Below are 41,019 nucleotides of genomic sequence, written 5' to 3' on the forward strand. Positions count from 1 at the left end.
TCTCTTCCGGCTCGGTCGCCTGACCCGGATTGTGCAGTGACTTGATCAGCAAAATATCGCGTTCGGCATCGAGAATGGTCAACATGCCATGTAACAGCTTGCACTCGTTATGCAGCACTTTTAGCACGTTGTTGGCCGATGCTGTGTAGTTCAAACTGCTGTTCAGTTCGCTACTGATCTTATACATGGCCGCCAGTAACTGGCGCTCTAGGTCAAATAAAGAAATCTCTACACCCATAAGCACCTCACCAGCTATGTTTTGGGAAGGTCAGACGAATACTCGCACCCTTAAGATGCGGGCTGTCGGCAATCGATATCGTGGCCGAGTGTTCGTTTAGTACCTGCTGCACTATCGACAGCCCAATACCGCGGCAACCTGATTGATGCCGTGGCTTAGTGCTGTAAAACGGATGGAACACTTTCAGCCGAATATCTTCGTGTACGCCGGCACCGCTGTCTTCGACGATAATGCTGATGTCGTTGTCATCTTCAGCGGTGGAGATCAGCATGGTGCGCTCATCAGCTTTGGAGGCCTGAATCGCATCAACGGCATTGTCGATAATCTGCTTTAAGGCCAGCACCAGCCGGTGGGGCATGCCGGATATCGACGGTAAAGTAGGTGTCAGTGCCAGCTCAAGATGGGTGCTGGTGAGCAGCAACTCGTCGGTGCTAATCGCGGTGGCATCGCGCACCACTTGATTGAGATTCACTGGTTGGAAGGCTTCGTTGCTGCGCTCAGGGATTGCCTGTTTGATCTCATTCATGGCATCGACAGCGTTGATCATCGCTTCGTCCATGGCTGATAACCCAGGGCAGGCATGACTGGTTTTTTTGAGAATTTTGACTGCCGACTCAATCATATTGAATGGCCCCTGCAGTTGATGCAGCGTGGCCATTAACGCCTCCTGCATGGCATGCACGTAGCGGTTGTCGCTGGCCATCAGTTTGACTGAGTTAATCCGGCGCTCTTCAACTAGCAGCTTTTCTTTGGTGCGATCACTGATGGCGACCACTGTGTAGTATTCGTCTGAAGGATGAAAATAGGCCTCAGCAGTGGTGTCGGTAACCGGAATTTTTGCCAGTGCATAATCAAACCAGCGTTCACCGAGTGGTCCATCTTGTTGAATATGAATGCCTTTGTAGCGGTTCTGCCGATTCCCCATAAAAGCTTCAATACAGTTAAAACCATATTCATCACTTAAACTGTCGGCCAGTAGCGTAATTGGCGACTGTTGAATACTGTCATGAAGATGCTCAAAACGACGGTTGCTGAACAAGACATTGTGCTGCGCATCAATCAGCGCGATGGCGATCGGCGCTGAGTTCAACACCGCCTGAAACATGGTGAACTGGTTTTTCTGATGGGTTTGCAGCTCGTGTTGTTCAGTGATGTCTTTGTGAATCGAGTAATACAGCTGTGTACCGTCATTGTTGGTAAAGCTGGAAATTGAAATGTCGGCGATATAAGGCTGGCCGTTCTTGCGTTTATTGATGAGTTGTCCCTGCCAATGTTCACCACGAGTGATCGCGCCCCACAAGCTTTGGTAAACACTACGCGGCGTGGCTTTATAAGACAGCATTGAGCAGTTATTGCCTAATAGTTCACTCTCTTGATAACCGGTGATATCCACAAACGTTTGATTGATCAGCAGCAGATTACCCGCTTGATCGGTAATGCTGATGGCGATTGGCGCGTGTTGCAGGATCTGCTTAAAGGCGTCTAGACCAATTTGCGGCGTCTGTAACGTAGGTAGCGTGTCGTGACGTTGTTCCATGAGCCTTCCTTATCAGATTAGGTGGGACGATGCAGTCGTCGCATTCGTCCCAAACTGCACAATTGTTAAACCTCGCGTTTTGTCTGTTAGTGCATAAATCAGACCATCCTTAGCTATTGCTCATGCCAACTTACTGATAACAGTGAATTTCTTTGAATAAACAGGCTTTGTTTGATTTAGGACAAATTTTAAGCGGCCATCTGCGTTTGTCAGCTTTGCGACAATCGGTTTAAACGGCGCTGATGAGGTTGGATAGCGGTGGCTGTTGCATCATCTTTCTTTATTAGTGTGCAATCTTGGTGCAAAAAATAACCAATCTGTGTTTTTTGATCTTCTAAATTAGCTCCACTAGACTGGCAGCCAAGCTTGCGGGGGAAGCGGACTTGAACAGTGGTTAACGAATTACAGGAGGTAACTGATGTCGTTATTGTCTAAAGCGCTATTGGCACTGCCATTGCTGGCGGTGCTGAACTGTCAGGCGGCGGAGAAGGTGGCCTATGGCCCGGAATTGGAAGGATTTGAATACCCTTGGCCGGTAAAGCAATTTAACTTTGAATCGCAGCGGAACCAGCTGCATATGGCGTATATGGATGTGCCAGCCAAGCAGCCTAATGGTCATACGGTCGTATTGTTGCATGGTAAGAACTTTTGTGCGGCCACCTGGCAGGACAGTATTACGGCGCTGACCGAAGCGGGATATCGGGTAATCGCCGCCGATCAAATCGGATTTTGTAAGTCCAGCAAACCTACGGCTTACCAATATAGTTTTCAGCAGCTTGCCGCGAATACTCACGCGTTACTTGCTGCGCTGAAGATTGATAAAGCGATTGTGATGGGGCATTCCACTGGTGGCATGTTAGGTATTCGCTATGCATTGCTTTATCCTAACGCCACCGAGCAACTGGTGCTGGTGAATCCGATTGGGCTGGAAGATTGGAAAGCCAAAGGCGTGCCGGATATTGGCGTCGATGGCTGGTATCAAAGTGAGTTACAGAAAACCGACACTGGGATTCGTAACTACGAGCGCAAAACGTATTATGCCGGGCAGTGGCGCGACGATTATGAACCTTGGGTGCAGATGCTTGCGGGCATGTATCGCGGCGCAGGCAAAGAGATCGTGGCGTGGAACTCGGCGCTGCTGTACGACATGATCTACACCCAACCTGTGTTTTATGAGTTTGAACAGCTTACAGTGCCAACACTGTTGTTCATTGGCGAGCAAGACACCACGGCAGTGGGTAAGGCGCTGGCGGCACCGGAGATTCGCAAGACCTTAGGTAACTACCCGGTACTGGCACGGGAGGCGGCCAAACGTATTCCCAATAGCCGCCTTGTTCTGTTTCCTAATTACGGCCATGCACCACAGATGCAAGCACCCAAAGAGTTTCATCAACAGCTACTGCGGTATTTACTGGGCGCGACCCATTAATTTTCTTCAGTAAAACTCGCTACTTAACGGCGGCCTGCGGGTCGCCTTTTTATTGGCTTTTGCCACGCTACTTTACGCCTGTCGTGTTTATAACATCCTTCATTCTCGCCACACGCTTTGTTGCTTTCCTGACAAACAACGCTGTGTCGATGAAATCTGTCATAAAAATAAACTCATTATTTAACAATTGGTTAACTTATTTTCGTGCGCGTGTTTTTCGCTGGCACAAGCTATGCACCTAGGTTGGCAAGTAATGTTTTCAGGAGCGAGATGATGACCGATGGGCTGTTGATATTTCTCGGTGCTGCCTTTGTCAACAACGTGGTGTTGGCCAAATTCCTTGGACTATGTCCCTTTATGGGCGTGTCCAGCAAGGTAGATAGCGCTGTAGGCATGGGCCTAGCCACCACCTTTGTACTGACGTTAGCGGCGTTGATGAGCTGGGTATTAGAGGCGGCTATTTTAAAACCGCTGCACTTAGAGTTTATGCGCATTATCGCCTTTATTCTGGTGATTGCGGCGGTAGTACAGCTCACCGAACTATATGTGAAAAAGAGCTTTCCCGCGTTGTATCAATCGCTTGGTGTATTCCTGCCGTTGATCACTACCAACTGTGCCGTATTAGGGGTGGCGTTATTGGCGGTGCAGGAAGACCTTAGCTTTATGCAAACGCTGATGTACAGCTTGGGCTCTTCAGTCGGCTTTATGGTGGTGTTGGTACTGTTTGCCGGGCTGCGCAGTCAGCTCAGCCTGAATCGAGTGCCTGCTGCGTTTAAAGGTAATCCCATCGCGTTTATCACAGCCGGTTTGCTGTCGATGGCGTTTATGGGTTTTGCCGGCATCGTCTAACAGGGGGAAATGATGATCATTACGGTGATTTTCTTTGTACTGCTGGGGGCGGTACTGGGGGCGGCGTTGGGATACGCATCGTCAGTTTTCAAGGTGGAAAGTAATCCGTTGGTGGATGAAATCGAGGCACTGATGCCCGGTGGCCAATGCGGACAATGCGGCGTGGCGGGTTGCCGACAGGCAGCTGAAGCTATGGTACGCGGCGAGCTAAATCCCAACGCCTGTCCTCTTGGCGGACAGTCGCTGACACAAACCATTGCCGATCTGCTTGGTGTCTCGGTCGAAATGGGCGAAGAAGATATTCAGTGGGTGGCCAAGGTTAACGAAGCTGACTGTTCTGGCTGTGGCCGCTGCTACAAGGCGTGTCCGTTTGACGCCATCGTTGGTGCGACTAAGCAGATGCACACCGTTATCAGCGATGTCTGCACTGGCTGCAAGCTATGTACTCAGGTGTGCCCGCAAGACTGTTTGACCATGGTGCAGGTTGAACCTGATACCCGTACTTGGTTTTGGCCTAAACCGCAGCAGGCTGCCACTGCCAACGCGGCGGCATAGGAGCGCTTATGTTGAACTTATTAAGCCGCCCATTTCGCGGTGGTATTCACCCAGAAAGCTACAAGACGCTAACCAATGGCAGCGGCATAGATCGCTTCTTTTGGCCACGCAATGTGTTTTTGTCATTGCAGTTACGTAACGGTGCCACGCTGACGCCACTGGTAAAAGCGGGGGACAGTGTTACCCGCGGACAACTGATCGCCAGCGGCCGCAACGACATGGTGGCACCGCTGCATGCACCGGTAAACGGCATTGTCACAGGGATTACGCCGCACTTTAGCTCGCATCCCTCCAAGGTGAAATGTGACACCATTATTATTCGCGCCAACAGCGATAGACGCTGGGGCGAAACCCATCCGCAACAAAACTATCTAGCGCTGAGCAGCGAACAGATTATTGAGCGGGTTCGAGAAGCGGGCATTGTTGGCCTAGGTGGTGCGGGCTTCCCGACTGTGGTGAAACTGCAGTTTGCTCGCAAAGGCGGCGCGCATACGCTGGTAATTAACGGCGGTGAGTGCGAACCCTATCTGACCTGTGATGATGTGGCGATGCAGGAATATGCGCCTGAAATTATTGCTGGGGTGAAACTGCTAATGATCGCCAGTGGCACCAAGAAGGCGATTATCGGCGTGGAAGATAATAAGCCCAATGCGTTAGCGCAGTTAACGTCTGCCGCATCTGAAGATGATGCGATTGAGGTGCGTGCCGCTCCGAGCATCTATCCGATGGGCTCCGAGCGCCATCTAATCAAATTCCTTACCGGGGCGGAAGTGCCGACCGGTGGTCATGCCGGTATGGTTGGCGTGTTGGTGCATAACATCGCCACTGCACGCGCTGTCTACCAGGCGACCCGTTTTCGTCGGCCTCTGGTCAGCCGGGTGATTACCGTCTCCGGTAAAGGGATTGGCGCACCACGTAACGTGGAAGTGCCCGTCGGCACGCCAGTGAATGAAGTGATTGAATATTGTGGTGGTGTTAAAGAAAGCACCTCGCGCTTGCTGTTTGGCGGGCCGATGATGGGACAAGTGATCTCCTCCCCTTATATTCCCATCGACAAAACCGTGGGTGGCATTTTGGCGTTGACCGACGACGAGGTGAAAACCCGCGAGCAGACCGAATGTATTCGCTGTGGTCAGTGTGTGCGCGCTTGTCCGATGGGATTAATGCCGTTTCAGATGGCGGCCTACGCCCGTTTATCCGATTTCAGTAAAACCGAAGAGCTGGGAGTTAATCACTGCCTTTCTTGCGGCGCCTGCAGTTATGTCTGCCCGGCTTCGTTACCGCTGGTGCAGTACTTTCAGTTTGCCAAAGGCTCTATTAATGCGAACCGCTTGAAAGCGCAGCGTTCAGCAACCGCACGGGCACTGAATGAAGAACGTGTGCAGCGTTTAGAACGCGAAGCGGCAGCAAAAGCGGCGGCCAAAGCTGCCAAAGCCGCAGCACGTAAGGCGCGTCCCGCCAGAGGCAAAGTGAAGGAGACTGAAAATGATTGATTTTGAACCTAAGGCCGGGCCGTTCGCACATACCAGCAATACTAGCAGCCGCATCATGTATACCGTGGTACTGACATTGCTGCCAGCAGCCTTGATGGGTATTTATCAATTTGGGCTCGCCAGTCTACAGACCATTTTGGTGTGCTCGGTGATAGCTATCGTCACTGAATACCTCTGTCTGAAGTTAATGGGGCGCGCCGCCAACGCCTGCATGGATGGCTCGGCATTGCTCACCGGCTTATTGTTGGCGATGAGCTTACCGGCGACCGTGCCTATGTGGTTAGCTGGGTTCGGCAGTGCATTTGCCATTATCGTCGGCAAGCAGATTTATGGCGGTTTAGGCCAAAACCTGTTTAATCCCGCCATGCTCGCACGGGTAATGTTACTGATCTGTTTTCCCGTTGAAATGACCAACTGGGCCGTACCGACTCCGATCGATTTCAGCGGTAACCAAGTGGCGGTGCCGCAAGGTTGGTTGCAGTTTGATGGAGTGACCGCGGCAACGCCGCTCAGTGGTTTAAGCCATGAGCCAGTATCAATTGTGGCGCAATTCCTTGGGCTCGGCGGCGGTAGTCTCGGTGAAACCAGTGCACTGCTGATCCTGCTTGGTGGTGCGGTGTTGCTCTATCGCCGCATTATTCACTGGGCAATTCCGCTGTCATTCGTGTTAGGGCTGTGCGTGCCAGCGGCCATCGCATCCCTGATAGCGCCAGAAAGCTTTAGCTCTCCGTTAGTGCAGCTATTTAGTGGTGGCGCCATGCTCGGTGCGTTTTATATCGCAACTGATTTGGTTACCTCACCGACCAGCGTGCGCGGACAATTAATCTACGGTGGCGCCTGCGGAGCGCTAATTTGGCTGATCCGTTCTTTTGGCAACTATCCCGAGGGGGTGGCGTTTGCGGTGCTGATTGTGAATGCTGCCAGCCCGCTAATTGACCACTATCTACGCCCCAGCGTGTTTGGCAGTAAATCTATGGCGAGGAAATCATGATGCAGCTTGCTCTGGATAAATGGAAAGAAAGTATCGGTTATCAAAGTGGCTTGCTGGCGGCGATCTGTGGGTTAGCAGCACTGATTTTGGTGCTGGTGGAACTGTGGACTCGGCCCTTGATCAATCAGCGCATCGAAGAAGATCAAAACGCGCTACTGGATGAAGTGCTGGCTGGCGCAACCTATGCCAACAAGGTGTTTGCTAAGTCTGAAGCGATCGATATTCAACAGCGCCACTATGAGATCTTCACCGTCAAAAACGGTCAGGGCGGCACCACGCACTTTGTGGTTCGCGGCACTGAAGAGGGCTTTAGTGGCACCATCAGCTTTTTAGTCGGCGTTGATACCGAAGGGGTTATCACTGGCGTACGCATCATCAGTCATAGCGAAACGCCGGGGCTTGGCGACAAGATTGAATTGGCGAAAAGCCCTTGGGTAACCGAGTTTAATCAACATTCGCTTGCCAACACTCCGCTATGGGGGGTGAAAAAAGATGGTGGCACCTTTGATCAATTTACCGGCGCTACCATTACGCCGCGCGCGGTGGTGAATGGTGTTCATACCGCAATGCAGGCACTGGCCAAAAACATGGAGGAACAACCCCATGACGCAAACTAATTCTCAGCAACATCAGTATCGGCAGATCTGGGCGGCGGGCATGTGGGACAACAATATTGTCCTCAAGCAGTCATTGGCATTGTGTCCGCTGTTAGCGGTAACCAGTAGCGCTACCAATGGTCTCGGCTTGGGCTTAGCCACTACAGTGGTCATGATCGCTGCTAATGCCCTAACGTCGATGGCAAAAGGCGTGATCAGCAAAGCGGTGCGTATTCCCGCCAATATCATCATTATCGCCTCATTAGTGACACTGATTGATGCGCTGTTGAACGCTTGGCTACATCCGTTGCACAAGGTGTTGGGGCTGTTTATTCCACTGATTGTGACCAACTGCGCCATTCTCGGCCGGGTGGAATCCTATGCCAGTAAGTCGCCATTATTGCCATCGTTGCTTGACGGTTTGGCGATGGGATTAGGCTTTACCTGGGTACTGACTATGCTCGGTGGCATTCGCGAAGTGATGGGGAGCGGTACCTTGTTTGCCAATGCGTCACTCCTACTCGGACAGCACTTTGCTTTTTTAGAAACCACAGTGATCCCGGAATATCGTGGCTTATTGCTGGTGATCCTGCCGCCAGGCGGCTTTTTGATCCTCGGCGCGGTATTGGCGGTAAAGCAGAAAGTTGAGCAACTGTTGACTGAGCGTCGTGCTATTGCGGCGGCGCCCGTGACCGGAGGTTAACCATGAAAGTCAGTGTGGTATTTGCCAAGCCTGAAGAGCAGGTATGGATCCCGGTTAATGTCGACGAACATGCGACTTTGATGTCGGCCATTGAGGCGTCAGGGATTCTCAACATGTTTCCGGCGATTCGCTTAGATCAGCAAAAGGTGGGAGTGTTCGGCAAGCTTTGCGCGCTCGATACTGAGTTGCAAGACGGTGATCGGGTTGAGATCTATCGTCCTATCACTTGGGTGGCGCCTGATGAAGATGATGACGACGATGATGATTAATCGTGACAGCAGCAAATTGTCCGCTTTACGACAATTTTGTTGGTTTATCAAAAACGATTTTTAAGTATTTCATTACTTTTCATATAGATAGTCTAGGAATGCGAATTGCAACTAACGACTGAATCATAAATTTCTAGATGGGGTGGAACATGGCACAGATCGGAATTTTCTTTGGAACAGATACAGGTAGTACGCGTAAGGTTGCCAAACAACTACATAAATTGCTTGGTGATGTGGCGGATAAGCCATTAAACATCAATCGCGCCGAAGCAGATGCGCTGGCTGCTTATGACATCCTGATTTTGGGCACGCCAACCTTAGGTGAAGGGCAACTGCCGGGATTGTCTGCCGAGTGTCAGGAAGAAAGCTGGGAAGAGTTTATGCCAAGCTTTGATGATATGGACTTGGCAGGTAAGAAAGTGGCGCTGTTCGGTTTAGGTGACCAAGTGAACTATCCTGATGAATTTGTTGATGGCTTAGGCGAGTTGTACGACACAGTGGTGGAATGCGGCGCCGAAGTTGTCGGTAGTTGGCCGCTAGATGGTTACGAATTTAGCCAGTCAGCAGCAGTCGTCGAAGATCGTTTTGTCGGCTTAGTCATCGACAAAGATAACCAAGCCAGTTTGACGGATGATCGTCTAGCAACCTGGGTTGAACAACTGAAAAGTGAGCTAGGGTTGTAAGCGACGCAATCTTCAATTCAGGAGAAAGCCACCGAGATGGTGGCTTTTTTATACGCTGGATTTGAGCTTTTTCATAAACTGCTTGAACTGTGGGCCAAGCTCTTCAAATAACGGGTGTTTACGTTCTTGCATCATCACTTCGCCAAACAGTTTGAGGCCAACAATAAAGCTTTTGGTTTGTTCATCGCTAAAGCCAAACTTGCCATCAACGCGCTCTAAAATCTTAAAAATGTCGTCATGGTTGATGGTGTTGAAGCTCAGGCTGTGGGTGGTTTGTTGCGCGTCATCTAGCTTTTCTACGCTGATGCGATATTGGTGGGGCATAATTTTCCTCTGTGGTTGTGTTATGAACTAGTTAGTTGATAAAATCAATTACAAAGGATTTAATTGATAAAGTCAACTAATGAGCGTTAACCATCTGTTATTTTCTGTGCTCGATGCCTATAAAAGTGCCTTGCTGACCACTTTTTCCAAGGAGTTGCCCGAGCTGTCATTACTGTATTTCCGCGTGTTAAGACTGGTGGGCACAAGCGAGCAAGTGACACCGCTGCAGGTTGCGCAGGTATTGCGGCGCGATAAAGGACAGGTAACGCGACTGCTGGCAGAGCTGAGCGATAAAGCATGGCTGCTCAAAGTGCCGCATCCACAGGATAAACGTAGTGTGCTGTTACAACTGACGCCACAGGGGCAACAGTTATTGGCCGATGCCAGTCGCTTAGAACAACAAGTGTCGCAGGCGATGACATTGGGTATGGCGGATGAACAGCAGCAGGCGCTGAGTGAAGGCCTGCAGCTGTTGCAGCACAACCTTAAGCAGTTATGAGTCACTGATAAAAAAGCCCACTGTTAACAAGATCGCAGTGGGCTTTGCAGGGAACGCTATTTTGCTATTGAAGCGATTACAGCTTAGTGGTGAACTTCAACCAGAACTTATCACCTTCAGGCTTGTTTTCGGTTGAGACTTCGCTCTGATAACGCAGTTCGAGGGAATAACCCGCTGCAGTATCTAGCTTCAGCGCTGGACCAATCGCAAAGGCTTTGCCTTTATAACCATCCAAATAAACCGCACCATTTTGCTTATCATCGGTCATCTGTTGGTAGTAATAACCCGCTATTCCCAGCGTGTAGTTATTCAGGTGGTAACCAACGGCATAATCAAAATGAAACTCCTGACCAGATTTATAGTGAGTGTCATCGTTTTTACCGTTGAAGTCGTACATGAATTTAGCTGATGCTTCAAAGCCATTGTTCAGATAGGTGGCAACAAATACCGGGGTGAATACCCAATAGTTACGGCCAGGATTGGCAAAGCGATTCATGTTGTATTCGCCAGTCGGCGCTGTTACTTCCAAAGCAAAAGCGTAGTGGAAGTTGGGTTGATGCCATGCCAGCATTAGCGGTGATATGGAGATATCGCCTAAACCACTGGTGGTTGAACTCAACACCGGCACGCCATTCGCCGCTACTTCACCACTGACATGCACCAATGGAATCGTGGTATACATCCCCCAATCTGCGCCAAACAGCTTTTTGTCGGTCATGTAGATAAAGCGTGATACATCGGCAGTGGCTTGCAGATTGATATCTGCGCCGCTGTTATCGCCGTTACTATCGGTCAGCTTGTTGACTGTGTAATGGTTCAAGAAGTTCTGATAGTACAGTCCTTGTGGCGGTAACGCGCCCGCCATAAAGCCTTCTGCACCATTAGGATAAACATTGCCACCGCCTTCAGTCGCGTTAGCGTGTAAACCGATAAATCCCGCGGCCAAGATAGTGGCAGAAACTAAACTCTTGTTCATGTTCGGTTATCCTTATTTGGCAGCTTTGATGGCTGCTACTGCGCTTTGAGCGGCAATACGACCAGAATATGTGGCAAAGGCAAACGCGTGACCCGAAGCCCACAGGGTGTAAGTGTCTGAATACAAACCACCGACATCGTTACCACCGGCATAAAGACCGGTAATCGGTTTTTCATCGGTGTTGACCACTTGCATATCATTGGTGACTTTCAAGCCGCCCACAGAGGTGAAGTGGTAAGGCATCAGTTTGACGGCGTATAACGTGCCGTGGGTCAACGGACGCGTCCACATACGGTCCTTGAGGAAGGCCTCATCGTAGTGATTTTTCGCCGCGTTGTTGTATTGCTCATAACTGGCTTTGAGATTGGCAACCGGCACGTTAATCTCTTTTGCCAGCTGTTCAATATTGTTAGCAGCGAAGAAGCTTTCTGATTTAGCTGCCAGTGCATTTTTAATTTCAGTGCGGATATTGCTCAGCTTAGTCATCACCGGCACCAACACGCCTACGCCGTTATCCACCCCGTCTTTGATGGCATGGTCAACTTCTGCATCGTCAAAAATCGCCCAAGCATAGTTACCCAGTTGACGCCCAATAGCATTACCAGCATGGGCAAAGCTAAAGGCAACGGTTTCATCGGTAAAGCGTTTGCCGTGCGCGTTGACCCACATGTTGGCTGGTTGCCAGGTCATGGTGTAGATATTGCCTAGTGGCACAATGCCTTTACCTTCAGTGCCTGGATGCAACATCAAGGTTTCACCTTCATGAGCCGCGCCGAGATCTTTGGCCATCTCAATGCCGTCACCAGTTTTGTTCAATGGCAGCGTCGGTTTGAAGTTGGCGCCGTTATATTTGGTCCATTTATCAATTTTGTCTGGGCTGTTACCAAAGCCACCTGAGCCGATAATCACCGCTTTCGCGTTAATTACCACGTCGTTGCCTTTGTGGTCTTTGGCGCGTACCCCAGTAACTTTACCGTTTTTATAAATCAGGCTTTTTGCGGGGGTGCGCATGAGGAATTCCACGCCATCCTTTTCCGCGTGTTCTTGCAGCGCAGTCACCAGTGCTGCACCGTGATGGAAGCGTTTGCGGTTTTGGATCAGGTGCCAGGTTTCTGGTTCTTTTGGTGAGATTTGTACGACATCAAAATCAACGCCGCGGTCATGTAGCCAGTTGAGATTGCCTGCCGAGTCGTCGACAAATTTGCGGATCAGCGATGCATCGTTATTAAAGTGAGAGTATTCGATAATATGTTCAAACGCTTCATCTTTGGTGAGGCCGTAAGATTTACCACGTTGCCAATCGCTTTCTACGCCAAACAGGCCTTCCGCAAAGTTTGAACTACCGCCCAAGTAGGGATTTTTTTCTAACACCATGACTTTGGCACCGGCTTCTGCGCCAGTCACCGCCGCGGCGAGACCAGTAGAACCGCCACCCACGATGGCAATGTCAGTATCATAGGTAATGGTTTTGCCGTATGCAGTCTGGCAAGCAACAGCCAATACACCTAGGGCAAATGCTTTTTTGAATACAGATTTCATTTTCTCATCCCTCGGTCTGGTTATTTATTGATTTTGCTGAACTTTGAGTCACGCACGATGGGGCCGTGGCAATCTTGGCAGAATGCGGTAGTTTGGTCGTGGCTAGTGTGGCAAGCAGTACATTCAAGGTGTTCGAAGTGTGGGCTTTGATGCACGTTCAGGTGCATATCTTTGGTTTGCTGGCCCAATTTTTCATAACTGCCGTGACAACTGAGGCAGGTATCGTTTTTGATCGCTGCTTTTACGTCGTTACCGTGGCAGCTGGCACATTTAATCCCTTGCTGCAGGTGGTGTTGTTGCCATTTAAAATCTTGTGCATGGGCGATACTGACACCGCCAATGCAGAGCATCATCATTGAAAAAACTAACGTGGTAATTTTCATTTTTATTGCCTCTATTAGGTGCTGCAAAATGAGCTTTAATGAGTTTTATTTTGCGAGGCAATTTTAAATTTTATGGTTAGATGTTAACTAGCTCTTTACTACCTAATAGCCGTTAGGTGTTATTACCTAAGGTATTTATTGAAACACTTTTTAATTTATTTAAAACATAGGTTTATTTATAGATTATATAAATGTGAATTATTAAATATAGGTAGTGTTACCTATATTGATTTAGGTATTCGCAGTTAATAGATTTTAAAGTTTTAAAAATTGCGTTACAGATATGTGATTCAATTCTCAAATGAACTTTTACCCAAAAGGCATTTACTGGCGCACGTAGTAAACTCCGTAGCATTTAAGAGCATGATGATATGTGAGTGAACGTATGCATTACATTAAGCAAACAGCGCAGGAAGAGTATGGCCTAAGGCATAAGTATAATGACCTGTTAGCGTCTCATGAACGCTATCGGCTGATGTTTGATCATATTCCGTTGGCTTATATGTCAATGAATGTGAATGCCATTATTATCGATTCAAATAATGCATTTAGTGAACTCACCGGATATGAGCCGCAAGAAGTATTTGGTCGGCCTTTTTCATTCTTTTTATATAATAAAGCAGATGTTAAATATCATTTAGAAGTGACCTTTCCTGATTTTAGATGTTCAGGCCGAGCACGCAGTATTCCGTGGAAATTACGCCATAAGACTGGTCGTGAAATATACGTAATGGTGCATGGAAATGTGCGTTATGACCAAGACGGTAGCTTTATTCAAACTCACTGCTTAATTGTCGATGTGACAGAAGAATATCGAGCAAAGCAGGAATGCCAAAAGGCAGAATCAAAAGCGCAGTTAATTCTTGATGTTATCTCTGAGCGAGTGACTTTCCACGATAAACACCACAACATTCTGTGGGCCAATAAGATTGCCCGTAATGATGATAATCGTGATTGTCAGGACGAGCGCGATTGCTGTGTCAATCATCAGCAAACCTGCGATAAGTGTCCGGTAATGAAGGTATTTAACCATCATGAGCCAGCGTTTGGCGAATTGCAAAGTCATGGTCGTTTACTGCAGATCTCGGCTTATCCGGTATTTAATGCGGCAGGCAGTCTTGATGGTGTCGTGCAGGTTGCCCGGGATATTACTGAGCGGCGCAGTCTAGAGCGTGAAATTTTGCGGCTCAGCAGTAATGAGCGGCAGCGCATCGGGCGTGATCTACATGATGGCCTAGGGCAGGAGCTGACCGGACTCAGCTTTCTCAGCAGTGCCTTAGCTAATCAACTAGCGGGGAAAGATGAGGCGTTGGAAGCGCTATCAAGCAAAATTGTCGACAGTATTGGCCGCGCGCGTAAACGCATGTACAACGTGTTGCAGGGCTTAAACCATATTCCCGACGGACCTGATGGTCTCAGCCGTGCATTTGAATGTTTAGCCAAGTCAGTGACCGAACTGTTTGGTACGCAGTGCCATTTTCAGCAGCATGGTGAGTTGCAGATTGAAGACGCCGTGTTATGCGCTCATCTGTACAATATCGTCAATGAGTCGGTGAATAACGCGCTGAAGTACAGCGGTTGTCAGCGCATTGATATTACCATCGATGCCCACCCTGAGCGGCTATCAGCAATTATTAAAGATGACGGTTGTGGTATCGATAATTCCGTCCCAAGAGCTGGCGCTATGGGCCTCAAAATTATGCAGTATCGTGCCTCTATGCTAAATGCAGAGTTGCAGATCAACTCGAGTGAGCAGGGTACCAGCATTTGCTGCGAAGTGCCGTTAGCGGCCAACTAACTGTTGCGGTAACAGAATTATGACCACTAAAACTAACATTCTATTGGTGGACGACCACGCCATCGTTCGCGAAGGCTTATCTAGTTTAATTGAGCAACACCAAGGCTTTTTGGTGTCAGCACAGGCGGAGAGTGTTGAAAATGCCTTAGCATTGTTGCAGCGACAGACGTTTGATATCGCAATTGTCGATCTGTCTCTGAATAAGCAAAACGGCTTAGATTTGGTCAAGGATATCACCCGTCAATATCCAGAGACGCGGGTGTTAGTCTTTTCTATGCACCCTGAGGAGATCTATGCCGAACGCGCCTTGCGGGCAGGTGCTAAAGGCTATTTGATGAAAAGTGAGTCTCCAGAAACCTTGCTGGTGGCGATTAATAAGTTGCTTGATGGCATGGTGTATCTCAGCGATCGCATGACCAAAATGCTGCTGGGTAATGCCATGGCATCAGGCAAACAGCGCACTGCAACATCGTTTGGTGTGCAGGCATTAAGTGATCGCGAGCTGGAAATCTTTACGCTGGTCGGTAAAGGGCATCCGAGTAAAGAGATTGCGCTGCGGTTGAGGCTCAGCGTAAAAACGGTTGATGCAGTGCGGCAAAATATAAAAAACAAACTCGGTTTTCAATGCGCGAGCGAGCTGGTTAAGTTTGCTATTGAATATGCCAATTCTCTGTAGTCTGACAGGTATGAAAAAGGGAGCATCAGGCTCCCTTTTGTTTTTTATCGATGGACTGGCTTAACCTGCTAACCAGTCTGCAGGAACTGGCCAAGAAACCGTATGTTGCTCGCCTTGCCAGCTCTCTATCGTCAGCCAAATACGGTCGGCGTCGCTGATATATTCAGGGGTTAATGCGTGCACATGTTGGCCATAGCGACTGCCATGCAAAATACCTAAATCACCATCCTGCAGGGTGGTAAAGGACAACGGTGCCGGACCAATACTCATAAAAGCTTGGCGAATATCATCTGGATTACCTTGATGAAATAACACCATAAAGTCTTTGATGTAGGCGCCGTCGTGTTGATACGGCTGCGCTAAATCTAACGGCATCGGCGCCACTTGGTAAGCGCCAATTTGTTGCTGCGACAAGCTTGCCGGAAACGATGGATGCAAAGCTTGATACAGAAAATACACTGGCAGCAGCAATAGTAAGCCGCTTAATTTGAATTTAGTACGATGCCAAAAGGTTGCTTTTACGCGGGCCATTAACGAGATTCTCCTGTGGCATGTGCTAACGGCGCGGGGCGAGCAGCCTTAGCTTGCTGACGAGATTTAAGTAAGCGTTTGCTCCACATTAAAAAGCCGGTAATCGACATGCCGGTGAGCAGAGTGCCAAACAAGAACCAGATGAGTTTGGTCCAGAGGCCGCCAATGTTGCCGTAATGCAGTGGGTCGACGACATGCATGACGGTCTGCACAGCGTTCATTGCATCAGGGGCCAGTTGCTGGCTGATGTTGCCGCGCCAAGGATTGACCGACACCTGATAAGCATATTGGTCAAACAGCGGATTCGCGCCACTGCCATAGAGATGATAGTTGTCACGATTGTGTTCTGGCAGTGCGATATAACTCGGCTTAAAGTCAGGATATAACTGTTTAGCAGTGTGCAGCGCTTGCGCTAACGACACCGGAAACTGCTCAGGCTTTGTTGACGGCAATTCGCTGACGGCCACTAACGGGGCATGCGGTTCCACTTCAATATCGTTATGCAGTAATACGCCTTGTACCAGATACCACAAGCTGGTGAGACTGATGATCACCATAAACCAAATTGACCAAACGCCAGCGGTACGATGCAGATCTGCCAGCAGCGTTTTTGCGCCTTGATTTATGCGTATTTTCGGTTGAGTAAAGGCTTTCCAAAACTGCTTGTAGATCATCAAGCCACTGACTAACGCACCGAGCATCACAAAGCCCATCGCGCTCACAAGATAGTAACCAACACTGTAGTTATGTTGCCACGGAAACAGCAGCCAGCCATGTAGCGTCCGCATAAAACCAATAAAGGTAAGACCATGATTAATCTCCTGGATTTCACCGGTATATTGATTTACATAAGCGATAGCTGCGGGCACGTTTTGGTCGCTGAATAACACGGCCGTGATGAGGTAAGGTTCATATTGCAATACGGTACTGATATCGGCGGTTGGATGCGCTGTTTGCACTATCTGCGTCAGTTCAGCAGCACTTTTCTCAGGTAAGTTATTCGGGTTCAGCGCGCGCGCATTGGGATTGGTCAGCCAAGTGAGTTCGTGGCTAACGGCAGCGATAGTGCCGGTTAAACAGATAAAGCAAAACAATACCCAAATAGGTAGCGAGCACCAGCCATGAAATGAGAACCAAAAGCGGTTGGATAACTTACGCATGCCAATCTCCTAAAACAAGAATAGCGGATGCTAATACAAATGATAAACGTTATCAATATATAGGTGGCGTAAGTGTGCACTAAGGCGAGGCATTTTGTCAGGCCGATGGCGTTAACCCGTTTGCTATTAGCGCTTTGTCGCTTTGTGAGATATATCGTGCGACCTTTGTGAATTGTATGATAATTTTGTTACTGCTTACTTAAAGCACGCAGAATCAATCACAACATAAAAGGAGCTGCCGGCTTATTGTCTGAGTTGTAGTTGGGGCAGGGAATATGCCAGCAAAAGATGCTATGAAAGCACGTTTTCTTCTGGCGCCATTGGCGCTAATTTCACAATGGATGTTAACAACGCCTGCAACTGCGGCCGAAGCCTCTGCGGCTACTGCGCCACTGTCGGTGGAGTCTTATGGCAGTCTGCCATTCTTGAGCCAATTCGATTTATCACCTGACGGCCAACGTTTGGCCTATGTGCAAAATCAACACGGGCAATTAACCTTGGTGGTTTATGACCTCAATACCAAGCAGCGTGATTACGTGGTGCAGTCGGATAACCTTAAAGTGTTTTTTAACGGCTATGAGTGGGCCAACAATCATACGCTGTTAGTGCATGTCCGCGATGTGCGCGGCGAATGGGGCGTCAGTTATAACATCACTCGTTTGATGACCTATGATGTCACCGGTGACCGTAAGCTTGAGCTCACGGTCAAGCAGCGGGATGGTGAACATGTAGCGCAGTTCCAAGATAACATCATCAGTTTATTGCCTGACGATCCTGATCATGTGCTGATGTCGATTGACTATGATCTTGCCACTCAGCCGAGCGTTTATAAGGTTGATATCTACAGCAACAGTCGCGAACAAGTGCAGCGCAATACTCCGTATGTGATTGATTGGATCGCCGATCGTCAAGGTAAAGTGCGCATTGCAGAAGGACGTGATGAAACCACTTACTTCTATGATCTGATGAAAGATGATAATACCCGCGAGCGTCTGTTTGAATTTGAGGCGTTTAGTCCGGAAACTGTGGATGTTAAAGGCTTCGGCAAGGACCCCAATATCCTCTACTTTACCGCGTTACATGAGGGCAAAGACGCACTGTTCCAGATGGATTTAACCACCCGTAAACGTCAGCTTGTCTACGCCGATGGCAAATATGATGTGGCAGGAAATCTGCTCTATTCCGATCAGACTGGCGATGTCGCCGGGTTTATGACTACCAACGTTAAAGATAGCCGTGTTTATTGGGACGCAAATTTCCAAAAACTACAGAAGGCGTTAACTAAGGCGATCCCCGATGCCTACAATGCAGTGATGGATATGAGCCAAGATGGCAACAAATATCTGCTCTATTCAGAGTCTGCAGAAGACAGTGGCAGTTATTTCATTGGTGATCGCAAAGCCGGGCAACTGGTGTATATCGGCAGTCGTTATCCCGATGTCACTCCTGAAAAAATGCACAACAAACACAAACTGACCTTTAAAGCGCGTGATGGCCTTGAGTTAGAAGCGTATCTGACTTTGCCAGCCGATTTTAAAAAGGGCGCTGCTGCACCAACCATAGTGCTGCCTCACGGTGGGCCAATGTCGCGCGATGATGACAGCTTTGATTATTGGAGCCAGTATTTCGCTGAGCAGGGTTATATCGTGTTCCAACCTAACTTCCGCGGTTCTGTTGGGTATGGTTATGATTTTGCCATGGCCGCGATGCAGAAGTGGGGCCAAGAGATGCAGGATGATCTGCAAGATGCGGCGCACTATCTGGTAGATAACCAATACACGGATGGTCAACATACCTGTATTGTGGGCGCTAGCTACGGCGGTTATGCGGCGCTGATGGGGGTAGCCAAATATCCACAAGACTTCAAGTGTGCCGCCAGTTTTGGTGGAGTGAGTGATCTTGCTTATCTGGTCAGTCAGGCGCGTTTCTTTACCAACGCTGATGTGGTGCGTAAGCAGTTTGGCCGTGATGCTGAAAAGCTAGATGCAGCCTCGCCCATCACCTATGCGAAACAAATCAATCGGCCTGTCTTGTTGATCCATGGCAGTGACGACAATGTGGTGTCGGTAAAACACAGCAAGTATATGGACAGTGCGTTAGAAAGCGCCGATAAAGATGTGCAGTTCATTGAGTTAGAGTATGGTGACCATCACCTGTCAAATCAGGAACATCGGTTGAAAACCTTGGCGGCAATTAAGTCGTTTTTGGATAAAAACCTGCATTAGCCATTGGCTACTATTCCGCAGTATCATGTAGTGAAAAGCCGATGTTATGTCGGCTTTTTTATGCCGATAGGAGACGCATTCACATGGGAAAAAGTATCACACGTTGGTTAGTCAAGCTGTTGCTGACGGCGCTGCTGATCTCAATTGTACCTGTGATCACATTGCGTTTTCTGGACCCTCCTACCTGGATGTGGCGTATTGCGCATCAGATTTCTCCGCCCACACCCGTAACGCAAGTGTCGCAACAGTGGCGCTCACTGAGTCAGATTTCGCCTAATTTACAGTTGGCGGTCATGGCCAGCGAAGATCAGCGTTTTCCAGAGCACTTTGGTTTTGATTTTAAACAGATCAGTGATGCCATCGCCGATGCAAAAAAAGGTGAGGGCTTACGGGGCGCAAGTACCATCAGCCAGCAAACGGCAAAAAATCTGTTTATGTGGCCATCGCGCAGCTTTGTGCGTAAAGGTTTTGAAGCCTGGTTCACCTTGTTGATTGAGTTGTGCTGGAATAAGCAGCGAATTCTGGAGGTCTACCTTAATGTGGTTGAGTTCGGCCCCGGTATTTATGGCGCTGAAGCTGCGGCGCAGCACTATTTCCATAAATCGGCCGCTAAGCTTACGGCCTATGAAGCGGCGTCGTTAGCGGCTCTTTTGCCTAATCCGTGGAAGCTGCGTCTCGGCTCGCGCTATATTCAACAACGCAGCGAATGGATTCGGCAACAGATGCGGCAACTGGGTCAAGTTACGCTCAAGCAGTTAGATTGAGCGGTACGGCAACTAGGCATGATTGACGGGGCATTATTGAGGGGAAAAGCGCTGAAGCCTATGTAACATGCGCTCGTTCCTATCATTCACCACAACGGTCAGGTTGATGTAGAAGGCATTTTGTTTAATAGCAAAGACCGCTCAGCGTTGCTACGAATGAACAAGCTTTAGGGTGTGATGATGTTTAGGCTTTCCACCCAGATCAATTCACAGGCGCCACTGCCAGTATCCTCACGTGTCAGTGAACTTCGCCAGCGCCAGCCATCAGTACTCGACGCATTGACCAAGCTGCCATTGATTTCCACCAGATCGCCTTTGCGAACTCGACCAAGCGTCTTTTTTACCATAGCGTTAGCAGGGATCAGATGCATATTGGCACTATGGGTTTCGATTTCACGTCGTGGTATCGGCAACGACGCGGTGCGCCAGAAATAAAATCGTCCTGATTGGGAGATTTCAATATGCTCCAGCACCGCTTCATCGGACATGTTACCCCAGCCCAATGCCAGATCGACCGGCGACAGATCCGCTTCTCGTCCTAAATAATAGTTTTCCCGCGACAACACCTTGGCCTTAATGGCGAAGTTGGCGACCTCTTGGATTGCATAGCCATCAACACTATGGATAACCGGTGACTCGATGCTCGTTTGCTGCGGTAGCTCACTGACCGTCACTCCTGGCCCCAGCGTCACTTGCACGCGGTGGTGATAAATCTGCCAAGCGGCACCAGCAATGATTAGAAATAGCAGTAATTTTTTCATCGGTTACTCGGTTTCACTTAACTTTAACTCATGGCGCTGCGGCGTAGTCCCATACCAAGTTCTTGTAATTTTTTTTTAATAGAACGCTAATATGGGCATGAGTCGACGGGGTAACTTAGCTAAAGTCCACCAGTCTGACATCCATCCACATCACCGCATTGGGGCCGATTTTGCCGCCGTTGCCTTTACGTCCCCAGGCTAAATCGGGCGGGATCACAAACTCATAGCGCGCGCCTTTACTCATCATCATCAAGCCTTCTTGCAGCCCTTCAATGCCTTCGGCAAGCGCAAATTCTTCCGGTAAGCCTTTACGATAGGTGTCGTCAATCACGCTGCCATCAGCGAGCAGAATGCGTTGATGAATTTTCACTGTGTCGAACTCGCCCGGCTTGGCACCGTCAGCATCTTCAATCACGCGGAAAAACAGCCCTGAATCTGTTTCGTTAACACCCGCTTTAGCGGCATATTTTTTGATGAATTCTTCGGTGAGATTTTTGTTGTGGCCTGTAGAGCCTTTGGCGGATTTTTTACTGCTGTTTCTTGCCATGCTATGAGATACCGGGGTTTACGAGCCTAATGCAGGCCCAAATGCGACATAAGGAGGATTTTACCTTGTGATGCAGGCGACTGCACGCCAACAGCGGTTGGCGTGCGTTGCTAAGCTTATTGAAACGCCGGACGTTTCGCTAACAACTGATACCAAGCTGCAATAGAAGGATATTGTTGCATCACTGGTAAGGTAAGCCGACTTTCGCAGAAGCCGACAAAGATCCACGCGGTGATATCCGCTACAGTAAACTTATCGCCAATGATAAAGGTCGAGCTGCTGAGGTGTTGTTCCAGCTTAGGTAAAAAGGCTTGCACACGAATTTTGCACTCTTCGCCCCAAGCCGTTATGCATGTCTCGCGGTCTTTATAGACGCCGGAGATATGGCGAAACGCCTGAGATGCAGTGTTCAACCCATTAAATTCAATGATGCGGTTCCACATTTCAACTTGGGCGCGCTCCAAAGCACCGTGGCCAAACAGCGAATCTTCACTCGGGCTTAGTTCATCAAAGTAGCGGCAAATCGCGATGCTTTCACAAATAAAAGTATCATCGTCGATTTGCAGCGTGGGGACTCTGCCATTGATACTTTTCTGCTCAAATTCCGGCGTGAGATTTTCACCCGCACGCACATCAACATGCACATGCTCCAGTTCCACACCTAACTCTTTGAGAAAAATGTTGACGCGGTGACAGTTGGGCGTTGGTGCCATTTCAAACAGTTTCATTGCAAGAATTCCCTCGCTTGATGAGATGATGTTTGCACTGTAGTTAGCTTTGCTTATATACGTCAAGCGCCAATTTTACGGGGGTGATGAGATTGTATTTACCCAGCTGTAACGGTATGTTCTAACGCATCTCATGCATGAGACACTGTATTAAATAAGGATATTTGACCGATGTACTCCTCTTTGTTATCTCGCGCCAATTTCTGTAAACCCGCCTTAGCCGCTCTGTTACTCAGTTGCAGCTATTCATCGCTAACATTGGCGGCAGAACAAAGCTTTAGCGATGCCTATCATGCCTACCAAACGGCACTGACGAAGGGCAATAAATATTCGATTGAACGTGCTGCGAAATCTGCATTTGAGTTGGGAAAAAGTGAGTACCCGCACGATAGTCTCAATTACGCCGCCTTGATGATGAATTGGGCTAAAGCGATTGCGGATATCTCTCCACGAGGGATGCTAGATCCGCAAGCAAGGCTGCAAGCTTATCAACTATACAAAGATGTACAGGCTATTTATCAACAGCACTATGATAAACATGCGCCCGAAATGGCGCTGGTGCTGATGGGGCTTGCCACCACTACGGATGATCAATACAAAGCGAGAAGTTACTGTCAGCAGGCGCTTGAGATAGCTGACGATGCGAAAGATCCGCTTCATCTCGCATCTATTCAGTTACAAGCATTTTTTGTGTTGGCTGGCCTGCATTCTTTTAGTCGGCATGACCAGCATTTGGCGATTACTGCCTACGAGACGCGCGCTAAGTTGCTCCCCGCAAACAGCATTGACCGCGTAGAAGCTGAGTTTATCGCTGCGAATGTGCACCTAGCGCGGGAGGAATTTGCCGACGCAGAGCCGATGTTGCAGGATGTTATTGCGCAACTATCTGTGTTGCCATACAGCCATCCCTATTCTTTAGCCGCCCATTTGTCCTTGGTAAAACTTTATCAGCAACAGGGGAAACCTGAGCTAGCAACAGCACATTGTGAAGCCATTGGGAAAATGCGTCCTTGGGACGAAAATCAACAACCTGAACCTTTGTATCGCATTCCACCGCGTTATCCTAAAGCGGCTGCACACGCTCGGCGACAAGGTTCGGTGGTGTTGTCATTCACTATCGATAAACAGGGGTATGTGACACAACCCAAAGTCGTCGAGTCTAAAGGTTATCAAGACCTAAACAATGCAGCGATTGAGTCACTGAAACATTGGCGTTATGCGCCTAAGTTTGAAAATGGCAAAGCCGTTAGCGCTACCGCAAAAGTCTCTTTGGATTTTAAGCTGTCTAAATCATAGGCAGAAATAGATATTCGTTGTCATGCCGCCGCGGTAGGAACTAACTTAGCTGCGGCCGCGGCAGTTTCGTTAGTTGCGATTTTGGGGCTGCGAGGTCACTTGCATCTATTCCGTGCGTTGGTGAATAACATTTTGCTAGTTATCTCTTTTTTGAGCTAAGCCGCTACTATGCTCAAGCTGTTTGCATTTCTTTGCTGTACAAATTATGCTCAGGGGAAATGGATGACAGAGATAGGGATATGAAAATGAAAAAGTTTGCCGCAAAAACGCACGCTAAAACTTCTTTAGCAATGCCTGTGAAAGCTGCACTTATGGCGCTAGCCATTGGCGCTTCTTATTCTGCGAGTGCTGCTTATACCTCTTTTGCCGACGCTTATTCTGCCTATCAGCAATCACTTGCGGGTATCGATAAAGTGGATATCGCAGTAAAAGCGCGCCAAGCGTTTGAACTCGGTAAGCAAGAATATGCTGCAGATAGCGCGAATTATGCAGCGTTGATGATGAACTACGCTAATGCCATCGCGGCGACCACAATGTCGGGTGGGCAATCGGGTAAGTTATGCATTGAGTCAAGCCAGCGCGTCGCTGAAGGGGCTCAGCCATCCGAAAAACTGTCAACCTTTGATGCTTGTTCAAGCGAGCACCTTCGTCAGCAAGCATTTGAGCTCTATCATCAGGCGCTACAAATTTATCAGCAGCAGTATGGTGATAAAGCACTAGAAACCATTGATCCTTTGCTAGGCATGGCACAAACCACTGAACTTGAGCAGGAAAAGAAATATTTCAGTTTCGATGCGATTAATGTGGCTGAAAAGCATGGCGATGCGCTGACGTTGGCAGCCACCCAGTTAGCGGCATATAAGTTACTTCACAGAGCTAAATACTATCTGCATAACACCAACAAGGTTGATAATTTAGCGCTAGATGCGTTGAAAACCTATCGCAATAATGCGCCAGCAAATAGTTTTGAAGTTGTTGATGCCGAACTGACAGTGGCCAAATTGCACCTAGAGAAAAAGCAGTACGATGACGCCGAGCCACTGTTTCAGGATGTCATTAAGCAACTCGATGTGCTGCCATATTCTCATCCTTATGCCTTAACCGCACATGCCTTGTTAGTGAAGTTATACCAAGAGGCTGATGCGTCAGAAAAGGCAACCTTACACTGTAAGGCAATTGGACAGGCAACGCCTTGGGATGATAATCAACAGCCTGCACCACTCTATAGTCAGGCACCTCTTTATCCTATTTTGTATGCGCGACAACACAAAGCCGGTAGTGTTGAACTGGCATTTACCATTGATGAAAATGGCACAGTGCAAAATCCACAGGTAGTTAATGTCACCGGTGGCGAGCGCTTTGCCGATGAGGCGATCACCGCGTTGAAACAATGGCGTTACGCACCTAAGTTTGAAAATGGCAAAGCCGTGGCGGCGCAATCTAGCTTAAAGTTAGATTTCAAACTTGATGGCCGCTAACGGATTTTGACGTTGATGATTACTGCCGTGGTTGGAACTGACTAAAGTCCGGCCGCGGCAGTTTATCTAATAGCTGATAGATTGCGGCAACCACTATCGTCAGCAGCGCCGCGATAATAAACAGCGTACTCCCACCAAAATGATCCAGCACCACACCGCCACCGAGCGGTGCAATGGCAAAACCAAATTCATAAAATGACGCCGCACCGAAGTAAGCACCACGTAGTCGCTCTGGCGCCAGTCTGTCTATTTGCACATTCATCGTCGGGAACAGAATAGTTTCCGCCAGACTCATGACCACAACCGCACCAATCCAGCCCCAGAACAGATCGATGGGATTTTGTGACAGCCAAATTTGCGACAGGCACAACAACATCAATCCTAACTGAATGCGGTGCACTAAGGTCAGCTTTGCCAGAATTTTCAGCAACAGAAACTGCGAGGAAATAATCACTAGCGCGTTAGTGAAAATCATACTCGAAATCAAGGTTACCAGTTGCGGCGCATTCGCGCGGGTCAGGTACTGAATGAGCGAGCTATCTATTTGACCATAGATAAACATGCACAGCATATTGGCGATAATTAGGCATTGCAGCATGCGGTCGGCCAATAACACCCGTAGCGTGACGCCGAAACCGACCGGATTTAGCTTAACCGTGGCGGTATCTGGTGTAGCTCTTTGCTTGATATCGCTATGGCTGAAGCCCCAATACAGCAGCGCTAGTAGCAGGGCAAAGGCGCCAGCAGTGATGTAGAAACTGGATTGCTGTCCGGTAAGTCCGAACCAAACGCCTGCCATCGGTCCCACTGCGCAGCCTGCATTAACCGTGAAATAGAGGGACTGCATGGCTAATTCGCGTGTCTGCGGCTCTCTAATCAAGTCGCCGATGGTCGCCGAACTCAGTGGCCGCCAAAGCGATGTCGCAATGGAACACATGGTAATCACGGCAATATAACCGTTGACGCTATCGACATTGGCGAGCAGCGAAAAAGACACGATATACAGGCCACCGGTCAGATACATCAGAGTGCGGCGGCCAATTTTGTCTGACAGCGAGCTGCCGATAAAACTGGTAAATACGGCAACGATGGCAGCATTGGAGAGAATCAACCCCACTTGGGTGGCTGACATGGCGAACTTGTCATAGAGGATCACTGCCAGAAACGGCCACACCATGTAATAACTACCACGCGTGATAAAGCCGCCAAACAGCAAAATCCACATCAAAGGAGGAAACTGTTGAAAGCGTTTGAGTGATACATCCGATTGCATCGCCAATCCCTGTAAGCGACAAGTGGACGATCGATTCTAGCGACTGTTTAGCAAGATAGATAGCGCTAAATATCCTTGGAATCAACATGTTAAAAATTGCTGATAATTAGCCGGCTATTAAGCCGAGGTTCATGCAGCAAAGGCGGGATCATTGATAGTCTAGAGCGAGTTTCTGGTGAGAGATTCATTGATAGCAATTTGTTGCCCGAATCTCTGTTTGTTTGGATGTGTTCAACGACGAGGAGGCAATATGATTTTCCGAGCAATATTAGCGGTCATCTGCAGTTCATTAAGCATAACGACCTTGGCGGAACCAAGAATGGTCAATGCGGAGCAGTTTGATATTTCGGGAGTTAAGCTCGGCATGACACAGGCACAAGCGATAGCGGCGGTGACCGATAATATGCATGTCGATAGTTCTGCAATTAGCTTTGATCCGTTTCCGCAACCTAGTGTTGTCACCAAGCAAAAAGAGCCAACCTATTTTGAAGTGCGGCACGGCGCTACCGCGTTGCGCGTCCATCTCAAACCACAAGTACCGTTCAATCCAGAACAAACATTGGTGGTCAGTCGTATTAGCTATCAGCAACCTTGGGCACAGCAAACCGCAGTGCAGATGAAGCAGCAAGCATTGCAGAAATATGGTGAGCCTTCGAATGGGCGAGATAGCGGCTTTTTGCAATGGTGTCGTCAACCGCTCGACAAAAATGTTGGTTGTCATGATTTCTTTGGACCAAAGCTGGAGCTTACGGGAACGGAGTTGACCTTGTCGGATCCACAATATCGAGAAGCGATTAATCGCTATCGTCGCCAACGTACCGCTAGCTAAGCGCAGCGTGACCCGTTATGGCTTCCTTCCGCACCAAGCTTAGGCTAATGTTGATATTCAATACGTTAGAGTGAACAGCTATGGCGGACAGCTTTTTTCGGGTAAACAAGGGTGATATTTTGTCGCCACTAAAACTGATATCAGTCGCATTCGTTGCGTTGTGGCTGCCATTTGCGGCGGCGCAATCACAGACCTTGGCGCAACAACTCACGCCAGTCATTAATGCCACCGTGCCAGCTGTCATGACTGAGCAGCAGATTCCGGGAATGGCGATTGCGGTTTTACATCAAGGTCAGCAGGCGTTTTTTACTTTTGGCGTGGCATCAATTGAGAGCCAGACGCCCGTTACTGCCGCCACCTTATTTGAACTTGGCTCCGTTAGTAAAACCTTTAATGCATTACTGGCTGGCTATGCCATCGATCAAGGTAAGTTTGATCTGGCAGCGCATCCCAGTGAGTATTGGTCAGCGCTAACAGCGAGCAGTCTGGATAACGCGACCTTGTTGCAGCTCGGTACTTACACTGCTGGTGGATTGCCATTGCAGTTCCCTATGAGCGTCACGGATGACGAGACGATGCGGCAGTATTTCCAGCAATGGCAAGCAAATGCCGCCCCCGGTATTGTTCGACAGTATTCTAATCCCAGTATCGCGTTGTTTGGCTATTTAGTGAGTCGCGCGCTGGGTGCAGACTATAAGCACCTTATTCAACAGCAAGTGCTACCAGCATTAGGGCTTACGCACACCTATATTGATGTGCCTGCCACTGAGACTGAACATTATGCTTGGGGCTATAACGCCAATATGCAGCCTGTTCATGTGCAGCCAGATGTATTGGACGCAGAAGCTTATGGCGTCAAATCTAGCGCGGCGGATATGCTGAAATATGTGGCGTTGCAACTCGATAGCAGTGGCTTGCCCAATGCTTATCAGCGTGCGATTGCGCTGACTCATGTAGGGCATTACCAATTAGGCGATATGCGCCAAGGATTAGGCTGGGAGCAATATCCTTATCCGTTATTGGAATCGACACTGTTGGCCGGGAATTCGAAAGACGTGATTGTAAAACCTCAGGCCGTGACACCAGTGACTGAGCAACTTCAGGGGGCCGTATTGTTTAATAAAACCGGTTCTACAGCAGGTTTTGGTGCCTATCTAGTGTTTGTGTCAGCGCGTCAACTAGGGGTGGTAATACTTGCAAATCGTTACTATCCCAACAGCGCTAGAGTGAAAATTGCAACGGCAATTATCAAAGCGTTAGATAGCGACGGGATCCGTTAATCACGGCTCGTTGAGAGATTATAAAAAGGCCTACCGCACGAGCAAAATGCAGTAGGCCTTTTCAACGCATCATGTTGAGTCGTCCGAGGGGACGCAAGGCGACTCAACTGCGTACTTACTCGTTACTTATTCATCTCAGCGATTTTCAGTTTCCAGATTTCTGGACCTGTTTTGTGCAGGTTATTACCTTCTGAGTCAACCGCTACGGTCACTGGCATATCGACGACGTCAAACTCGTAGATTGCTTCCATGCCGAGGTCAGCAAAGGCAACCGTGCGAGCGGCTTTGATTGCTTTGGCCACTAAGTAGGCCGCGCCACCTACCGCCATCAAGTAAACCGCTTTGTTTTTCTTGATTGATTCTACGGTTGCTTCACCGCGATCCGCTTTACCAATCATGCCCATTAGGCCAGCTTGCTCCAACATCATGTCAGAGAACTTGTCCATACGGGTTGAGGTAGTCGGACCCGCTGGGCCAACCACTTCGTCGCCAACTGCGTCAACTGGGCCAACGTAGTAGATAAAGCGATCTTTAAAGTCGACGGGGAAGTCTTCACCGTTTGCCAGCATGTCTTGAATGCGTTTATGTGCCGCATCACGACCGGTCAAGATTTTGCCTGACAGCAATACAGTTTCGCCCGCTTTCCAGTCAGAAACGTCAGCTTTTTTCAGCTCGTCAACGTTAACGCGACGCACGTTTTCGCCCACTTCCCAAGTCACTTCTGGCCAGTCTTCCAGTTTTGGAGGGGTCAGATCCGCAGGACCGGTGCCATCCAAGTGGAAGTGTACGTGGCGAGTGGCCGCGCAGTTAGGAATGATGCACACAGGTTTAGAGGCAGCGTGAGTCGGTGCAGTTTTGATTTTGACGTCCAAAATGGTGGTCAAACCGCCCAGACCTTGAGCGCCGATACCGAGTTTGTTCACGCGATCGAAGATGTCTAAACGCAGTTTTTCTTCAGTGGTTTCTGCGCCTTTCTCCATCAATTCATGGATATCGACGGGGTCCATCAAGGCTTCTTTCGCCATCACGGCTGCTTTTTCAGCAGTGCCGCCGATACCGATACCCAGCATGCCTGGCGGGCACCAGCCAGCGCCCATCACAGGTACCATTTTTTCTACCCAAGCGGCTACGTCGTCAGATGGGTTCAACATTACCATTTTGGTTTTGTTTTCAGAGCCACCGCCCTTGGCCGCAATCATCACTTCAACTTTGTCGCCAGGGACCATGTCGATGTGCACTACAGCAGGAGCGTTGGTTTTAGTGTTCTTACGTGCGCCAGCAGGATCAGCCACTACTGACAAACGCAGTGGGTTAGTGGTGCTGCTGTAAGCACGACGAGTGCCTTCGTCAACCATCTCTTGTACAGTCATATCGCTATCCCACTGTACATTCATACCGATTTTAACGAAGCAGGTAACGATACCAGTATCTTGGCAGATTGGGCGTTTGCCTTCGGCAGACATGCGTGAGTTGATCAGGATCTGCGCGATAGCGTCTTTTGCTGCTTGGCTCTGCTCTGCGTTATAGGCTTTTTCCAGCGCTTTAACGAAGTCGAGTGGGTGATAGTAAGAGATATATTGCAGTGCTTCTTCGATACTGTCGATGAAGTCAGCCTTTTTAATAATTGTCATGACGTTCCCTTTGCTCATTGGAAGAACAGAGCACCGAAGCGCTGGGCTTCGGTGCTGGATTTATTGATTAGTACAGACCAATCACTTTCCACCAGATACCACCGACAACGCCCCAAATCAGCAGTTGTGAGATACCCATTACTAAGCCCATGCCCCACCATTTTGGCAGTGAGATGTGGCCAGCGCCGAACAGGATTGGAGCAGGACCAGTACCATAGTGAGTACCACAGCCCATCAGGTTCGATACGAAACCGAAGACCAGTGCTGCCAACAGACCAGGTGCACCCAGCTGTACCGCTACCGCAAGGAATACTGCATACAGTGCTGCTACGTGAGCAGTTGATGATGCAAAGGCGTAGTGGATGAAGAAGTAGATAACCACCAGTGACGCCAGTGCGGTTGGCCAATCAAGGCCGGTCAGCGATGCTGCAATTGAACCACCGAACCACTTGATCAGACCCAGTTTATTGAGGAAGGTTGCCATCATCACCAGTGCCGAGAACCAAGTCAGGGTATTCCATGCACCTTTTTCTTTCAGCACATCATCCCAGCTCAGTACGTTAGCGTTCACCAGAATAATCAGGCCAACCATCGCAGCGGTCGTGCCGTTGATCCCCAGTGCTTTACCGCCAATCCATAGGATGATCAAAGCAACGAAAGTGAACAGGGTGATCCACTCAGACGCTTTCATTTTGCCCATGTCTGCCAGTGCTTTAGCGGCGATTTGTGGCGCTTGTGGCGTGGCAGTGATTTCAGGCTTGTTGATCATGTAAGCGATCAATGGCATTGCCAGCAGAGCAACAATCCCCGGTACGATGGCGGCTAATGCCCAACCGCCCCAAGTGATTTCTATGCCCATATCGCCAGCCAGTTTTGCTGCCAATGGATTGGCCGCCATACCGGTGAGGAACATCGCGCCAGTGATGGTAGTACCGTGGAACACGGTGCTCATCAGGAAGCTACCCAGCTTTTTAGAAGTACCATCTTCTGCGCGAGAGCCGTAAGCGTCAGCCACCGAGTTTGCCAGTGGGAATACGATGCCGCCAGTACGTGCAGTGTTTGATGGAATTGCGGGTGCCAACAGGGTGTCGGTGATCAGCAGACCATAAGACAAGGTCAGCGTACGTTTGCCCATCAGCTTCATAAAAATGTAGCCGATACGTGCTCCCAAGCCACTCTTAATGAAGGCGCGAGAGATGAAGAATGCCATCACGATCAACCAGATGACGTGGTTTGAGAAACCGGTTAATGACTCTTTAATGGTCAGTGTGCCTGTTACCGCGGTGGCTGCAATACCACAAATCGCAACTGCACCCATTGGGATTGGTTCAAGAATCAAGCCCAATACAGTGGCTACAAACACTGCTAACAAATGCCAAGCGTTAGGATCTACCCCAGTTGGAACTGGAGTGAACCAGATCCCACACCCAACTGCCAAAATAACCAGCCATGAGATGAGTTTTTTATTCATGGTAAGCACCAATTACTGTAGTTAAAATAATTTAATAATTCGTTTGTTTTTACTTTCATCAGGTCGTTAAACCCGAGCCGCGTAATAACAGTAACTGAATCTTTGGATTAAATTGGCGAGCCTAATTCATTCGTAAATTTGTTTGCTTTTTATGATTTATTAAGAGTTATGAAACTTAAATAAGCTTAAGAAAGAAATGTTTATTGGTGGCGGTTGGCTTGCTGATTTTTTTATTAATATATTGAAATATAATGGTTATCTGTAATGGTGTGTGAGGTGATTATGGCGCGAATTTATCTTGTTACGGCTTTTGGATAAAAATTTATGTGATCTGTATAGATAAAACCTGATTAGAATACTCGGTCTTTTGCGAAATATATGTGTGGAAATGTGAGTACGATCGCTTAACTGATTAATTTGAGATGAATAAACACTTTATTGTAATAATGAATTATTTGCCGATGAGTTTTCATAACTGATAAAAATATATACAGGTCTACGTGAACGGCAAGGGCGGCGTTAACTCAATCTCTGTTGCCGGTGCTGCTGCCGTTATTTGGCAACACCCGCCCTTCTGAAGCTCTGTCTGTCACAGCTAATTTGTCGCGTCGATGCGGAATAGAATAGGGCGCCATTGGTCGGCTTGTTAACTTGGTTAAATAATCGTCTTGGGTAGTTATCGCCGTTATTGCTGGCTAGTTGCTTGAATCTGCTTGCTATTTGTTATTAAACATCGCTGTAAGCCGCATGGCATAGGGATTTTGCCAAGGTGAATGCTGTTGCACCTTCGATAAAACAATGTGATAAATTGACGTTATACCCGCATAGCATTTTACGAATATTCAAGATTAATAGGGAAATTATGATGAAGTTCAGTAGGATACTTATCTTTGTGTCGCTGCCTCTGAGTTATATGGTTCAGGCCGAGGATTACTACCAAGTCGCGACCCTTATTTACCAGCAAGATGAAATCGTCGCATCCCCCACTATGGTGGTGACCGCTAATCAACCCAGTAGCGTGTTGATTGGTGATGATGTGCGCCTAGCGGTGACATTAACGCCTAAGGCTGATGACGAAATTGCACTTGTTGCCGCATTAGCAGTTGGCAGTGAGCAATTAACCCCAAGGTTAGTGGTCAAGTTGGATCAGCCAGCCATGATTAACGTGGATGGACATCGACTGGCATTCACAGTGACTAAGCAACCATAGTTGTGCGGATTCTTCCCATTTTCTAATTTTCAGGCAAAGGTCTTTCATGAACATTATTAAAGCAAAGCCCATTCATCTCACCCGTATCATGGAAATTTATGAGCATGCGCGCAGCTTTATGGCGGCCAATGGTAACCGAGAACAATGGGGCAACGGCTATCCAGAACCAAGCCAGATCGAACAGGATATTGCCCAAGGACATAGCTATATCTGTTTAGATGGCGAACAAATCATCGCCACCTTTTACTTTGCGATCGAAGAGGAACCGACTTATCACCGTATCGACGACGGTGCTTGGTTTAATGATCGTCCGTATGGCGTACTGCATCGCATCGCGGTACAAAGCGATAAAAAAGGCGTCGCCACCTTCTGTCTCAACTGGTGTTTCGAACTTGTGGGTAATATGCGCATCGACACCCATGAAAATAATCTGCCGATGCGCCGCGTGCTGGAAAAACTGGGTTTTCAGTATTGTGGCGTGATTTATGTGCGCGATGGTTCACCACGTTTGGCGTATCAAAAAGGCTAGACAAGCGCGCCTTACTTTATACCTCAAACTTAGCGGCAATCTGCGATACGATTTGCCGCTGCTGCACGATGAAGTTCTCAAAGGCCTGCGCCGCCGGTGACAGATGGCGGTTGCGCGGGTGTACCAGACACCAACTGCGGACAATCGGTAACTCCTTAATCGGCAACTCCACCAGCGAGCCATCGCGCAACTCGCGATAGACACAATAACGTGGCAAAAAGGCGATCCCCAGACCAGCACTCACACCTTCGCGTTGCGCTTCATAGGAGTTGAACTCCACTACATTTTCAAAATGAATATGCTTTTGATGGAAAAACGCTTCGCAGGCTTTACGCGTTCCAGAGCCGTTTTCCCGCCGCAACAGGGTAAATTGTTGCAGTGCCTTCAACGGTACTTCGCCGGTATGCTGCGTTAGTAAGTGCCCCGCTTGGACGACGGCCACGATAGGATTACTGAGAAACGGCATAAAATCCAAATCCAGATCGCTGGGAACATCGGTCATGATCACTAAGTCGTCGCGGTTTTCATTCAAGCGACGAATCGTTTGAGTGCGATTAAACACATTCAAAATCGGATAGATATTGGCGTGCTGCCGCTGAAAGGCGGCCAACAGGTGCGGCAGCAAGTATTTTGCGCTCGATTCGGCGGCGATACGGATCTCGCCCTGCAGTGTGCCGCGTAATTCCGACAATTGCATATCGAGCACATCAAAGCGTTGAAACACATCGGCGGTAGATGCCAGCAGGTAATCCGCCGCATCGGTGCGATATAGCTTCTTGCCCACATATTCAAACAAGCGATGGTCGAGCACATCCTCGAGCTGACGGATCTGCTGGCTGACGGCGGGTTGGGTCAAGGCCAACAACTCGGCCGCGCGACTATAGGAACGCTGCTCACACACGGTCTGAAATACCTGTAATTGCCGCAAGGTGATGCGCATGTAGCTTTTTTGCACGATTTATCTCCAGCTATAACCTTTTTCTTATGCTGGATAAAATTATTATTAATTTTAATTATTTTTGAAATAGCAGTAGCTTAAAACTACATCATCGATCTTAAAAATTTTGTAACAGTGGAGTTACGTTTTGTGATCAAGAAAATCCTAATCGCCAATCGTGGCGAAATTGCAGTACGAATTATCCGCGCCTGTGCCGAGATGGGGATTCGCTCAGTGGCGGTTTATTCAGATGCGGATCGACATGCGCTGCACGTTAAACGTGCGGACGAAGCTTATAGCTTGGGGGACGATCCATTAGCGGGTTATCTGAGTCCACAACGTTTAGTCAGCCTCGCCGTAGAAGTGGGGTGCGATGCATTGCATCCCGGCTACGGTTTTCTGTCTGAAAATCCAGAGTTAGCTGAGCTGTGTGCCGAACGCGGGGTGAAATTTATCGGTCCGAGCGCCGATATTATTCGCCGTATGGGGGATAAAACCGAAGCGCGTCGCACCATGATCGCGGCGGGTGTTCCTGTCACGCCAGGTACTGAAGGCAATCTGCGCGACCTTGAGCAGGCGCTAGAAGAAGCCGAGCGCATTGGTTATCCCGTGATGTTGAAAGCGACCTCTGGGGGCGGTGGTCGTGGTATTCGTCGCTGTGATAATCCGAAAGAGCTGCAACAGTCTTATCCGCGGGTGATCTCTGAAGCCACCAAAGCCTTTGGCTCGGCAGAAGTGTTTCTCGAAAAGTGCATTGTGAATCCAAAGCATATTGAAGCGCAGATTCTGGCGGATAGTCATGGCAATACCGTGCACCTGTTTGAGCGTGACTGCTCAATTCAACGCCGTAATCAGAAACTGATTGAGATTGCGCCGAGTCCGCAAATTACTCCGGAGCAACGGGCGTATATCGGCAAAATGGCAGTACGCGCGGCGCAAGCAGTGAACTATGAAAACGCCGGTACGGTGGAGTTCCTGCTGTCGGGTGATGAAATCTACTTTATGGAGATGAACACGCGGGTGCAGGTGGAGCACACCATTACCGAGCAGATCACCGGTATTGATATCGTGCGCGAGCAGATCCGTATCGCCTCAGGCATGTCATTGTCGGTTAAGCAGGAAGATATCCACTATCAGGGCTTTGCGCTGCAGTTTCGAATCAATGCGGAAGATCCAAAGAATAACTTCTTCCCTTCATTCGGTCGTATTACGCGTTACTACGCACCAGGTGGCCCTGGCGTACGTACCGATACGGCAATTTACACCGGTTATGTTATCCCGCCTTACTACGACTCCATGTGCTTAAAGTTGGTGGTGTGGTCACTCAACTGGGAAGACGCCTTGGATAGAAGTTTGCGGGCGCTCGACGATATGCGTTTGCAAGGGGTGAAAACTACCGCGACTTACTATCAGCAGATCCTGCGTAACGAAGAATTCCGTACCGGAGAATTCAACACCAGCTTTGTGGAATCACATCCAGAGTTGTTGGATTACTCAGAAAAACGGGCGCCGGAGCAATTGGCTATCGCCATTGCCACTGCTATTGCCGCATATGCGGGTATGTAAAGGATGAAGGCTGGTGGCGCAAGCGACCAGTGGAGAGATAAGAAAAATGAGCAAAAAAATCACTGTAACCGAAACCGTTTTGCGTGATGCACATCAGTCATTGTTAGCAACTCGCATGCGTACTGAAGATATGCTGCCAATCTGTCCTAAGCTGGACAAGGTTGGTTTCTGGTCGCTCGAAGTGTGGGGCGGTGCGACCTTTGATGCCTGTTTGCGTTTTCTGAAAGAAGATCCTTGGGAACGTCTGCGTAAACTGCGCGCGGCCTTGCCTAATACCCGTTTGCAAATGTTGCTGCGTGGACAAAACCTGCTGGGATATCGTCACTACAGCGATGACGTGGTACGCGCTTTTGTTGAGCGTTCGGCGGCTAACGGTATGGACGTGTTCCGTGTGTTTGACGCGATGAACGACGTACGTAACCTCAAAACGGCGGTCGAAGCGGTGAAAGAATCGGGCAAGCATGCCCAAGGTACAATCTGCTACACCACCAGCCCAGTGCATACGGTCGATAAATTTGTCACCCAAGCCAAAGAGATGGTGGCGATGGGTGTTGATTCTATCGCGGTGAAAGATATGGCGGGCTTGCTGACGCCATTTGCTACGGGTGAATTGGTTAAGGCCTTAAAAGACAGTGTCGATTTGCCAGTGTTCCTGCACTCACACGATACTGCTGGTGTGGCGGCGATGTGTCAGCTTAAAGCGATAGAAAATGGTGCTGATAACATCGATACCGCAATCGGCACTATGGCATGGGGCACCAGCCATCCGGGCACAGAATCTATGGTGGCAGCATTGCGTGGCACCGAATACGATACCGGTTTAGATCTGGTCGCGCTGCAAGAGATCAGCACCTACTTTGCCGAAGTACGTAAGAAGTATCATCAGTTTGAAAGCGCTTACACTGGCGTTGATACTCGCGTGCAAGTGAACCAAGTACCGGGCGGTATGATGTCCAACTTGGCCAACCAGCTAAAAGAGCAGGGTGCGCTCAACCGTATCGATGAAGTGTTTGCCGAAATTCCGCGGGTACGTAAAGACTTAGGTTATCCACCATTGGTGACGCCAACCTCGCAAATTGTGGGTACTCAAGCGGTGTTTAACGTACTTGCTGGCGAGCGTTATAAAACGATCACCAACGAAGTGAAGTTGTACCTGCAAGGTCGCTACGGTAAAGCGCCAAGTCAGATCAATGTTGAGTTGCAGCAACGTGCCATTGGTAAAGAAGAGATTATCGATGTTCGCCCAGCGGATTTGATTGCGCCAGAGTTGGATGCATTGCGCGCCCAAGTGAGCGATTTGGCCACTTGTGAAGAGGACGTACTCAGCTTTGCGATGTTCCCAGAAGTGGGCCGTCAGTTCCTTAGTGATCGCGCGAATGGCACCTTGGCACCAGAACCGCTGCTGCCGATCGCCCAAGCTGGCGCGGGTGCATCTGTCGATAAGAAAGAAGGCGTCCCTACTGAGTTTGTTATCGACGTACATGGTGAAAGTTATCATGTGGATATTACCGGCATCGGTATCAAAGGCACTGGCAAACGTCATTTCTACATGTCGATTGATGGTCTGCCGGAAGAAGTGGTATTTGAGCCGCTGGGTGAATATGTCACTGACGGTGCATCAGAAAAGCGCCGTCAAGCCAGTCTGCCGGGCGACGTGACCACCTCAATGCCGGGTAACGTGGTTGATGTGTTAGTGAATATTGGTGATAGCGTTACCGCGGGACAGCCATTGTTAGTCACTGAAGCGATGAAGATGGAATCTGAAGTGACCGCGCCATTGGCTGGGAAAGTTGCGGCGATCAACGTTAAGAAAGGCGATCGTATCACGCCAGGAGATGTACTGGTCGAGATTGAATAAGCCATCGTGCTATTGATAAAAAAGCCCACAATCGTGGGCTTTTTTCATGGGCTTAACTTGCGGGTCTAACCTGGCAGGTTATTGGCAGATATCGCCGCTCACTGCTGAAGCTTGACCTGCGCCATTGCCGATAAAGCCAAACTCAACGGTTTGTCCTGGCGCAATGGTTTTATTCCACTCAAGGTTGGTTGAGCTGTAAGGATTGTCGCCACTCAGCAGACTGTTCCAGTTGCTGCTAATGGTGCTGTTGTCGGTAAATGACCAGTCCACTTGCCAGCCGCGAATTGCGACCTTGCCGGTGTTGGTAATTTTTACTGCACCTTGGAAGCCGCCCGGCCAGCTATTGGTCAGTTGGTAGACACATTGCGCGCTTGGCTCGTCAACTTGGCCATTACTGTTACCATTGTGTGGTGGTGTGGTTGGCACTTGGCACAGTTCACCAGTGACTTCGGTATCTTCACCATCACCGCTACCAATGAAGCCGACTTCAACACTTTGGCCCGGCGCGATATCTTTATTCCAACTGAGGTTTTTCACTGTGTAAGGACCTTGGCCTTTCAGCTTGCCGTTCCACAGATTATTGACCTTGTCACCATTGTCGTAATTCCAGTTCACCTGCCAGCCTTTGATGGTAGCTTCTGATTGGTTGGTGATGCGAATAACGCCTTGGAATCCACCTTGCCAGCGATTCGTTATTTCATGCTCACACAATGCTGGTGCGTTGTTGGCAATCAGCTTCAGTGAGGCAATCACAGGATCATGGTCTGACATGCGATATGGATCGGCAGCATAGTAATCTACCTGTTGCTGCTCCGACTTAGACTCTGTGTTGTAGTCTAAAATCGTTGGCTCATCGGCATTGATATGCCAATCAGTCGCATCCAGCGCCGCGTCAGCTAAGCTGGCAGATACCAGCATATGGTCCATGTAGCCTACTAGGCCATCGTACTGATATGAGTAACCTTCAGTACCGTGGAACTTGTTGATCAGATCAACAAAGCCCGCATCGGTCAGCGTGGTTACAGGATCTTCTTTCGCATAAGAGTTCAGATCGCCGATGATCACTTTGTTAGGCTGTTGGCTCAGAATGTCATTGGACGCGAACCATGCCAGCAGCGATTTGGCTTGCTGTACGCGCGTGGCGTTAAAGCAGCTTTGTCCATCCGCTTGATCGGCATCTGCACCATTGGCATTGCTACAACGTTTTGATTTGAAGTGGTTTACGATAACAGTGAACAGTTCGTTACTGTTGGCCAGTTTGAAACGTTGGGCCATTGGCGGACGGTTAAATACACTGTCATTGTTCAGCAGAACTTCACCTACCGCTGTCACTGCTGCTGGACGATACAGCATGCCTACGGTAATGGCATCAGTGCCTACTTGCGCATTGGCATTCGCGAAGGCGTAGACATTGCTACCCAACTGGATGTTGACGCGCTTCACCAAGTCGGCAATGGCACTATCGCTAGCAAAACCATCATTTTCAATCTCCATTAAGCCGATAATATCTGCATTGCTGGCGACGATTGCGGCGACGGTTTTAGCCACTTGGCGCTCATACTCTTCCGCCGTGTCTGCGCCGCGAGAGGTCGGGAAGCCCGCACCATTGCCGTCACCGTTGAAGAGGTTGAGTACGTTCATGCTGGCAATCGCAACGTCACCCATGGCCAAAGGCGGATGTTCTGGGCGAGTGTTGTTGGCGATGAACTGTGGTTCTTGTGTCGGAATTACGCGGTAAACATCAAAGCTGAAGTCGATAACGCCCTGAATATTCGATACTAAGTCACCGGTACGCAGGGTGTTGCTCGCGCTCAGTCCACCATTAGGATAACGCTGGCTATCAGGGTATGACTTGCTGTTACCGTCATCCAATACCAATTGATCCAGTGCATTAGCTTGCGCCAGCGCGATGGCGTCGGCGGAACCCGGCTTATACAGATTGGTTGGGGTAAATAGACGTTTGCTGGATAGCGTGACTTCACCATATTGGCCTAGCGAGTTGTTATTGGTGACCACTAAGTCGCCATCAATGCTCACTAGCATACCTTCTAAACGTTCCATGTCAGCATGAGACGCAAATGGTAGTTTGACGCTAATTGGCGCGATACTGCCGTTGCCACAACTGGCCATCTCGCTCAGCGTGATTTCGGTTTTTTCGTGGTATTCAGATACGGCACCCAACACCCGCACGACGCTGCCAACGGTCGGCATTGGCTGGTTACGGTTGTAGATGTAGATCGCTTCTGAGGTATTGGCGTCGCCATCTTCATCGCCCGCTTCTTCTTGTACAAAGAACGCCTTGGCGCCAGCGTTAACGGCAGTCACCACACCTTCAATCACCACGGTTTCCCCGGCCAATGGTGAAACATCACCACTACCTTGTACCGCACTAATTAAGGTCGCGTCATCGGCACATTGACCCAATACCAGAGGTTGTTCGACTGGCGGAGTTTCTGGGTCAGTGTTGTCGCCATTATCGCCACCGTTGCCAACGTCACCGCTATCATCACATTGGGCATCGCCATAGACTTGGCTAATCCACTCTGGATGGTCGATGTAAGGGTTACGGTTGCCTTGATACTGGTAAATGGCGTTGTTGCGTTTACGTTCAAAGTTATCAACTGGGTCTTGTTTTGCCCATTCAAGCAGACGACACAAACGCCCAATCTCGGGCTCGCTACCGCTGGTAAGATGGTCAACTAACACCAAATCTGGTGTAACGTCGCCGTTACCTTCATAACGGGTGTCCATGTACATCAGCATCCGCGCCACATCACCTTTCACCGCATCACGAGGCTCAAAGGAATCGCCGTCAATACGGTTTTGCGGATCTTCGGCTAACGGTGAGTCACTGTCATCAAAGTCTAGATTGCCGCGTGATGAGTTGATCGAGATATCGGCTGGACGCAGATGGTTGATATCGGTATAGGCTTCATTGGCTTGGGAGCTAAAGCCATGACTCTTAGCCCACACGTGTTCACGGTTCCAGTTATCAGGATTACTGCTTTGAGTTCCTGAGCCGTTACTGTGTTTGGAAATCGAGCGACCACTGTAGAGCAGAATAACGTTAGCTGCATTTTCAGGATCTTCATCGGTATGCGTGAGAGCCGTCCAGACTTCGCCGTAGCTCAGTTTCTTCTGACCTTGACTAATCGCGCTGTTGATTGCCGCTTTTAACGTTGCAGCATCAGCACCGCTGTTTTCCGCATTGATGGCAGCAGCATAGTAATTGGCATCGCTAAAGCTCGCCGGATCAGCTACCGGTGTTAACTCGCTACAGTTAAAGCATGGCGTGGTATCGCCGCCAGTACCAGTGTCACCACCTGCGCCAGTATCGCCACCAGTGTCTGTGTCACCACCAGTGCCAGTATCGCCACCAGTACCAGTATCGCCGCCAGTACCAGTAT

At 49.1% G+C, this 41,019-nt stretch carries 38 protein-coding genes (1 of these 38 running past the window's edge); 22 read left to right on the top strand and 16 right to left on the bottom strand.

The features are described from left to right. Positions 1-238, bottom strand: the 5' portion of a protein-coding gene (gene nifA, locus HR45_RS08465) for a nif-specific transcriptional activator NifA (protein ID WP_037441871.1). Its footprint begins 1,343 nt before the window's first position; 238 of the gene's 1,581 nt are visible here — the first part of the coding sequence; it begins with the start codon at positions 236-238; its stop codon lies off the left edge, out of view. A 7-nt stretch (positions 239-245) separates the two neighbouring features. Beyond that, positions 246-1,775, bottom strand: coding sequence for a nitrogen fixation negative regulator NifL (gene nifL, locus HR45_RS08470; RefSeq protein ID WP_037441874.1), 1,530 nt, complete (start codon positions 1,773-1,775; stop codon positions 246-248). Between the two features lie 418 nt (positions 1,776-2,193). Between nifL and HR45_RS08475 the strand changes: the two genes are divergently transcribed. The 9 genes from HR45_RS08475 to HR45_RS08515 all read left to right on the top strand — a co-directional run bounded on the left by HR45_RS08475 (position 2,194) and on the right by HR45_RS08515 (position 9,343). After that, positions 2,194-3,204 (top strand): alpha/beta fold hydrolase, encoded by a 1,011-nt coding sequence (locus tag HR45_RS08475; RefSeq protein ID WP_052074613.1) that lies wholly within the window; start codon positions 2,194-2,196, stop codon positions 3,202-3,204. 273 nt (positions 3,205-3,477) lie between these two features. Then, positions 3,478-4,053 (top strand): electron transport complex subunit RsxA, encoded by a 576-nt coding sequence (rsxA, locus tag HR45_RS08480; RefSeq protein WP_037441877.1) that lies wholly within the window; start codon positions 3,478-3,480, stop codon positions 4,051-4,053. A 9-nt stretch (positions 4,054-4,062) separates the two neighbouring features. Next, complete coding sequence (locus tag HR45_RS08485) at positions 4,063-4,608, top strand: RnfABCDGE type electron transport complex subunit B (protein ID WP_037441881.1); 546 nt, start codon at positions 4,063-4,065, stop codon at positions 4,606-4,608. Between the two features lie 8 nt (positions 4,609-4,616). Then, on the top strand, positions 4,617-6,101 hold the full coding sequence (gene rsxC / locus HR45_RS08490) for an electron transport complex subunit RsxC (RefSeq protein ID WP_037441883.1): 1,485 nt from the start codon (positions 4,617-4,619) through the stop codon (positions 6,099-6,101). Next, positions 6,094-7,092, top strand: a complete 999-nt coding sequence (locus HR45_RS08495; RefSeq protein WP_037441884.1) for an RnfABCDGE type electron transport complex subunit D — start codon at positions 6,094-6,096, stop codon at positions 7,090-7,092. Before rsxC ends, HR45_RS08495 begins: the two co-directional genes overlap by 8 nt. Continuing rightward, the gene (locus HR45_RS08500) at positions 7,089-7,709 is read left to right on the top strand and encodes an RnfABCDGE type electron transport complex subunit G (RefSeq protein ID WP_037441887.1); all 621 of its coding nucleotides are present in this window, start codon (positions 7,089-7,091) and stop codon (positions 7,707-7,709) included. The genes HR45_RS08495 and HR45_RS08500 overlap by 4 nt, the downstream gene beginning before the upstream one ends. Then, on the top strand, positions 7,696-8,391 hold the full coding sequence (locus HR45_RS08505; protein ID WP_037441888.1) for an electron transport complex subunit E: 696 nt from the start codon (positions 7,696-7,698) through the stop codon (positions 8,389-8,391). Before HR45_RS08500 ends, HR45_RS08505 begins: the two co-directional genes overlap by 14 nt. Before the next feature lie 2 nt (positions 8,392-8,393). After that, positions 8,394-8,660: an RnfH family protein gene (locus tag HR45_RS08510; protein ID WP_037441890.1), complete on the top strand. Its 267-nt coding sequence runs from the start codon at positions 8,394-8,396 to the stop codon at positions 8,658-8,660. Between the two features lie 149 nt (positions 8,661-8,809). Further along, on the top strand, positions 8,810-9,343 hold the full coding sequence (locus tag HR45_RS08515) for a flavodoxin (protein WP_037441893.1): 534 nt from the start codon (positions 8,810-8,812) through the stop codon (positions 9,341-9,343). Positions 9,344-9,391: 48 nt separating this feature from the next. Here HR45_RS08515 and HR45_RS08520 read toward each other — a convergent pair whose 3' ends face one another. Next, on the bottom strand, positions 9,392-9,667 hold the full coding sequence (locus HR45_RS08520) for a DUF3861 domain-containing protein (protein ID WP_037441895.1): 276 nt from the start codon (positions 9,665-9,667) through the stop codon (positions 9,392-9,394). A 79-nt stretch (positions 9,668-9,746) separates the two neighbouring features. Between HR45_RS08520 and HR45_RS08525 the strand changes: the two genes are divergently transcribed. Then, the gene (locus HR45_RS08525) at positions 9,747-10,166 is read left to right on the top strand and encodes a MarR family winged helix-turn-helix transcriptional regulator (protein ID WP_037441897.1); all 420 of its coding nucleotides are present in this window, start codon (positions 9,747-9,749) and stop codon (positions 10,164-10,166) included. 76 nt (positions 10,167-10,242) lie between these two features. Here the strand turns inward: HR45_RS08525 and HR45_RS08530 are convergent, their stop codons facing one another. From HR45_RS08530 to HR45_RS08540, 3 genes are read right to left on the bottom strand one after another with little or no spacing between them, the layout of a single operon-like run. Continuing rightward, on the bottom strand, positions 10,243-11,142 hold the full coding sequence (locus tag HR45_RS08530; RefSeq protein WP_052074615.1) for a SphA family protein: 900 nt from the start codon (positions 11,140-11,142) through the stop codon (positions 10,243-10,245). Between the two features lie 12 nt (positions 11,143-11,154). Further along, entirely contained in the window at positions 11,155-12,681 is a 1,527-nt protein-coding gene (locus HR45_RS08535) for an FAD-dependent oxidoreductase (protein WP_052074616.1), read from the bottom strand. Between the two features lie 20 nt (positions 12,682-12,701). Beyond that, positions 12,702-13,064 (bottom strand): cytochrome c3 family protein, encoded by a 363-nt coding sequence (locus HR45_RS08540; protein ID WP_052074617.1) that lies wholly within the window; start codon positions 13,062-13,064, stop codon positions 12,702-12,704. Positions 13,065-13,437: 373 nt separating this feature from the next. Between HR45_RS08540 and HR45_RS08545 the strand changes: the two genes are divergently transcribed. After that, complete coding sequence (locus HR45_RS08545) at positions 13,438-14,862, top strand: PAS domain-containing sensor histidine kinase (protein ID WP_037441899.1); 1,425 nt, start codon at positions 13,438-13,440, stop codon at positions 14,860-14,862. Positions 14,863-14,881: 19 nt separating this feature from the next. Further along, positions 14,882-15,538, top strand: coding sequence for a response regulator transcription factor (locus HR45_RS08550; protein WP_037441900.1), 657 nt, complete (start codon positions 14,882-14,884; stop codon positions 15,536-15,538). A gap of 60 nt (positions 15,539-15,598) precedes the next feature. Here the strand turns inward: HR45_RS08550 and HR45_RS08555 are convergent, their stop codons facing one another. Together HR45_RS08555 and HR45_RS08560 are read right to left on the bottom strand one after the other, a co-directional pair. Beyond that, positions 15,599-16,069, bottom strand: coding sequence for a hypothetical protein (locus HR45_RS08555; RefSeq protein ID WP_037441902.1), 471 nt, complete (start codon positions 16,067-16,069; stop codon positions 15,599-15,601). Continuing rightward, complete coding sequence (locus HR45_RS08560) at positions 16,069-17,229, bottom strand: PepSY-associated TM helix domain-containing protein (protein WP_037441904.1); 1,161 nt, start codon at positions 17,227-17,229, stop codon at positions 16,069-16,071. Before HR45_RS08560 ends, HR45_RS08555 begins: the two co-directional genes overlap by 1 nt. 275 nt (positions 17,230-17,504) lie before the next feature. Between HR45_RS08560 and HR45_RS08565 the strand changes: the two genes are divergently transcribed. Next, positions 17,505-19,454 (top strand): S9 family peptidase, encoded by a 1,950-nt coding sequence (locus tag HR45_RS08565; protein ID WP_081933429.1) that lies wholly within the window; start codon positions 17,505-17,507, stop codon positions 19,452-19,454. A 41-nt stretch (positions 19,455-19,495) separates the two neighbouring features. Next, complete coding sequence (gene mtgA, locus HR45_RS08570; protein WP_052074618.1) at positions 19,496-20,218, top strand: monofunctional biosynthetic peptidoglycan transglycosylase; 723 nt, start codon at positions 19,496-19,498, stop codon at positions 20,216-20,218. Positions 20,219-20,385: 167 nt separating this feature from the next. Here mtgA and HR45_RS08575 read toward each other — a convergent pair whose 3' ends face one another. The 3 genes from HR45_RS08575 to HR45_RS08585 form a co-directional block, all read right to left on the bottom strand. After that, entirely contained in the window at positions 20,386-20,979 is a 594-nt protein-coding gene (locus HR45_RS08575; protein WP_037441907.1) for a hypothetical protein, read from the bottom strand. 115 nt (positions 20,980-21,094) lie between these two features. Next, positions 21,095-21,526 (bottom strand): FKBP-type peptidyl-prolyl cis-trans isomerase, encoded by a 432-nt coding sequence (locus HR45_RS08580; RefSeq protein ID WP_037441909.1) that lies wholly within the window; start codon positions 21,524-21,526, stop codon positions 21,095-21,097. 116 nt (positions 21,527-21,642) lie between these two features. Beyond that, positions 21,643-22,254, bottom strand: a complete 612-nt coding sequence (locus tag HR45_RS08585) for a glutathione S-transferase family protein (protein ID WP_037441912.1) — start codon at positions 22,252-22,254, stop codon at positions 21,643-21,645. A 171-nt stretch (positions 22,255-22,425) separates the two neighbouring features. Here HR45_RS08585 and HR45_RS08590 point away from each other — a divergent pair, with 171 nt between their 5' ends. After that, positions 22,426-23,550: an energy transducer TonB gene (locus HR45_RS08590; protein WP_052074619.1), complete on the top strand. Its 1,125-nt coding sequence runs from the start codon at positions 22,426-22,428 to the stop codon at positions 23,548-23,550. Between the two features lie 245 nt (positions 23,551-23,795). Then, positions 23,796-25,028: an energy transducer TonB gene (locus tag HR45_RS08595; protein ID WP_052074620.1), complete on the top strand. Its 1,233-nt coding sequence runs from the start codon at positions 23,796-23,798 to the stop codon at positions 25,026-25,028. 19 nt (positions 25,029-25,047) lie between these two features. Here HR45_RS08595 and HR45_RS08600 read toward each other — a convergent pair whose 3' ends face one another. After that, the gene (locus tag HR45_RS08600) at positions 25,048-26,301 is read right to left on the bottom strand and encodes an MFS transporter (protein WP_037441914.1); all 1,254 of its coding nucleotides are present in this window, start codon (positions 26,299-26,301) and stop codon (positions 25,048-25,050) included. Between the two features lie 250 nt (positions 26,302-26,551). Between HR45_RS08600 and HR45_RS08605 the strand changes: the two genes are divergently transcribed. Together HR45_RS08605 and ampC are read left to right on the top strand one after the other, a co-directional pair. Then, the gene (locus tag HR45_RS08605; RefSeq protein ID WP_156104040.1) at positions 26,552-27,130 is read left to right on the top strand and encodes a hypothetical protein; all 579 of its coding nucleotides are present in this window, start codon (positions 26,552-26,554) and stop codon (positions 27,128-27,130) included. Between the two features lie 80 nt (positions 27,131-27,210). Beyond that, positions 27,211-28,410, top strand: a complete 1,200-nt coding sequence (ampC, locus tag HR45_RS08610; protein ID WP_063355098.1) for a class C beta-lactamase — start codon at positions 27,211-27,213, stop codon at positions 28,408-28,410. A 122-nt stretch (positions 28,411-28,532) separates the two neighbouring features. Here ampC and HR45_RS08615 read toward each other — a convergent pair whose 3' ends face one another. After that, positions 28,533-30,041, bottom strand: a complete 1,509-nt coding sequence (locus HR45_RS08615) for a fumarate hydratase (RefSeq protein ID WP_037441918.1) — start codon at positions 30,039-30,041, stop codon at positions 28,533-28,535. 67 nt (positions 30,042-30,108) lie between these two features. Then, positions 30,109-31,512: an anion permease gene (locus HR45_RS08620; RefSeq protein WP_037441920.1), complete on the bottom strand. Its 1,404-nt coding sequence runs from the start codon at positions 31,510-31,512 to the stop codon at positions 30,109-30,111. A gap of 862 nt (positions 31,513-32,374) precedes the next feature. On the opposite strand from HR45_RS08620, the gene HR45_RS08625 reads away from it, so the two are divergent. Then, positions 32,375-32,722 carry a hypothetical protein gene (locus tag HR45_RS08625; RefSeq protein ID WP_162180648.1) on the top strand — a complete coding sequence of 116 codons (348 nt, stop codon included), beginning with the start codon at positions 32,375-32,377 and terminating at the stop codon, positions 32,720-32,722. Between the two features lie 46 nt (positions 32,723-32,768). Beyond that, positions 32,769-33,251, top strand: a complete 483-nt coding sequence (locus tag HR45_RS08630) for a GNAT family N-acetyltransferase (protein ID WP_037441924.1) — start codon at positions 32,769-32,771, stop codon at positions 33,249-33,251. Positions 33,252-33,267: 16 nt separating this feature from the next. Here the strand turns inward: HR45_RS08630 and HR45_RS08635 are convergent, their stop codons facing one another. After that, positions 33,268-34,206, bottom strand: a complete 939-nt coding sequence (locus tag HR45_RS08635; protein WP_037441926.1) for a LysR family transcriptional regulator — start codon at positions 34,204-34,206, stop codon at positions 33,268-33,270. Between the two features lie 132 nt (positions 34,207-34,338). On the opposite strand from HR45_RS08635, the gene HR45_RS08640 reads away from it, so the two are divergent. Continuing rightward, the gene (locus HR45_RS08640) at positions 34,339-35,754 is read left to right on the top strand and encodes an acetyl-CoA carboxylase biotin carboxylase subunit (protein WP_037441928.1); all 1,416 of its coding nucleotides are present in this window, start codon (positions 34,339-34,341) and stop codon (positions 35,752-35,754) included. A gap of 46 nt (positions 35,755-35,800) precedes the next feature. Then, the gene (gene oadA, locus HR45_RS08645; protein ID WP_037441930.1) at positions 35,801-37,612 is read left to right on the top strand and encodes a sodium-extruding oxaloacetate decarboxylase subunit alpha; all 1,812 of its coding nucleotides are present in this window, start codon (positions 35,801-35,803) and stop codon (positions 37,610-37,612) included. Positions 37,613-37,690: 78 nt separating this feature from the next. On the opposite strand, the gene HR45_RS19040 is transcribed toward oadA, so the two are convergent. Further along, on the bottom strand, positions 37,691-41,019 hold a 3,329-nt coding region (locus HR45_RS19040; protein ID WP_156104042.1), incomplete at its 5' end, for an ExeM/NucH family extracellular endonuclease.

The organism is Shewanella mangrovi, assembly GCF_000753795.1.
Classification (GTDB): domain Bacteria; phylum Pseudomonadota; class Gammaproteobacteria; order Enterobacterales; family Shewanellaceae; genus Shewanella; species Shewanella mangrovi.

Coding starts and splice junctions, on each gene's coding strand:
- nifL (WP_037441874.1), bottom strand. CDS start 1,775: ATGGAACAACGTCACGACACGCTACCTACGTTACAGACGCCGCAAATT.
- HR45_RS08475 (WP_052074613.1), top strand. CDS start 2,194: ATGTCGTTATTGTCTAAAGCGCTATTGGCACTGCCATTGCTGGCGGTG.
- rsxA (WP_037441877.1), top strand. CDS start 3,478: ATGACCGATGGGCTGTTGATATTTCTCGGTGCTGCCTTTGTCAACAAC.
- HR45_RS08485 (WP_037441881.1), top strand. CDS start 4,063: ATGATGATCATTACGGTGATTTTCTTTGTACTGCTGGGGGCGGTACTG.
- rsxC (WP_037441883.1), top strand. CDS start 4,617: ATGTTGAACTTATTAAGCCGCCCATTTCGCGGTGGTATTCACCCAGAA.
- HR45_RS08495 (WP_037441884.1), top strand. CDS start 6,094: ATGATTGATTTTGAACCTAAGGCCGGGCCGTTCGCACATACCAGCAAT.
- HR45_RS08500 (WP_037441887.1), top strand. CDS start 7,089: ATGATGCAGCTTGCTCTGGATAAATGGAAAGAAAGTATCGGTTATCAA.
- HR45_RS08505 (WP_037441888.1), top strand. CDS start 7,696: ATGACGCAAACTAATTCTCAGCAACATCAGTATCGGCAGATCTGGGCG.
- HR45_RS08510 (WP_037441890.1), top strand. CDS start 8,394: ATGAAAGTCAGTGTGGTATTTGCCAAGCCTGAAGAGCAGGTATGGATC.
- HR45_RS08515 (WP_037441893.1), top strand. CDS start 8,810: ATGGCACAGATCGGAATTTTCTTTGGAACAGATACAGGTAGTACGCGT.
- HR45_RS08520 (WP_037441895.1), bottom strand. CDS start 9,667: ATGCCCCACCAATATCGCATCAGCGTAGAAAAGCTAGATGACGCGCAA.
- HR45_RS08525 (WP_037441897.1), top strand. CDS start 9,747: ATGAGCGTTAACCATCTGTTATTTTCTGTGCTCGATGCCTATAAAAGT.
- HR45_RS08530 (WP_052074615.1), bottom strand. CDS start 11,142: ATGAACAAGAGTTTAGTTTCTGCCACTATCTTGGCCGCGGGATTTATC.
- HR45_RS08535 (WP_052074616.1), bottom strand. CDS start 12,681: ATGAAATCTGTATTCAAAAAAGCATTTGCCCTAGGTGTATTGGCTGTT.
- HR45_RS08540 (WP_052074617.1), bottom strand. CDS start 13,064: ATGAAAATTACCACGTTAGTTTTTTCAATGATGATGCTCTGCATTGGC.
- HR45_RS08550 (WP_037441900.1), top strand. CDS start 14,882: ATGACCACTAAAACTAACATTCTATTGGTGGACGACCACGCCATCGTT.
- HR45_RS08555 (WP_037441902.1), bottom strand. CDS start 16,069: ATGGCCCGCGTAAAAGCAACCTTTTGGCATCGTACTAAATTCAAATTA.
- HR45_RS08560 (WP_037441904.1), bottom strand. CDS start 17,229: ATGCGTAAGTTATCCAACCGCTTTTGGTTCTCATTTCATGGCTGGTGC.
- HR45_RS08565 (WP_081933429.1), top strand. CDS start 17,505: ATGCCAGCAAAAGATGCTATGAAAGCACGTTTTCTTCTGGCGCCATTG.
- mtgA (WP_052074618.1), top strand. CDS start 19,496: ATGTTATGTCGGCTTTTTTATGCCGATAGGAGACGCATTCACATGGGA.
- HR45_RS08575 (WP_037441907.1), bottom strand. CDS start 20,979: ATGAAAAAATTACTGCTATTTCTAATCATTGCTGGTGCCGCTTGGCAG.
- HR45_RS08580 (WP_037441909.1), bottom strand. CDS start 21,526: ATGGCAAGAAACAGCAGTAAAAAATCCGCCAAAGGCTCTACAGGCCAC.
- HR45_RS08585 (WP_037441912.1), bottom strand. CDS start 22,254: ATGAAACTGTTTGAAATGGCACCAACGCCCAACTGTCACCGCGTCAAC.
- HR45_RS08590 (WP_052074619.1), top strand. CDS start 22,426: ATGTACTCCTCTTTGTTATCTCGCGCCAATTTCTGTAAACCCGCCTTA.
- HR45_RS08595 (WP_052074620.1), top strand. CDS start 23,796: ATGAAAAAGTTTGCCGCAAAAACGCACGCTAAAACTTCTTTAGCAATG.
- HR45_RS08600 (WP_037441914.1), bottom strand. CDS start 26,301: ATGCAATCGGATGTATCACTCAAACGCTTTCAACAGTTTCCTCCTTTG.
- HR45_RS08605 (WP_156104040.1), top strand. CDS start 26,552: ATGATTTTCCGAGCAATATTAGCGGTCATCTGCAGTTCATTAAGCATA.
- ampC (WP_063355098.1), top strand. CDS start 27,211: ATGGCGGACAGCTTTTTTCGGGTAAACAAGGGTGATATTTTGTCGCCA.
- HR45_RS08615 (WP_037441918.1), bottom strand. CDS start 30,041: ATGACAATTATTAAAAAGGCTGACTTCATCGACAGTATCGAAGAAGCA.
- HR45_RS08620 (WP_037441920.1), bottom strand. CDS start 31,512: ATGAATAAAAAACTCATCTCATGGCTGGTTATTTTGGCAGTTGGGTGT.
- HR45_RS08625 (WP_162180648.1), top strand. CDS start 32,375: ATGATGAAGTTCAGTAGGATACTTATCTTTGTGTCGCTGCCTCTGAGT.
- HR45_RS08630 (WP_037441924.1), top strand. CDS start 32,769: ATGAACATTATTAAAGCAAAGCCCATTCATCTCACCCGTATCATGGAA.
- oadA (WP_037441930.1), top strand. CDS start 35,801: ATGAGCAAAAAAATCACTGTAACCGAAACCGTTTTGCGTGATGCACAT.